Source organism: Syntrophomonas palmitatica JCM 14374 (assembly GCF_001311885.1).
GTDB classification, from domain to species: domain Bacteria; phylum Bacillota; class Syntrophomonadia; order Syntrophomonadales; family Syntrophomonadaceae; genus Syntrophomonas_A; species Syntrophomonas_A palmitatica.
The window spans coordinates 57672-115342 of the sequence record NZ_BBCE01000009.1 but is presented as its reverse complement, the minus strand read 5'-3'; the positions used below and the strand labels follow the sequence as shown (position 1 = coordinate 115342).

Sequence of the window (57671 nt, the reverse complement as noted above, 5' to 3'; positions counted from 1 at the left end):
AGTCACGCCTATATTTTTGCCGGACCGGCCGGGGTGGGCAAATGTTAACCGCCCGTGCCTTGGCTTATACCTTAATTGCCTCTGCCGACCGCCAGGCGGAGATTTTTTTCAGGGAAAACATTCATCCCGACCTTATGGTTATAGAAAAAATTGAGGGTAAAACCACGATTCTTAAAGAGCAGATAAGCCGTGAAATGCAGCCCTGGCTGGAAATGAAGCCATCCCGGTCTCATAATAAGGTGGCTATTATCAGGGATGCCCATCTAATGAGACCCGAAGCTGCCAATGCTCTCCTGAAAACCCTGGAAGAACCGCCCCTGTATGCGATAATTATCCTGGTAACGGATGAAAATAACCTGCTGGAGACTATTGTATCCCGCTGTCAGCTGTTAACCTTTAAATCCCTAAAAGAAGCGGATATTCAGGAATTACTAATTAGCCAGGGGATTAACAGCCGGCTGGCAGAGCAGGCAGCCCGATTGAGCCAGGGCAGCCCGGCCTATGCCCTGCAGTTTGTGCAGTCGGGGGATATGGGATAATTACATGCAGACAGCCCGGGATATTATAAAAGAACTGTATGGCAGGGACAGACTGGCTGTTTTTCAGGCCGCTGAAAAAATAGAAACTCAGCCGGAGCTGATTTGCGGTATACTGGAGACCATGTTAAGAGATATCCTAATATACAGTTACTCTCATCAGGAAAAAGACCTGGCTCTGCCTGTATACCCGGATTTGCTGCAGGAAACTCGGGATAGGGCCGACCAGCTTCGTCTGAGCCGGGCTGTTCAAGAAGTCGATGAACTGCGGCGTTATTATAAACGCCACGTAAATTCACTGTTGGTAAGCACTAATATATCCTATAAAATATGGGAAGCGCTGAATTGAACTAGACACGGATAACACGGATTGTTTTAGATTAACACGTAAAATATATAAACTAATAAAACCATATTGTGTACCGATGGAACAGATAATTTAATAAACCCTTTGCATTAGAATTATTTATAATTATCTGTGTTAATCCATAAAAAATCTGTGTGAATATGTGTTAAATTGGGGCGTAACTTTTTGAAGGAGGTTCTTTATTTGGCATGGGTGGTAGGTGTTCGCTTCAAACCGGCGGGCAAGATATATTATTTTGATTGCGCAGGCCTGGATATTTCGGCAGGGGATGCGGTAATTGTAGAGACTATCCGCGGAGTGGAATATGGTACGGTGGTAGTTGGCCAAAGAGAAATACTGGAGGAACAGCTGCCTTCAGCCCTGAAAACCGTTATTCGCAAAGCTACGGAAAATGACTGCCGCATTTATGAAAACAACCGGAATAAGGAAGCTGAAGCCCTGGAAACCTGCCGTCAAAAAATCAAGGAACACAATCTGCCGATGCGGTTGATTGATGTTGAATATACCTTTGATATGGGCAAGATTATTTTCTATTTTACAGCCGAAGGAAGGGTTGATTTCCGGGAACTGGTAAAAGATCTGGCCTCCATTTTTAAAACCCGTATAGAACTCAGGCAAATAGGAGTCAGAGACGAAGCCAAGATGGTGGGAGGCATAGCACCTGCGGCCGGGTTCTATGCTGCAACTGCTTTTTGGGCGAATTTGAACCGGGTTCGATCCGCATGGCCAAAGAACAGAATTTATCACTTAATCCCACAAAGATATCAGGAATATGCGGGCGGCTCATGTGCTGTTTAAAATATGAATCAGAACTATATGAGGGCAGAACATGCGGAGAGGATAGAAATGGAGAAGAAACTCCGGGAAATGGCAAACATAATCAGGCAGCTGGTGATTGAGGTAGGCGATTTAAAAGCAAGGGTAAGCCTCCTGGAGGCTAATCTGCCGCACACCGATTCACCGGCTCAGCAGCGGGTACTCCCGCGCAATATGAAATTAGAGGGCGAAAGCTATGAGACCCTGGGGGGGTTGTATAAGGAAGGCTACCATATCTGTTCCATGGCCTTCGGTCAGCCCCGTGAAGAAGATTGTTTGTTCTGTATAGCATTTTTGGAAAAGGAGTAGGGTTTGACAACAGACCGCAGCCAATTGGTATACCCGGGCGAAAGCCTGGACGATTTAATCCTGGGGGGGATGAAGGTAATTCAAGCTCGCCAGGGTTATCGTTTTTCTCTGGATGCGGTTATTCTCGCGCATTTTGCCCGGCTGGATGGGGTGGCTAACGCTGTGGATCTGGGTACCGGCAGCGGGGTTATACCGCTGCTGCTGGCCTTAAGAGATGAAAATATCCACATAACCGGCATCGAAATACAGGACGAGGCGGCGGAGCGGGCCTGCCGCTCGGTAAGTTACAACGGGCTTTCAGAACGCATCCGCATCATTCAGGCGGATATGAAAGATATAAGCCAGTATCTTCCGGCTGGCCAGGCCCAATTAGTGCTCAGCAACCCGCCTTTTTGGAAAAAAGGGGAAGGGCATGTCAGCCAGGACCCGGCCGCGGCACTCTCCAGACATGAAATAGCCGTGGACTTGAAGGGAGTAGTTGAGGCAGCCAGTTATCTCCTATCTCCTCGGGGACACTTCTGTTTTATACACCGTACGGAACGCTTGCAGGAAATAATTGTAGCCTTATCAGCATCCCGCCTGAAACTTACCCGTATGCGTACGGTGCATTCTTTTCCCCATGAAGAATCCCGGCTCGTACTCCTGGAAGCACAGAAAAACGGGCGCAAATCCTTGCAAATTCTGCCCCCGTTGTTTATTTACGAGAGTCCCGGCAATTATGGCGTTGAAATTAGACAATGGTACGGGAGCTGATTGGCATGAGTGAAGCGCCTGGAAAACTATATGTATGCGCCACCCCAATAGGTAATCTGGAGGATGTCAGCATCCGTCTGTTAAAAACCTTGCGCAGGGCAGACCTGATCGCCTGCGAAGACACCCGCCACAGTTTGAAACTGCTCAATCATTATAAAATCAAAAAGCCGCTGATAAGCTATCACCAGCACAGCGGCAAGGTGCGGGAAGACAGAATTGTGAAAGAATTAATGGCGGGCAGGAATGTAGCCCTGGTATCTGACGCTGGTATGCCGGGCATATCCGATCCCGGGCAGGGTTTAGTACAAAAGGCAATTGCAGCGGGAATACAGGTGGAAGTAATTCCCGGGCCTTCCGCCTTAATCTGCGCTTTGAGCATTTCCGGCATGAATACCGATGCTTTCGTATTTGCCGGGTTTCTTTCCGCCAAGCGTACGCAGCGCAGAGAGCAACTGCAATCATTGGCGCAGGATAAACGCACGGTTGTAATATACGAAGCCCCGCATCGTTTGCCGCACACCCTGGAGGATATTGAAGAGATTATGGGCGCCCAACGCCCCATGGCCATGATGCGCGAATTGACCAAACTGCATGAAGAAGTTGTCCGCGGCGCTGTTGGGGAACTGCGCCAGCGTTATGCGCAAAATACGGTTCGCGGGGAAATATGTTTGGTTATAGCCGGTCTGCAGGATGAAAAAACCGCTGCAGCCAGTTTGGAGACGATTGCAGCCGAGACCAGAAAATTAATAGAAGACGGCATGGATAAAAAAGAGGCCTTCAAGCTGAAGGCCCGCGAATACAAAGTAGCCAAATCAATAATATATAAGTACTATGTCGAAAACTATGATCATTAATACTATGTATTAACCTACTTGTTTGCCAAGTTCGGTCAGACAGCTCTTACAGAGATTCTTGCCTTTATAGTTGACGACTTCTTCCGCATTTCCGCAGAAGATGCAAGCGGGTTCGTATTTCTTAAGGATAATCTTGTCGCTGTCGACATAGATCTCCAGTGCGTCCTTTTCTTCTATTCCCATAGTTCTTCTTAGTTCGATGGGAATTACGATACGACCCAGCTCGTCTACTTTTCTGACAACACCTGTGGATTTCATCATATTGGTTCACCCCTCCCTTTGCATCAATTTACCTCTGGGACAAACTATACCAGGCTTGGGATAAAAAGTCAAGCACCTTTCTACATATTTGGACTAAAAAATTATTATTTCAGGATAATGCTGTTATATATTCTACAATATAATCGTCATATAAGTATGAATATTTACATAATGCCTAATTATTGTCTTAACAGGAAGAGCGAGAAAAACAGAATATAAGCAAGGAAATAGTGAAAGAATAAGGAAAATGAGCGGCTGGATTAAACTGTTGGAATCCTTGCCCTTGAAGTGGTATTTGCTTATTATTAATGAAGAATAAATGGATTTTCAGGAGGGAATCAATTTGCAGGCTCGGGAAACATTTTACATTACCACCCCTATTTATTATCCCAGCGATAATCTACATATAGGTCATGCCTATACTACGGTAGCGGCAGATTGTATGGCTCGTTTCAAACGCATGCAGGGAAAAGACGTATATTATTTGACCGGCACTGATGAACATGGACAAAAGATTGAACGGGTTGCCCGGGAAAAAGGGCAGGAACCGGCCGAATACGTTGATGGAATTGTATCGAATATCCAAAAACTATGGCAGACCATGATGATAACCAATGATGATTTCATCCGTACTACGGAGAAACGTCATGAAGAAGTGGTGCAGGAGATATTTAATAAGGTATATGAAAAGGGTGATATATACTTATCCGAATACCAGGGATGGTATTGCACCCCCTGTGAAACCCTGTTTACGGAAAGGCAGCTTGAGGATGGCAAATGTCCGGACTGCGGCCGGGAAGTGGAATTAGTTAAAGAAGAAAGCTATTTCTTTAATATGGCCAAATACGCTCCCCGTTTGCTGGACTATATTGAAGGTAACCCCGACTTTATTCAGCCCGAGTCACGCCGCAACGAGGTAGTCAGCTTCATCAAAAGCGGGCTGGATGATCTCTGCGTGTCCCGTACTTCGTTCAAATGGGGGGTGCCGGTGCCTTTTAACCGGGATCATGTAGTGTATGTATGGTTTGATGCTTTGATAAACTATCTCTCAGCTATCGGCTACGGCAGCGACCAGGAAAAATTTGACCGCTTCTGGCCCGCTGATGTGCACCTGATGGCCAAAGATATCATACGTTTCCATGCCATTATCTGGCCCATAATGTTGATGGCTTTGGATCTTCCCCTGCCTAAAAAGGTCTGTGCCCACGGCTGGATTATGCTGGAAGGCGGAAAAATGTCGAAATCAAAGGGCAATGTTATCGACCCGCGTATACTGATCGAAAAATACGGCCTTGATGCGGTGCGTTATTACCTGGTGAAAGAATTGAATTTCGGACAGGATGGGACCTATTCGGAAGAGATGCTGGTAAACCGTATCAATTATGATCTGGCCAATGATCTGGGCAACCTTATCAGTCGTACTGCAGCTATGATTATTCGGTATTTTACCGGGCAGATACCTGCTCCGGCAGTCGAAGAGGCGGTAGATCTGGAATTGAAAGAAGCTGCCCGAACAGCCTTTAGAGAAGCCACGGAAAAACTTGATAAGCTTGATTTTTGTGCTTATATCATAGCCGCTATGCGACTGGTTTCACGGGCTAATAAATATATAGATGAGACTGCGCCTTGGCTTTTGGCCAAAGATGAAGCTAAAAAGCAACGATTGGCCACGGTGATGTATAACCTGGCTGAGTGCATCCGCATCGCTGTAATCCTGCTGGCTCCGACCATGCCTACCCTGGCGGAGAGAACCAACCAGCAGATAAACTTTTTTGCCGACCCCGGCCGATTAAAATGGGAAGAAGCCGGCATTTGGGGTTTGTGCCCCGCAGGAGCCTTGGTTACAAAAGGCGAACCGCTTTTCCCGCGCATTGACCTGAAAAGCCTCGAAAACTTGAATGGGGAGGATAAACCGGTGGAAGAAAAAACGGAAAAAGAACCCGCCCAGGCAAAAGCGGTTTCTGAACCAGAATATATCAGTATTGATGATTTCGCGCGCATGGATCTGCGGGTAGCGGAAATTATTGCCTGCGAGAAAATGGAGAAAGCCGACAAACTGCTTATCCTGAAAGTCAGACTGGGTGAGGAAGAAAGAACCGTGGTGTCAGGTATTGCCAAACACTATACCCCCGAGGAACTGGTGGGCAAAAAGGTGGTTCTGGTGGCCAATTTAAAACCCACCAAACTGAGAGGGGTAATGTCACAGGGTATGATTCTGGCCGCATCCGATGAGAATGATGTCGAGGTTTTAACGGTAGAACGCATATCCTCCGGCAACCGGGTGAAATAATAATACGCGCAGTACACATGCTGCTAACTCCATATTTCATCGTCTCGGTGTAGTAGCGTCTTGATTCGTGCCTCAGGGATACCGCGCCAAGTTCCCATCGTGGTCACGTGACGCGCTCGCGACATCCTGTCGCTCGACCCCTTTCGTTCACTCATCTTCGCCTGCTACACCGGACTCCTCATAACGTCGCTTCGCAGCAAATATACTGCGCGGTATAAATGGGAATAAAGGGGCTTATAAAATGTTAATTGACAGTCATGCGCATTTGCAGGATAAGGATTTTTCCGGCGAAATTGACGCGGTTATACAGAGGGCCGCAGAAGCCGGGGTCCAGAAAATAGTCTGTGTGGGATGGGACCTGGAATCATCCCGGCAGGCGGTTAATATAGCCCGCCGGCACAAAGGGATATACGCGGTGGCAGGCGTACACCCGCATGATGCCAGCAGCCTCACCTCGGAAGTGATCAGCAAAATATATGAACTGGCCAAAGATGATAAAGTGGTGGCCATTGGGGAAATAGGGCTGGACTATTACCGCAACCTTTCCCCGCAGGATGTGCAGAAGCAGGCTTTTATAGAACAAATACGCATAGCCCGGGAATTACATAAACCCATAGTGATACATGACCGTGATGCCCACCAGGAGGTTTACAACATAGTAAAGAAAGAAAAGGCGGGGAGCAACGGAGGGGTAATGCATTGTTTTTCCGGCCACCTGCCGTTAGCGATTGATTTAATGAAAGAAGGGTTCTATCTGTCCCTGGCCGGACCTGTTACATATAAAAACGCTAAAAAGACCCACGAAGTGGCGGCCCGCGTACCTATGGACCGCTTAATGATTGAAACCGATTGTCCTTATCTCACTCCCGAACCCCAGCGGGGAAAACGCAATGAACCAGCTCACGTTAAGCTTGTAGCTGAAAAGCTGGCTGAATTGCGTCATAAAACCCTGGAGGAAGTAGCCTACCTGACCAGTCTGAATACCCAAACCGTTTTCCGGATAAAAGATTAAACTGGCCGCAGACTAACACAGATTTAAAAGCCAATAATAATCTGTAAAAATCAGGGTTCATCAGTGGCAAAAGAATTTGATAACGACAGGATTAGGCCTGAAAGGGCCTTTTTTCTGTGATTATCCCTGTATTATCTATGGAAAAAACTAGTTTTTCAGCAAACTTTTTGCGAGTGCAGGAATAAAATAATAAGCAAAGGATAATAATTTATAAAAAGCAGCTCGCCTAACTGGAAAATAATAACAAAGTTATCCAGTATAAGGCAGTTTATTTGACTTGCACTGCTTATTTTGACTAGAATGTATTTACGTTCAAGCTGCCGTAGGGAAGCTTGAAAAGAAAGGGAGGAGAAAATGGGTATTGTACGGCCTTTAAAAGGCGCTTACCTGCTGACGGCGATGCTTATTGCGGTATTGCTGCCCCTGAGCCTGTTCTTTGCCCTGCAAAAACCAGTCAATATTATTGTGGATGGAAAAACCATTCATAGTCGGGTGTTTTTTGCCAGTAAAGTCGGGGATGTTTTGGAAAAAGAGGCTGTGAAAATCGGGGCCAGGGATATGGTGGAGCCTTCATTGAATGCAGCAGTTAAAAAGAATTGTCAGATAGTAGTGACCAGGGCTTTTAAAGTTACGGTTATAGCTGACGGCCAATCCCATGATATTATCAGCACCCCGGTCAGTATCAAAGAAGCCATAAAATTAGCCGGGGTATCGTTAGGTGAAAAAGATATCGTTAAGACGCTACCCGTAGAAAAAACTGTTGCCGGTCAGGAAATAGAAGTAGTCCGCGTTACTGAAAGCCAGGTAACCGAAAAAAGAACCATTCCCTGCGGAACTGACCGGACCACAGATGATACCCTGGAAAGAGGACTTACGCGTACTCTGGCCGCAGGCAAAGACGGTTTGGCTATGCAGACTATCCGCATTATTTACCATAATGGCCAGGAGGTAAAGCGCGAATTAGTTAAGTCCGAAACCCTGGTTGAACCAAAAAACCGGCTGGTAGCTATGGGTACTATTACCTCAGTTTCGCGCGGCAGCCATACCATTAATTTTAAAGAGGCCAGATATATGGAGGCTTCTGCTTATACCTATACCGGATATAGGACCGCTACCGGAAGAACGCCTGAAGTAGGTACTATTGCCGTTGACCCCAATGTGATTCCCCTGGGCAGCAAATTGTATATTGAAGGATACGGCTATGCACAAGCAGCCGATACTGGCGGGGCCATAAGAGGCGATCGCTTAGATCTGTTCATGGAAGATCGTTCTCAATGTTTGAACTGGGGACGACGTACCGTAAAGGTCTATATAATGAATTAAACTTTGAAAATTAAACAAGTAATAAGAAAGAAACTCCGGCTTAATAGGCCGGAGTTTTTTAATGCCAAATTTTCCCTCGGTTTAAATCTCTATAATTTCAAAAAATGATAACAGTTAAAAAGCAAAGGAGGTGAAAACCTGATGAAAAAAACGTCTCATGATGTTATTTATGTTTATTTTAATGATTGCTCTAGTTGTTGCAGGTTGTCAGGGAACCAGCAAAAAACCGATGACACCGGTGAAGAAACCCACTCAGCTGCAGACTGCGCCAAACAACCAAATGACCGACAGCGAAAGAAGGGTTTTGGCTGATAAATTGGCCCGTACTGCAGAATCCGTAACCGGGGTGCAAAAAGCTTCGGTTGTAGTAATGGATGTAAATATGAGCAATAACATGACCACTAACACCACCGGCACAAAAGGGGTTCAATCCAGTCCGGGAATCAAAACCGTAACTGGAACCAGGACTACAGCCAAAACTGCCATGAACAGAAACAATAATGGGGTTTTGGTAATGGTAGGAATAACTCTTGATGCCAGTACCAGCAGTAAACCTTCCATGATTGCAAACACAAAATCTATGGTGGCCAAGCGGATAAAAGCCAGCGATAAAAGGATCTCACAGGTCCTGGTAACAACCGATCCCAATCTGATTAAGCGTATAAACGACATAGCCGCTGGCATCATAGAAGGCAAGCCAGTACAAAACTATGAACAAGACGTACGCGATTTGAAAAACCGGCTAAAGCAGCAAAAACCAATTTATTAAAAAACCGGGGTGCTTTTACCCCGGTTTAATATATTATTAAGGAAAAGACATATATATTTTGATAATAATGAAATATTTAAGCGCATAATATACGCTATACTTTTGATGTATAATAAGGCCTAACAGACACAGGTTTAAAACACGGATTTATGAAATTATTTAAATCAGTGTTATGCGTGTCTTATACACCTAAGCAGGGATGTGTTTTGTTGGCTGGGGCTGTTTCCTTAAATGAAGTGCGTGAAATCCTTAATAACTACCAGATTGCTCCTCGTAAACGCTGGGGACAAAACTTCCTGGTGGATCGCAACATTTTGACCAGGATCGCAGATGTCAGTGAAATATCAGCTGAGGATTATGTGGTGGAAATAGGGCCCGGAGTGGGAAGCCTGACCGGGTATCTGGCCCCGAAATGCAAGGGCCTGCTGGCAATTGAAATCGACCATGGTTTAAAGCCGGTATTGGAGTCACTGCAAAATGAATTGCCCAATATGCGTATCCTGTTTGCGGACGTATTAAAGATAAGATTGGAAGAGAGCCTGCAGGAAGCTTTTGGATTGGAAAAACCGCCTTTTTTTAAAGTTTGTGCCAATATTCCTTACAATATAACCAGTCCGATTATTTTTAAGCTGTTAGAGGAATGTCCGCGTTTGCAGAAAGCGACCCTTATGATGCAGAAGGAAGTCGCCCTGAGGGCTGTGGCTGAACCAGGCAGCAATGATTATGGCCTGTTAAGCATCAGCTGCGCTTATTATGCCAGGCTGGACTACCAGATGACCGTTTCGCGGAACTGTTTTTATCCCCGGCCTGAAGTAGATTCCAGTGTAATTAATATAACGCCTCACCAGCATAAAATTTTATTGGCTGATGAAAATAAATTTAAGGAATTCATCCGTTTTGCTTTTCAGCATCGCCGTAAAACCATGCTGAACATATGCGCCTCGTTTTTTAAGACCGACAAAACAGAACTGCAAAATAGACTAACCAGTTTGGGAATTGGGCCGAAGCAAAGGCCTGAGAACTTGGGATTACAGGATTTTGCCCGGTTGGTAAATTATTTTGTACGGGAGGGGTAAAATGAGCTTTTACAGTCCCAGCAAAGGAAAAATGGAACTGGAGGAAGTAGTAATCGATATTCTTGATTATGTCAGCGAAGACCTGAACCGTACTTACAAACTCCTGGTAGGCAGCGATTCGCAGCCTGGTCCCTTGGGCGCCTGTTTTGTCAGCGCCATAATCATTCACCGTATAGGCAAAGGAGCGCGTTATTACTATACCCGCTGCACAGAACCCAAAGTGAAAAGCATTCGCCAGCGTATTTTTTATGAAGCCTCTCTCAGCCTGGATCTGGCCGATCGTTTATCAGAAATATTGAAACGGCATGGACACCCGGATATGAAAGTTGAGATCCACCTTGATGTTGGAACCCACGGAGATACCAAAGAACTGGTTAAAGAGGTCACCGGAATGATTGTAGCCAGCGGTTTTGATGCTCGAATCAAACCGGATGCCTGCGCCGCCAGCAAAGTTGCCGACAAATATACGAAATAGCCCCTTGCTCCTGCCAAATCCATTTCTTAAATAGCTGCTGACAAAATCAACTAGCGACTTAATTTCAGGCAATCATAACCCTTGGAAATTTTATAATAATCACCTTTGTTTTGAGGATTTAACGCAATTCTTTCCTCCTGTCAGGGTTGCATTTGCTTTGTCCATTAAGGAATTAAATAATAAATTTTTATTTAACCGGTTTATAGTTGACATACACAACCCCTTTATAATATACTAATACGTTCATGGTTGACATACATTTGGTTTTGATGTAAAATTATTTCGATTAATGTATTAAGAAGGTGGTAAATTGAATACACCCAGGGCGATTGCTGACATAAAAAAGGATCTGGAATCCTTTGTCGGCAGCAGGATCCGGCTAAAGGCCAATCGGGGCCGGAACCGCATTATTGAAAAAGAAGGGGTGTTGGAGTCTATTTACCCAAATATTTTCGTAGTAAAGTTGAGTGAGAGGAAGATCGAAAGAAGGGTCTCCTACAGCTACGCAGATGTTCTTACTGAGACCGTCGAGCTTTTTGTATCTGACGGCGACAACACCGAAATACGCATTGCTTCAGCCAACCAGTAATCTGACTGTATCAAAGCGCTGCATAATCGTTAAGATTATGCAGCTTTTGATTTTCTGAGAGATGGCTGATTTAATCGGAGCAAGAAGCGCATGTAACGGCAATTATCATAATTAGTCTTATTTGTATTAAATAACTGCTCGTCACCATATATATAAACAGGAAAAAACAGACAGCGAGGTGGGGAGATTGGAAAACGCGCTTGCCATCTGGTCGCCGGTAGTGGTAGCGGAACTGCAAAAAAACCGGTCAATGGCTGAAGACCGTATTTACCCACTGGATATATTGTGCCGCAGTGTGGAGGATCTGAAAATCCGGGTAAAGGAGAGCAGCGTGGTTTTGTTAGGATTATCAGTTGAAGCCAGATTGGTGGCGGATATCCTGTTTCTGCTGCGGGACAGCAGCGGAGAGGTGCAATTATTTAAACGCGAAGAGGTTTTTACAGAACGCGTTCCCCTGCTGGATTTTAATCCTGTGCCGCCCCGCAATGAAAAACTGGATTATCGTTTACGTCTCATCCGTATAAATTGGGAAGGAGAACTGAAGGGGCGTGAACTTAAAGTAGTATGTTTTATCGACTATTCGGTTATAGTTACCCGGGAACAGGTTGTCAGGCTGCGGGAAGAACAGAGCGGGGAAATGCCAGGCGAATCTTACATCGACACCTTGCGAAAGCTGGAGATACAGATTGCAAGTATCCAGGAGGAAAACCAGGAACTTCATCGTCAGATCTTTTACCATATCCGCAACATATCCAGCCTCAAAAGAGGCATCAAAAAGGCGGAAAGCCACAATGCTGTATTAAGCCGTGAAATAGGCCGTTACCAACAGTTAGTACAAGAACTGCAAGAAGCTTTGCAGACTAAAGAATCTTTGCGGGAGGGGACCTCTTATGCAGGGTCTGCCGGCTTGAACGAACCAAGCCTCGATCAGGCCCGTCTGGGCAGCAGAATAAAAAAACTGTTCTTAAATAACCAGTAAAGCGGTTCCAAAAGGTATCCAATCTGAATACATTAAACTAAAAGTATTCAAGGAGAAACCCGTGAAGGTTTTTTTCAGCAACACCGCGCCCATAGTTAAACACGGAATAGGACAGGCATTTGCCGCTATGGGGCACGAGGTTTGTTTTGCCAATGTATTGACAGATGATAACTGGCTGAATGTAATGGAGCGTTTCCAACCTGACTGTGTCTTTACTGACGGGGGCTGGGGAATAAAAGAAATACTGCTGCCGCATCTGAAGAAACACCATATACCGCATATATATTGGGCCATTGAAGACCCACCCTATTTTGAAAGCCTCTCTCTGGCGTTTGCCCGCGTTTCGGCCTGCGTTTTTACCACCTGCCAGGAGTGTATTCCCAGATATCACCAGGAAGGCATAGACGCAAAGCTGCTGCTTTTTGCCTGCAACCCGGACTACCATTGCCGGAGGGAAGCTGACCGCCGTTTTCAAGAGGAAATTGCTTTTGTGGGCAATAATTATTTCCAATACGCCGAGCGTTTAGGAGCGGTGGAACAGATCCTGCGGCCGCTCCTGGAATCTTCCTACAGATGCAAAATATACGGCAACGAGTGGTGGCTGGACCGTGAACGCCCCTTTTTCATTGACGAAGAACATTATGGGGGCTACCTGGCCAATGAAGACCTGCCTTCTTTATGTTCCAGTGTGCCGATAATTCTGGGCCTGCACTCCGTAACCGACTCCAAGACTATGATGAGTATGCGCACCTTTGAAGTCCTGGGGAGCGGGGGGTTCTATTTGACCCAATGGACGCCCGCAATTGAAAACCTGTTTAAAAACCATGTACATTTAGTCTGGACCCGTTCGGCTGAAGAGACTCTGGAACTGACCAGCTATTACCTCCAAAATCCTGCGGCCCGCGAACGCATTGCCCGCCAGGGACAAGAAGAAGTCTACAGCAAACACACCTATTATCACCGGCTGCAGGAAGCCTTGCCGGTAATCTCTGCCAGGGTGGGGCAGGCCAGGCCTGCTCTGCGCGGCGGTCCGGATTATCTTCATTTACGATATACCAGGCCCGCAGTAAAAATAGCTGTGTCGCCATAATGGTAACCTTTTGTATTAATTTCTCATAGTATACAGAGAACCGGATGTACCAAGAACAAGGAGGTGTTTACAATAGAAAGAGCAAAAGCGGCTGCAGAAACTAAAACAGCCGAAGTGCAGGTGAAAACCCGTAAATATCGTGCAGTAGCGTTAAAAAATATCAAGATTGAAGAAGGGCCGTGTCTATGTACGGCCAAGAAAACCAGTGTACCCATGAATGATTTCTGTTCAGAATGCGGGTCGGCGGAAAAACGCCAGCGGATAAAAAAATGCCCCCGATGCGGCGACGCGCTTTGTCCGGAGTGCTGGCAGGGTCACAAAGGATGTTTGTCAGATGATGATGAAGACTAAAGCGGTTATATAATGAACCAATGTGCCAGGTCGTTACACAAGGCCTGGCAATTTAATGCGCGCATTACCGGTGGTTGACGCAGCCGGGGCGGTTATAAATGGTGTCAGGGGAGATATAATGGCCAAAATAAACTGTATAATATACCCACCCACTCTGGATTTTCATTACCTGGTGCAAAGACCCCAACAACTAATTAAAAAATTTGCCGAACAAAATATTACCAGCTTGTTTCTGAATCTTCCCGGCATCTATGAACGGGGCTACCGGGGAATAGACCAAATAAATCCCTATCTATATGTTTTTCATTATACCGAACCTCATCCGTATCTCCAGGGAATCAGGCCGGTGGTATACTACAGCGCTCCGGCCCAGGTTAATCTGGTTCAGAGATACCACCCCTCCTTAACGGTTTTTGACAGTGTAGACGAACCCAGCGATGAGTTCGCAGCCTGGAAACCATATTATTATAGGGCTGTATCTTTGGCCGACCTGGTTATTTGTACTTCGCAGAAACTATATGAAACGGCCTTAAACTATAACCCTAACGTTTATCTCGTACCCAATGGCTGTGATTATGACCATTTTGCCCGCAGCGCCGGAAGCGCTCTGCCTCCTTACGATATGCGCAAACTGCAGGGTCCGGTAATAGGTTATATAGGAGCGATAGCTTCCTGGTGCGACCTGGAATTAATTGATCGCCTGGCCTGCATATACCCCAATTATAATTTCGTTATGATCGGTCCCCTATATAATGTGTCAACAGTACCGCAAAGGCCTAATCTTCACTGGCTGGGTTTCAAAAATTATGAAGAACTGCCCGATTATGCCCGGTGCTTTGATGTAGGGATAATACCATTTAAAAACTCCAGTATGATCGATGCGGTGAATCCTATAAAGATGTGGGAGTACCTGGCCGCTGGAATGCCGGTAGTAACCACGGCTGTTCCTGAAGCTAAAAAATATGAGGGGATTTTATTCTATTCCCAGGACGAAGAAGCGTTTTTGACCAACATTCAATTAGCCCTGCGGGATAATTCCTATTTGCGCCGGGAAGAGCGATTGGCTCTGGCACGCCAAAATTCCTGGGATGCCAGAGCAGAACGGATTATTGCTTTGATTGAATACCACCTGGATAAAAAATACCCGCAAATGATGTCATCACTGCTGCGAATACCCGATATTAAACCCTTTCGGGAACAGATGGTCAGAGCTGATGGAGCGTATGGCGCGAGCCCCTATCAGAGATTGCTCATCAAGCGCTTGTCCCGCTATGGACCTGACCGCTTTTTGCCCGCCGATAACTATTCACACACCCACGGTTACAATATGGGCAAAGCTAAGACCCTTCCTGCTAAAACCGGCTTTTCGCGCCGCCAGGGATTGTATATTGACGGGCGGGAGTTAAGAAGGGGGAGCAGGATAGAATGGATTATAGAGTATTAATCGGCTGCCCGGTTCGCAACCGGGCCTGGATCTTGCCGCGCTATCTGCAATGCCTGCAAAAACTGGATTATCCGCCGGATTTACTGGAGTATTGTTTTATTGTAAATGGCTGTGAGGACAACACCCCGGCGGTATTGGAAGATTTCGCCGCTGTCTGCAATGGAACAGCGCGTATAATATACGCTGATGTTCCTGCTTCTCATGGACACCGGCGCGGCCAGTACAACCTGCAGTATTTGGCCTATCTGAGAAACCTCCTGCTTTCAGCCTTCCTGCAAACCAAATGTCAGTATCTTTTTTCCCTGGACAGCGACATACTGGCGCCCCGCCAAGCATTAAAACAGCTTATAGCCGATGATTGCGATATAATATCCGCTCTGGTCTGTAACGGACACTTGCTTAAAGAGCAAAACCTGTTTAATGTTTTGCGAAAAGAAAACGGGAATTACGTTCATATGCGCAATGTTCCCCGCGACCGGGTTTTTACGGTAGATTGCACCGGGGCCGCCTATTTAATAAAGAGAAGGGTTATAGAAAAATTCGGCGTGCGCTATTCGGCCCAAAATGGGGCGGAGGACATCGGCTTTTGTGAAATGGCGCAGAGTATGGGTATAACAATCTGCTGTGACGGCCGGATAGAATGCGAACATATCATGCAAGAACCGGAGAAAGACGCTGAACCCGCAGAAACTTATGAAATACGCAGATGGTAACAAACGTCTTTAAAATACATCCTATTATCAATGAAACCGTACTAATCGTTTCCCGCAAGTTTATTTTTCGGTCAATTGTAACCCCAAGACCAGCGGAAGTCATAATTAGTCAGCGTTTTCCGCGTCTATTTTTTTATTAGCGTTAATCACACTTTATGTCTCGTTTTCATAGTATAAGCTAGAAATTGCTTAAACAAATTTCGCAAAAAAAGCCCCAGAGGCAAGAGAGAGAAAAAACAAAAGGGAGGGAAGAGTAAGATGGCTGCACTTAAGTGCGAATTTCCGGAAGGTTGTAAACTAGATCTGTTCGCCAAAGTTATAAAAGCAAAGTACATTGAAAAACAGGCCAAAGTATTGGACACGGTGTTCTGTGTTCCCGATGAGCAAGTGGGCGGCAAAATTACCTGCGTCGAAGACATTAAGGTGAAAGTCATTCAAAAGTACGAAGATCTCTTATGCTTCGCCAAGGTAAAACTGGTGGTGGACTACGAAGTAATACTGTTCGTTATCGTTGAAGGCGAGTATCAGATCATCACCGTAACCGATCGCTTTGAGAAGACTATTGAACTGGACGAATTTGATCCGCCGCTGACCATTGAAGAATTCCGCCAGGAGATCGACCAATCCGAGATTATCCTTAAAAATTGGACCTTTGACTTCGAAATCAAGGGGAACTGCGAAGATCCCGGCAATCCATGCCACTTGACCACACCAGTACGCGGAACCTGCTTAGGACTGAAAGTGTATGTAGACATCATTGACAAATTAGGCAAGATGCACGATGTCATTGTCTATGGCGAACTGGACCCTGAAGTAGATTTCTAAACGCCTGCTTAACTCTAACTTGCTCGGCCTTAGGGCCGGGCATTTATTTTTAAATGTTACAGGAAAGTATGGTTTGCTATTGCTGCAAAACCGGGGAAAGATTGCTTCGCTGTACTCGCAATGACACGCGAACAACCTTACTGTCGTTGCGAGGAGCGCAGCAACGCGGCAATCTAAAACGATAACGCTGACCGCCCGGAGGGCGAATTTGTTCTTAAATCAGCCGGGAGGGGTTAATATGGCGGAAGCAAGAATTGAGAGAGCCAAAAAAAATCAGATGCGCGCTCAGCTGGAGAAGATTCTGGAATCCTACCGCCAGCTGGGCGAGCAGATGAGTCTGTATGAAAATGAAACCGAAGTCGGAGAATACGTGAAATTCTGGCAGGAATTAAAAGCCGGCAACCGTCAGTCCATAGAGCGAATATCACGCTATATGGTAATGAAATGCAACCGTTGAATTTAGGCTGCAGAGCAGTTGCTCTCCGGGATAAACAAATGGGGGAATAACTAATGAAAAGACGGCTCGGCCTGGCCCTGGGCGGCGGAGGATTAAGGGGGCTTGCCCACATAGGAGTTCTGCAGGTTCTTCACCAGCAGCATATTCCTGTAACCTGGATATCCGGCACCAGTGCAGGCAGTATTATAGCCGCGCTCTATGCCAGCGGCATGGACCCGTACCAGATGGAAAAAGAGGCCCTGGCCTTAAAACCGGCTGACTACCTGGACTATAACCTGGGCGGTCTGCTTGGTTTTCTCTGGGGGAAGATCACCGGGGGTTCTCCCGAGCCTATAGAAGGCATTATAAAAGGCAACCGCCTGGAGAGAACCATTTACCGGCTTACCGGAGGCAAATATCTTAGAGACTGCAGAATGCCTTTGGCCATAATTTCCTGCAACATCGACAACGGTTATGAAGTTATTTTCACCAATCAACAGCTGCCAGAAACCGGCGACTATGTGGAACAGGTTCATGAAGCCCTGCTCAGTAAGGCCGCCCGGGCCAGCAGTTCTATACCTGCTACCTTTGTGCCCAGTGATTTTCAGGGCAGGCAGCTTGTAGACGGCGGAGTAAAAAGCATCGTTCCCATTCGAGCATTAAAACAGATGCAAGCTGACTATATTCTAGCCGTAAACCTGGGGCAGGAAACTTACCATACTCCGGTTCAAGGCATTCACGAAATAGTGTCCCGCACAATCAGCATCCTCACTTATGAAACCTCGGAAGCTGACCAGGAGTTGCTGGCCGACCTGGTGGTTTATCCCGGGGTTCAAGGGGTGAAATTGGACGATTTATCACAGGCGCGGGACATAATCCAAGCGGGAAGAAGAGCTATGCGTGAAAAACTTCCTGAACTGAAAAAAGGTTTGGCTTAAATACCGCTGTAACAGACCACAAGTTTCTTACATATAATATTCACAAAGCGGGTTCAGCCGGAACCAGGTAACGATGGCAGGGAGGAGGTTAAAATGGCAACCGATAAATTCGAGCACGCAACATTTTACCTGACCAAGAATCAGGTGAATGATATTAAAGAATTGGCCAGGAAAAATCAAATCTCCCGCAGCGCGCTGGTGCGCATGATTATCCGGGAATACCTGGCCCGGCAGGGTGATGATAAAGGGAAATAGGGGCTAACACATGAAGGAGAAACGAGCGAGGGGATGCCTTTGACTAATACAAGAGGCATCCCTTTAGCTATAGCATTCGCCATATTATTACCATACCAAAAAAGGAACATGATATTTGCTTTAGAAAAATATACTAGCAAAAAGGCAGGGAACTTATAGGCATGAAACGAATAGATATTTAAGGAAATATTAAATAAGGGAGGAACTAATATGACACAAACCGATGCCATGACGGCAATGATGGCTATGGGAGCAGGGATATTCATGGTAATTATAGTTATCGGCATAGTATTCTATATTTTAAAGTCTATAGCGCTTACTACCATGGCTGCCAACAGAGGCATAGAAAATCCCTGGCTGGGGTGGATCCCCGTAGGTGATTTGTATATTGCCGGGACGCTTTTAGGAGAAATGGAGCTCTTTGGTTATCGTTTAACCAACCTGGGCTTATGGGTGCCGGTGGCTTATGTGGGAGGAACCATCCTGGGAATGATACCCGTAATAGGAGCCTTATTCAGTATAGCTTTGCTGGTGTTCGCAGTTATCTTTACGTATAACTTGTTTAAAATTTATAGCACACAGGCGGTATTGTTTACGGTGCTTTCCATACTTTTATGCCTGTGGCCCGTATTTCTATTCGTAGTACGCAACAACCAGCCTATAGGACAACCGGTGAACATTCAGCCTCCATCCTCAGAACAATAAGGTTACTGGCGTAATATAGAAATTTATTTTTGATTACAAGAGGCCAACCGGCGCAAGGAGCGATCATACGTTTTTCCGTCTCGACAGGAAAAAGGCAGGCCGGGGCCTCTGCCCGCCGGCGGTGATAGCTTATGCACTGGCAGCACAAGCCTTTGCGCGAGCAGGGCTCATAGGTGCAAGTGCATTCGACTTTGTTGTCATTTTTCTTACAATCCACTCTCAAAGTTCCTCCTTGATTCATGTCTTTAATCGTTTTCTGCCATGGCTTTGAAACATCCGTATCTAATATTCTATACCACATCACTTCCTTAAAAAATATTTTCCGCCGGCCCTTGACATGAGAAGGGAAGGGTTATAACATTAGTGTACTAGCAAAATAGTACACTAATAAGGGGGTAGGGAGATGTGGATTTTGACAGTGCTCAGCCCATATATAGGCAAATCATAGATGAATTTAAGAAGAAAATGATACGGGGAGAATTAAGTGCCGGGGACCGGATTCCTTCTCAGCGGGAATATGCCGAGTATGCCCGGATTAATCCTAATACTGTGCAAAGGGCCTACCGGGAGATGGAGGCCCTGAAGATGGTGGAGACATTAAGGGGGCAGGGCACCTATGTCAGCATCAGTCCGGAAGATTTGGAACAAATGAGAGAGGAAATGGCCAGGTCTAGCATAGACAATTTCCTGGGGGATATGCGGGCCCTGGGTTATGATGGCGAAGAAATTATGAAAATGCTGCGGGAGCGGCAATTTGAACCAAAGGAGGATAAAGACCGATGATAGAACTTAAAAACGTATCCAAAAGGTTCGGGCGAACGGTGGCCCTGGATAATGTCAGTATAATTATTCCGAAGGGAAAGATTACCGGGCTGTTTGGCCCCAACGGGGCCGGGAAATCCACTACGTTAAAACTGCTCATGGGTTTGAACCGGCCCGATAATGGGGAGATAAGCATTACGGGCTTAAAACCGGCCGAGTGCAAAGAGCGTATGGCTTTTTTACCGGAGATTGATCATCTCTACGGCTGGATGACCATAGCGCGGGCAGCCGCTTTTATGCGGGCCTTTTATGCTGACTGGGATGATGCGAAATACATTGAATTGCTTAAGTTCCTGCGCCTGGAAGAGGATATGAAAATCGCGCGCATTTCCAAAGGGCAACGCACTAAAACAAAGCTGCTCCTGACCGCATCAAGGAGGGCCGATTATCTCTTCATGGATGAGCCTTTATCCGGTATTGATCTTTTAACCCGTGAAGAGATTATTCACACCCTGGTTAAGGATTACCGTGAGGGGGAACAGACTATTATTATTTCCACCCATGAAATTGCCGAAGTCGAGAGCCTGGTGGACGAAGTCATTTTCCTCGATCACGGGCAGGTCAAACTACAGGGCAATGCCGATGAATTAAGAGAACGGCAAGGCATGTCTCTGGTAGACATTATGAAGGAGGCGTTCAGGCATGCAAGTTAGCGCAGGCAGAAAGTTTTTTGCTCTCTATCGCAAAGAGATGCGGGATATTTTGCCCGAGATTATTGTGGTGGCGGCTATAGCCATAGTCCTAACCGCGGTGGTTTATATCAATAATCCGCAGATGCCCCAGCTGGTGATGCTGCCGCTGCTGATGGCTATGGGTTTGACCGTGTTTTTGCCTTTTGTATCTTCATTTAAATTATTGTGGCGGGAATGGAACAACAACACCATTTACCTGGTTATGTCCCTGCCGGTCAAAGGCGGCGCGGTCCTGGGCTCGAAACTCCTGGCCCTGCTCAGCCAGTACCTGGCAGGAAGTTTGGCGGTGGTAATAACCGGGTTAACGATTCTGCTTTTACAAGCGCCTGAACTGCAGCCGGCGTTGACATATCCAAAAGAATATGGGATATAATTTCTCTTGGCCTGCTGGCATTTCTCTTAAGTATAATCACCCTGGCTTATTTTATCAGCGCCAGTTTTTCAGCCAGTTAATCGGCAAAATGGTTTCCCGTTTTTCAGGGCTGCTGACCGCGGCGGTGTTTTTTATTACCCTGTCACTGGGCGGGACGTTAATGGATTGGGGACGAACACTTTTTGATTTTAATTTCCTGAATAATCAATTCCTGACGGGGATTTATTTTCCTGCCGGTATCAACAGCCTGCAGCAGGTTTGCCAGACGCTGGTTTTTGAGAACATAGTTATGTTAATTACCGCCTTGCTTGTCTTTGCCCTGGCTGTACTGGTGTACAACCGCAAACTGGAGCTATAGTAAAATTTGACAACGAGCCCTGAACCGGCTAAAATAAAATAACAATTTATATTAGTCGAGACGGTGACAAGATGTATATTGCGCGAAGTTTGGAAAAAACCGTACAGGACATTCAAGGCAGTTTCCCGGTCTTATTGATAACCGGTCCCAGGCAGGTGGGAAAAACAACTCTGTTAAAAAAAATGACCAAAGCCGAACGACGCTATTTGAGCCTCGATGATCCTATCTTGCGTGAACTTGCCGTAAGTGATCCGGCTTTATTTTTACAACGTTTTGAGCCGCCGCTGATAATCGATGAAATCCAATACGCGCCGCAGCTTCTGCCTCATATTAAAATTTATGTTGATGAACACAGGCAAAACGGGGCTTTTTGGCTAACAGGCTCGCAGACCTTTCATTTGATGAAAAACGCCAGCGAATCTCTGGCTGGACGGGTAGGGATTCTCAATTTGCCGGGCTTGTCTAACAACGAGTTAAAAGATAAGCCCTCCACCCCTTTTATACCCAAATCCAAAGCGCTTATTGAAAGAATTAAAGGGGCTGAACCGGAAAAACTAAATGATCTGTTTGCCAAGATTTTTAAAGGCAGTATGCCGGCGCTTTATGCAGGTAAAGTCAACAGCGATATATTTTTTTCCTCTTATGTGCAAACCTATTTACAAAGAGATGTGCGCGACCTGACCCAGGTAGGAGATGAGTTGTCCTTTTTGCGCTTTCTTACCTGTGCAGCCGCACGCACCGGGCAAATGGTCAATTATGCCGATATGGCTAAAGACACCGGGATCAGCCCCCCGACCGCCAAACAGTGGCTTTCCATCCTGGTATCCTCGGGCCTGGTGTACTTGCTGGAACCTTACTACAATAACGCTTTAAAACGTATAATCAAAGCTCCCAAGTTATATTTCCTGGATACAGGACTGGCCGCTTACCTTACCAAATGGACCACACCCGAGGCATTGGAAGCTGGGGCCATGTCCGGAGCGTTTTTTGAAACCTGGGTAATGGGCGAGATAATTAAAAGCTACTATAATGCCGGTAAACGGCCGCCATTATATTATTACCGTGATAAGGACCATAGGGAAATTGACCTGATTATCCATGAAAATGACACTGTTTATCCTATCGAAATTAAGAAAAGTTCAAATCCAGGTAAAGATGCCATCAGGCATTTCGGCGCCCTTGCTCGTATTGGGCTTAACATTGGTGAAGGCGGTGTAATCTGCCTGTGCGGCGAATTGCTGCCGATAGACAAACAAAACTGGTATATTCCTGCCTGGATGATTTAACGCTGCTGTGGAATTTGCGTGAGGGTTTTTGAAAAAGGCAGGTTGCGTGATTCTCTCCCGCCACGTACTGCACTTCCTTTTATAATCATATATTTGTGCCTTCCCGAGCATAACCTTTCGTTTTCCTGCCTGGTCTATTATTGAAGCCATATTCAGCCTCCGGTGGACCAGACTTTAACATTTAAATTCTATTCCTCTGTCTGGTTTAAAAATCTTTATCCTGGAAAGAATTTAAACAGAGAGGGGGAATAGAATTTGAAAAGGTATGTGCCGGTTGCGATTTTGATTTTAGTCTTATTGCTGGCTGGAACTTATTCGTTATATGAGTATGAAAAGAGCCAATCATTGGCAGACGGCGTATTACGCCTGCATGTGATAGCCAACAGCGATTCGCCCGGGGACCAGGCTTTGAAGCTGGCTATCAAGGACCGCATTGTTGAAGAAATGCGTCCGGATTTTTCAAAAGCTCATGATGCCGCTGAAGCCCGGCAAATGGCAATCCGGGAGAAAGACAGGATTCAAGCCGTTGCCGAAACCGTTATGCAGGCAGAGGGTTATGATTACCCGGTTAATGTATATATAGGTGAATTTAATTTCCCGGCCAAAAGCTACGGCAATTTGGTTTTGCCCCAGGGAAATTACCAGGCGGTACGGGTGGTCTTGGGCGAAGGTCAGGGCAAGAACTGGTGGTGCGTTCTTTTTCCGCCCCTGTGCATGGTTGCCTCGTCTGACCGCGGGCTTTCCCTGGCCAGCTCCCGGGAAGCACGGGTTAGCTTTAAATGCCTGGAACTTTTGCCGCGCGGCATGAAAGTAAAAATCTCAAGGCATTAATGATATACACATACATCCCCCTAACTGAACTCAGGGGAACAACCATGGGTTGTTCCCCTGAGCTTTTATTCCGGGGTTACCGCCTGTGTTATAATGTATAAAACGTGGGAGCGGAAAAAGATGAAAAGGTCGATAATTATTGAGGCTCCGGCCAAAATTAATCTTATCCTGGATATAAAAGGCAAGCGGCCCGACGGCTACCATGAGTTGGTGACGGTCATGCACCAGGTCAATCTCTGTGATCGCTTGTTCATGGAAGAATATGATGAGGGAATAGTCGTGGCCAGCGATAACGACTCCCTTCCCAGGCGGGAAGCAATCTTGCCTACCGGGCGGCTCAATTAATATTGGAAAAATTTGGGCAAAAAGCAGGAGTAAAAATATTTATAGAGAAGAATATACCAGTAGCGGCAGGGCTGGCTGGCGGAAGCACAGACGCGGCGGCGGTCTTGATGGGCATTAATGAACTGTATGCTTTGGCGGTTCCGCAGGAGGAGTTAATGCGCCTGGGCCTGACCCTGGGATCAGATATACCTTATTGTCTGGCCGGTTCACCCTTGCGGGAAAAAGATTCCAGGATAATGGCTCCCGCCGGGGTCACCTGTTTAGCCCGGGGCAGAGGTGAGATTTTAAGCCCGCTGCCATCGGTTTGCCTGCAGGAAATCCTGATAGTAAAACCTGATTTTCAGTTATCCACGGCTGAAGTATACGGAGGTTACCGAGATAATGAGGTTACCGACCGGCCTGATATAGAACTGTTTTTGCAGGCTTGGCGGCAGCATGACCTGCGCGCTGTCGCAGCCCGTTTAGGCAATGTCCTGGAGTCGGTCAGTATAAAAAAGCAGCCGCAAATAGAAATGATAAAGAATCAACTTGGAGATTTGGGGGCCATAAACGCCCTTATGTCAGGAAGCGGTCCCAGTGTATTCGGTTTGTTTGCCGATGGGGAGAAGGCCAGGCATGCCTTTAACATATTGAAACAGCGGTATAAAGAGACATATCTGGTTTCATCATATTAATAAAGAGGTGATTCTTAATGGAAGGGAAGAGACTGTTACCGGTAAATCTGGACTCCTATAAACCCTGCGGGAATTGGTGCTGGATGCTATTAGAGAGGCTATAATCAATGGTATTTTAAAACCGCGGGAAAGATTGATGGAGATACAACTGGCTGATGAACTGGGCGTTTCCCGGACCCCTATCAGAGAAGCCCTGCGCAAGCTGGAACTGGAAGGGTTCATTGTTATGGTTCCGCGCAAGGGTGCTTATGTAGCTGACATTTCCTTTAAAGACATCGCCGATATTTTTGAAATAAGGGCTGCCCTGGAGGGCCTGGCGGCAGGCCTGGCTGCGGAAAGAATTACTGATGAGGAACTGGAGGCAATGGAACGTCATCTGGTGGAAAAAGCCGATGCCATTCACAATCATGACATGGAAAGACTGGTAGAAGTAGACACCAAATTCCATGAATCAATTTACCGTGCCAGCCGTAATGAAAGGCTGCTGCCGATTATAAACAACCTGCGCGAACAGATTCAGCGTTTTCGGGCAACATCCCTGGCCTATCCGGGGAGAATGAAACAATCTCTGGAAGAACACCGGGCTTTAGTTGAGGCTATTCAAGCCCGCGATGTTGTGCTGGCCCGGCAGCTGGCCCATGAACATATTGAAAATGCGGAACAGAGCATGATCGAATCCATTAAAAAGGACGGGTTCATTCCCGACTGATTTATAAAATAAGACCGAATCCACACGGGTTCAGCGAAAATTAGCCATATGGGGTTATGCCGTGAAATCCGGTTTAATCCTGTTATCTGTGTCTATTTCGTACTTACGGAGGTACATCAATGCAATATGATGCTGTAATTTTGGCCGGAGGCCAGAGCAGCGGCGAACTCAGGAAAATTGCTCCATACGATAATGAGGCCCTGATTATAATCGGCAATTACCCCATGATCTATTATGTGTACAAGGCCCTGCGACGTTCACAATATGTTGACAAAGTAGTAATTAGCGGCCCGGTGGATTCTCTGCGCAGTATTTTTTCCCGGGAAGAGAACATATTTTTTGTCGGGGGCGGGGATAATGCGGTGGAAAGTTTTGTCAACGCTGTCGGTTTGCTGAAGGAAAAAGGCATGAGTGAAAAAATATTGATTATGCCTTCTGATATTCCGTTTATTACCACTGAAGCGATCGATGACTTTATCCGGGAAACCGAGAAAATTGAAGCGGATTTTTTCTATCCGGTTACCAGCAAAGAAGTTAATGAAAGACGATTCCCCGGAGTACGGCGCACCTATGCCCGGCTTAAGGACGGGATTTTTACCGGGGGAAATCTCTTTATCCTGCGCAGTGCGGTTATAGAACAGATAATGGATATGGCCCTAAAACTTGTAGAGAGAAGAAAGAATCTGCTGGCTATTTCCAGGCTTTTTGGACTGGGGCTAATGTGGAAATACATAACCGGCAGGCTCAGCATCGCCGCGGCCGAAAAACGCTTTCAGGAAATATTGGGTATCCGCGGCAAGGCCATCATATCTCCTTACGCTGAAGTAGGTGTCGATGTCGACAAACCCGCCGACCTGGAACTGGCTCATAAGCACCTGGCAGGAACCCAGCTGTAAAGACCTTGATCAGCCGCGGATCAGCACAGAACCAAGGGGGACACAAGTTAATGTTTGTGTCCCCTCCTTGTGTCTTACAAAAACTTAAAATCCGTGATAATCAACGGCTTTATCAAAAGTTTTTTCTGGATATAGACAGGAATAGAGGCTGACTTTGTAGAAAATAATAGAGATATTTCAGATATGCTGGCAGGATTTATTAGAAGCAAAAAAGGTTATTTTGTAATATATTAAAAATATAAATACCATTACCAGGCTCTGCATATGGCAAGAGTCATGGTATTCTTTTTCTTAACGCAAGAAGATTACTATAAGGTCTTTGAAAGGTGAGTTTAACAGGTGGAATATTCAGCAGTAATCCTGGCTGCAGGCAAAGGAGTCAGGATGAAGTCGGAGCTGCCCAAGGTTTTACATCAGGCCGCAGGCAAACCCCTGGTTAATTATGTTATTGATGCGGTCCGGGGGGCGGGGGTTTCAGACATTACTTTAGTGCTGGGTCATGGTCGGGCCGAAGTTGAAAAAATGCTGCAAGATACCGGTATCAAGTTTGCTTTGCAGGAACAACAACTGGGAACGGGACATGCCCTGATGCAGGCCCGGGATTTGGTTAAACCTGCTGATATTATGCTGGTCTTGGCCGGAGATACTCCGTTACTGCAGGCTGAAACCCTGAAAAACCTGCTTGAGTTTCACCGGCAAAAACAAGCCGCCGCTACCGTACTTAGCTGTGAATTTAATAACCCCCGGGGATATGGCCGTATAGTAAGGCAGGCTGATGGCAGCCTGGCGCGGATAGTCGAGGAAAAAGACGCCAGCCCCCAGGAGAAAGCGCTGCGGGAAATTAATTCAGGCATGTATTGTTTTCAGGCCGGAACAGCTTTTGAAGCCTTAACCCGCATTAAGGCCAACAATGCCCAGGGTGAGTACTACCTTACCGATATTCTGGAAATACTTATTAATGACGGGCAAAAAGTGGAAATAATGAGAATTGAGGATGAAACCGAAATCTATGGCATAAATAACCGGGTACAGCTGGCTTATGCTGAAAAGATACTGCGTCAGCGCAAAAACCGCGATTTGATGTTAAACGGTGTAACTATAATGGATCCTGAAACCACTTATATTGACCAGGACGTTATAATAGGTTCAGACACATTAATACTCCCCTCTACTATTATTGAAGGCAGGACGCGAATAGGTTCGGGCTGTGAAATAGGTCCTTTTACCCACATTAATGATTCCCAGTTAGGCAACAGGGTAACAGTTGAAAATTCACGCATCAAGGAAGCCAGGGTAGGGGACGGCTGTACTATAGGGCCTTTTGCCTACCTGCGGCCCCAGGCGGAACTGGCGGATGGGGTTAAAGTCGGAGATTTTGTGGAAATTAAAAAATCATATATAGGCGCGGGAAGCAAGATTCCGCATCTCAGTTATGTTGGTGACGCAACCCTGGGGAAGGGTGTAAATGTGGGTGCAGGTACCATAACCTGCAATTATGACGGAAAAAACAAGCATCAAACCATACTTGAAGACGGAGTCTTTATCGGCAGCAATACCAATCTGGTTGCGCCGGTTACTATAGGAGAAAACTCTGTAACCGGGGCCGGATCAACCATAAGCCGCAACGTTCCCGCCAATACCCTGGCAGTGGAACGCGCCGAACAAAAACATTTGAAAAAAAGAAAATGATTAACCGCAGATGAACACATGTTTAAACGTTAAGTTTAAAAAATCAGTGTTCATCTGTGTGAAATCTGCAGTTAAACATCATTAAAATATCAAGTGGCTACTAAAAAATTGGAGGTTGGATTTGATGAAGGCATCCAGGTGAGGATGAAACTGTTTACCGGTAATGCCAACCCGTGCCTGGCAGAAGAGATTGCCAAGTATTTAGGGATGCCGGTAGGAGATGCCAAGGTATCGCGTTTCTCGGATGGTGAAATCGGCTGCCGTATAGATGAGAGTGTGCGCGGAGTAGATGTGTTTGTGGTTCAGCCCACCTGTACGCCGGTAAATGAAAACCTCATGGAATTATTGGTTATGATTGACGCTTTCCGCAGAGCATCAGCTTCGCGTATTAACGCGGTAATTCCCTATTACGGCTATGCGCGTCAGGATCGCAAAAGCCGCGCGCGCGACCCCATTACCGCTAAACTGGTTGCCAACCTCATTGTGGAGGCCGGAGCGGAGCGGGTAGTGGCCGTAGATCTTCATGCCACCCAGATTCAGGGTTTCTTTGACATACCGGTGGATCATCTGCCTGGAGTACCGACTATAGCGGAATATTTTAGACCCGGGGGTTGGGGGAAAATTCGGTAGTGCTCTCGCCGGATGTAGGGGGAGTGACCCGTGCCCGTGATTTAGCGGCCAAACTGGGCGTGCCTCTGGCTATTGTGGACAAGCGCCGGCCCGAACCCAATGTGTCAGAAGTTATGAACGTCATTGGCGATGTGGAAGGCAAATCCGTTATTATTATAGATGATATTATTGATACCGCGGGAACGGTATGCCAGGCTGCCGAGGTAATGAAAGAAAAAGGCGCATTAAAGGTATATTGCTGCTGTACCCACCCTGTATTTTCAGGACCTGCCATAGATAGACTGTCTAAAGCCCCCCTCGAGGAAATTGTCATCACTAACACGATTCCCCTGGCTGAAGGCAAAAAACTGCCTAATATGACTATCCTGTCTATAGCCCCTCTAATAGGAGAGGCTATTTTGCGTATTCACGAGGACCTGTCAGTCAGCAAACTATTCGAAGGCTAAGGGAATAACCGCCGCAGATTCACACGGATGGGTCACAGACTAAAAACATTAAATCTGGGGTTAATTACTTTTTTGGAGTCAGCTATGAAGATGATAGTCGGCCTGGGCAATCCGGGCAGAAAGTACAATAATACCCGGCATAATGTGGGCTTTAAAGTGCTGGAGGAATTCGCCGGGCGCTTTTCGGTGGAAAAAGAAGAAAGCCGTTGTGAGGCTATCATTGGACATACCAGACCCGGAGGACAAAAAACCCTGCTGGTCAAACCTTTGACATATATGAATAACTCCGGCCAGGCGGTAGCTGCCCTGGTTAAATGGTATAAAATAGAACTGGAAAACTTGATTGTGGTCTATGACGATATGGATCTGGCTCCCGGCAGTCTGCGGTTGCGGGCAGAAGGAGGAAGCGGCGGACATAAAGGCGTGACATCGATAATAGACAGGCTGGGAAGCCGCCAGTTTTCCCGCTTAAGGCTTGGCATAGGACGTCCGGACCGGGAAGCTGTCGATTGGGTCCTGGGAGAATTTACCCCTGAGGAGACGGATGTGATGAACAAGGCTGTCCGGCGGGCGGCTGATGCCCTGGAATACTGGATTCGTCATGGCATAGTTCAGACTATGAATGAGTATAATTAAACGGATGCTGGTATAATTACCTGCCTTGAAAGGTAAAATATGCAAAAAGGCTTGAAGGAGCAGGTAAATAATGAAGGTTTACAACATTTGTGAATTCTGCCAGCAGGTATTTGATTATGCGGAAGTTGAGGGTCCGGAAGGGGTAGTCGGCTTGCAGGGCATCTGTGAAGACTGCGCTGCTGAGATGGGCTTTTCCGAACCCGCCCTGATCAACCGCCAGCACTACTATAGTTAAAAAGAGGCTGATATCAGCCACAGATGAACACAGATGAGTCACAGATTTTCACAGATGAGACTTTTTCAGCTAAGAGCCCCAAAATATAAATGAGCATTATATTGGCGTATTCGTAATATATTTGTGAAGCTGGATAAAAGATTATAGTCAAGGCGTTAGCTATCGTTTTGGGAGTTACCAATTAAACCATTAAAATATCTGTGTGAATCTGTGGTTTAAATCTGTGTCCATCTGTGGTTAATATCTCAGTATGTGGAGGCCGGTATATTTCGGTGTCCACCTTTTAAGCTTGGGGAGGATTGCGGTTTGAATCGTGATGTGTTCGATAGAATTTGTGTTCATTATCATAAAAAAGAAAATGTCATTTTAACCGGATTAGCGGGTACTGCCCGCGCCTATTGCCTGGCTGAAATTATGAATCAATTACATACTAAAATACTCTGTTTGGCGCCCAGCGAAGAAAAGGCCTATGATTTGGCCCGAGAACTGGAAGGGTTTGCCGAACGGGATAGGATCGCGCTTTTTCTTGGACGGGATCTGGTCTTCATGAAAGAGAACTGCTCCGCGGCTGAAATCAACCGCATCCTTTGTCTGCGGGAATGCCTGGAACATCCGTCTCGCAGCGGGTTTATCATCACTACCCCTGCGGGGTTAATGTATCTAATGGCCTCACCCGCGCAGCTTCAGGCGGCTTCCCTGCGCCTGCAGGCGGGGGAGGAAACACAACTGGAAAAGATACTGCGCCAGCTGGTTAATGGGGGTTATGTACGGGTGGATACGGTCAGCCGGCCGGGAGAATTTGCTCTGCGGGGGGGCATTTTGGATGTCTATGCCCTTAATGAACACCAGCCTTACCGCCTGGATTTTTTTGGAGACTATTTAGAGAGTATAAGGGGCTTTGACGCAGATACCCAGCGTTCCGGGAAAAAAGAAAATCAGGTTAAGATATTTCCCGCTGACGAGCTGGCCGGAGAAGGTTTGCAGGCCAGTTTGCTGGATTACTTATCACCTGACGCATTAGTCTTCTTTGATGAACCACATGAATTTTATCGCCTGCTGGAGCAAAACAGCAAACGCTACCATGAGATCCTCAGAGAATCGCGTAAAGAAGGTAGGGAACTGAAGGAGCTGCAGCTGCTCGATCGTGAAAAACTGGCAGGCGGCCTGAAAAAATTACCGGTCGTGTATCATGCCTATTTTTCCGGCAGCATCTCTCCGGCGGAGGCAGCTGTCCTGGAACACGTATCCCAACAGGAAATGGAACCGTTTTATAACAACTATTCCCTGCTGTTTACCCGTATAAAAGAATGGCAAAGCAAAAACTATCATATCTGCCTGGCTGTCAAAAGCAAAATGGCCCGTGACCAGATTAAAAAGGACCTGAGCGATCAACATATAAGCGGAGTTGAATTCACCAGCCAGGCCCTGGAAAAGGGTTTTGTCAGCCAAACCCTGCAACTGGCCATAGTATCGGAGAAAGATATCTGGGGGAGGGTCCCCGCCAAAACCAAACCCAGGAAGAACTCTGAAAACCGGGTTGTTCTGGAGGATTTGAAACTGGGTGATTATGTAGTTCATGAAAGCTATGGCATAGGTATTTTTCGCGGTGTCACCACCGTGGAAACAGATGGCGTTACCCGCGAATATGTTATGCTCCAGTATGCCGGAACCGATAAACTGTATCTGCCTCTCGAAAAATTAGACCAGCTCTACAAATACACTACTTCGGAAGATAAAGCCCCCCGCTTATCGAAACTGGGCGGTACGGAGTGGGAGCGCACCAAAAAAAGAGTCTCTGAGTCCATACAGGACCTGGCGGAAAAGCTGCTCCGTCTTTATGCCGGGCGTCAGGCCCTGGAGGGGTATGCCTTTTCTCCTGATACCCCCTGGCAAAGCCAGTTCGAGGAAGCATTCCCTTATGAAGAAACCCCGGACCAGCTCAAAGCTGTAAATGATGTAAAAAGAGACATGGAAAACCGGCGGCCTATGGATCGCCTGATATGCGGAGATGTAGGCTATGGTAAAACCGAGGTAGCTATGCGCGCCGTTTTCAAGGCGATAATGGATGGCAAACAGGCAGCGATTCTGGTTCCCACTACGGTCCTGGCGGAACAGCATTACCAGACCTTTAGGGAACGTTTTAAGGACTACCCCACCAATATTGAGGTCTTTAGCCGTTTTCGCACCGCGGCTGAACAAAAGCGGATTGCCGCCGAACTGAAAAAGGGTCTGGTGGATATAGTTATCGGCACTCATCGCCTCCTTTCCAGTGATGTACAGTTCAAGGATCTGGGGCTTCTGGTGGTTGACGAAGAACACCGTTTTGGGGTTAAACAAAAGGAAAAAATCAAGGCCTTGAAAGAACTGGTTGATGTAATCAGTCTTTCCGCCACCCCTATACCCCGCAGCCTGCACATGTCACTAACCGGTCTGCGTGATTTGAGCATAATTGAAACCCCTCCCCCGGAACGCTATCCCATAACCACTTATGTGCTGGAGTACAACGAGGAAATCATTGTACAGGCCATACAGAGCGAACTGGAACGGCAGGGCCAGGTTTTCTTTGTTCACAACCGCATTGAAGATATATATAAAGTGCGGGATCACCTGCAGGAACTTCTGCCCGGGGTTGAAATCGCGGTGGGACACGGGCGTATGCCTGAAGAAGAACTTTCCCGCACCATGATGGATTTTTTGCGGGGCAGATTCCAGGTGTTTCTCTGCACCACAATTATTGAATCGGGGCTTGATATGCCTAATGTAAATACCATCATAATCGATGAAGCAGATAAAATGGGATTGGCTCAGCTCTACCAGCTCAGAGGACGAGTCGGGCGTTCCAACCGCATCGCCTATGCTTACTTAACCTACCGGCGCGACCGGGCGATAGGCGAAACCGCTCAGAAACGACTTAATGCCATCCGTGAATTCAATGAATTGGGGTCAGGGATGAAAATAGCCTTGCGAGACCTGGAAATAAGAGGGGCCGGCAACATACTGGGGCCGGAACAGCATGGATTTATCCACGCGGTAGGTTTTGATTTATACTGCCGTTTATTAGAGCAGGAAACCGCTAAATTGAAGGGCGAAAGCCCCCGCGAGGAATTTTCCGCCCAGTTTGATATCGATGTCGATTATTACATACCTGATTCCTATATCCCTGACTCTGGAGCCAAGATCAGGATTTACCGCAAGCTTCTCCTGGCCACGGAGAAGGAGGACATCGAAGAGGTGCGGGCGGAGATGCTGGATCGTTTTGGGGCGCTGCCCCGGCCGGTGGAAAATTTCTTAAGCATATCCGACTTGAGATTAAAGGCGCGCGGTAAGGCGATAAAATCACTGCGCCGCAAGGGGCAAGAGTTGGAAATCGTATTTGCCCAAGACCTCCCGGCTGACATTAACCAACGGCTGCAGGGCTGCCGGATCAAAAGCCTGCATAAACGCAGCCTGATGCTTAATCTCCAAGGATCTGCGTCGCTGGAGGTTTTAGGGCAAATAATGGAGATGATATAAACCCGCAAGGAGTAAGGGCCATCTGGATGCAATAAAGCCTAAAATCCAGGCTAATTGCTGATTAAATCAGCGGCTGTGGTTTTGCTTGTCTTTTTTCGAATTACGGCTGCCAGCAGAAGAATAGCCGGATAGAACAGATTGGATAAAAAGGTGTACAGGGGAATATATTTGAAACCCATTAACCGGTAGTCAATATCGGAAGGAAACATATACAGGGTGAACACTACTACGCATAAACCGACGGGGATAATTAAGGATTTATAATCCTTTAGTGTGAATATATCCTGCAGGATGAAGTTAAAACCCTGGTAATACAGAAAAATCGCATACATCCCGGAAAAAAACCACAGGACCATGAAAAATACTTCCAGGCCTTTGAATTGGGCGAATCCGGAGGTCCGGTACACCTGAAAAAGAGGTATTTGATAAAGCTGAATCATTTCCGATCCTAATATGGCTACAACCTCGATAGTTGACAGTACCAGGACCAGGGCGGAGAGCAGGTACCATTTGTACAGCAGCCTGGTCTTATTTTTCAGGTCGCTGACCAGGGGGAGAAATAATCCTAGCATAACCATCTCGTCAAACGGCCAATCTGAAGCGTAAAGAACCCCGGCCGCCAGAGGCTTCCAGGTTGATAAAACCGGCGATAGCCTGGAAAAATACATATTAGGCAGGGAAATAGCGAATCCCAGGATGATGAAAATTATTGTCATAAACAATAACAACTCCCCCAGACGAAACAGAGGATTTATCCCCTTATACAGCAGTAAACACCTACCAGTATGAGCAGCGGATTAAATATAATGCGCGGGGTTCCGGGATAGATGGTTTGCATGAGTATAAAGAACTCATAAAAAAGACCAACAAAAAACTGAAAAACTCCCCAGGCAAACAGAATATTCAGCACTGTTCCGGGCCACTTTCCCAGTACAATAGTGCTGATGGCGCTTATTCTTTGGCCTGGATACATGGAGTTCAACTTCAAAACCGCGTAAAGAACAAATAATCCCGGAAACGCTCCCAGTACCGTGGTTATCCAGGCATCCTGACCGGCAGTGTTTCCAGGCACATAAACCAGGCGCTGCCGATTAAAAGCAAGAAAATCATAAAGGCAAGTTGTTGGGTCGAGATTTTATCTTTTTCCATAGTCGGCTTTCTCCTGCGTGTTTTTATCCCGCTATTTGAAAAAGGTTTCAAAGGCCTGGGAAAACGGTTTAAGCATAGTAATTAAAATATTGGGATTAGGCAGCGCATAACTCTGCCAGGCATAATCTGCTCCATAAACCAGGGCAAGAATTAAGATACCGGTTGATATGATTAACTCTTTCCAGGTCCGGTTTTTTATCATGGGTTTCATTTCCAGCCAGATAAAAAGCAAGCTGAATATCAGCAGGGAATAGACTATCATAACAGGCATCTTTTATACCCCACCCCTAATTATTTGTAGGAAAAGGCTTTCCCGGTCAGGTAAGACCTGGTTAAAAGGGTTTTGACCTTTATGTCGCTTGCAACGACGGGAAAGGTTGTATCCCAATCTGACGCGGTACTTTCCCAGGTTTGCGGCTGGTATTTTTGCAGCATCCTTCCCCAGCCCCAGATATCGCTTCCTAAAGCCTGGGATTTTTTGATGGCGGCGTCAATTTGATTTTTTATTTCCTGATTTGCCCGGGCTTCTACTAATGGCGCTGTTTCCGGGGTTAATAATTCGCCCTGCCCGTTGATATCATAAAACCCGAGCCGGGCATCGACTTCGATTTTCATTTTTATTATGCCGTTCTCGTCGATTTCAGGTTTGCTTTTGGAACTGAAGGCGATAACGGACAGAGTAACCGTATCTTTTTCATTTAAAGGAGAACGTATGTTTAATAAACCGCCTTTTCTTATTCTGGAATGCAGCCAGCGGTAACCGCGGCTTTCCTTTTCATTTAAAGAACCTACCATCTTATTAGCTTTGAATACCGCCATTCCATCCAGCCTGATTTCAGGTTGCGGTTTGCTTTTCGCTATTATTAGCTGCGGCAGGACCGGTTCTATGCCCGGGGTTAAAAGGTCTGATATAAAACTGCTCAGAGTTACGGGGACATAAGCGCCATACAGTTCCTCCTGCAAATCCAGCAATCTATCCAGATGCATGACCGAACTGCCGACAAAATTCTCCGGAACGTTCAATACGTCTTTGGCGGTGCAATTATGAGCCACCGCCACCAGGGATGTTTTGCGGACATTGCGGTTTCGTCCCAGGTGATCAGCAATTAGAGTCAAATCATACCGCGCCAGTTCTTCACCAATAATATATGCCCGGGAATCCGCCCACAGGGGCAGGCGGGAAAAGGTCAAAAACGACTGGCGGGCCGCGTAGCTGGGAGTGGGGCCGCTGCCGTATATATTAAGAACCTGCAGTTGCGAGCCTGAACCTGACTCATTTGATCCCTGAGTCTGAACCATTTGAAAGGCAGCGTCTATCAGGTTGTCTTCTGACAAGTCGACCCCTATGGCACTGCAAACCGAGGTATCGTTGACCTCGGTCAAATTCCAGCAGCCGGACAGGAAACACAGCGAACCGGCCAGCAATATCAGCAACAGGTGTTTGTACATATTGACACCCCGAGGCATTTTAACTCTCCATAATTTTTAAGATCCCCATAAACGGGTTGTACAAATGCCAGCCATAGAGCTGCGCCAGACCCAGAAACATGCTCAGGCCAAAAAACAAACCAAAAACCAACAGCTCTTTATACAGTTTTTGCTTCCATAAACCGGGAACCTCCAGCCCTATGACCAGCAATCCCAGTAAAATCAACAACCACAACACTGCCTTATCGCCCCTTATTGCCCGATAAACTGCCATGGCCGCAAGCTGCAGCCATGCGGTAATAGTTTTATTAGATGCAATAAAAACCTTAAATCAGTTTAAGCAGATGCTATTATCAAATAACTACTGAACCCTGAACGATTTTTGAAAGAGATAAGTACGGCGAATAGAGAAATCCACCTTGACCCTGCTTTCCACCGTGGGGAAAATATCTGACCAGTTTTTTTGCATAGTCCGCCAGCTTTCCGGGTAATGGTCATTAATCAGTTTTCCCCAGCCGAATATATCGCTCTGCGATTCCTGCGCCCGCGAGATAGCGGCCCGGATATCGGCGGCGATGACCTGATCGGCCATCTTTTCCATATCCTTGATGCCCTGAGACGTTAATAATTGATCGCTTGAGTTCTGTTCATAGAAATTGCCTTCGCCTGTAACATCAATTTTTATCAAGATGGAACCATCTTTTATTTCCGGTGTTACTTTGGCGTTCGACCGTAAAATCTCCAGAGCAACGTGTCTGTTGCGATGTCGCGGAGAAGGAATCATAAACATGCCGCCTTGGATATTGCCGGCTTTCATCCAGCGGTAGCCCCGGCTTTCTCTTTCGTTAAGCTCCCCGGCCATTTTTGCGCCTTTAAATATTGCTGTACCATTTAAAAGCGGCGCAGGCTGACCGTTATTCTCAGTTACTGTGACCTCGGGCAGAGCCACGTCGATTCCGGGGCTGGAAAGGCGGTACAGGAATTCCTGCAGGGTAACCGGCTGATAAACACCCAGAAGCCTTTCCTGAATGCGTATCATTTTGGGCAGAGCCGTACCGGAATAAGGTTCCATGGGAACGGAGGCATTAAGGATCTCTTCCGGGGTGCTGCCATTTGTAACCATAATAATAGCGCTTTCGCGTATATCCGGACTGCGCGACAGCACGTCCGCACATACGGAAAGATCATGGCGGGCGAGTTTTTCTCCCATCAAGTAGAGGCTGGCCTGGGACAGCAATCGGAAACGGGGATTATTTAGAGAAATCTGCCGACTGGCTTCCGTAGCTGTACGTCCGAGGCCGGACAGGACTATGAAGGGCTTCTGGCCTTGGGATGAACCGCCCTGCTGAGAGGGCTTGGGCTGTGCCAGCTGCATGCTAAGTTTTAATTGATTGTCATTTTCCAGCTCAAATCCCAGAGCCGTAGGGACTACCGTATCATTAACCTCTCTGGCCTGGCATCCTGCGCTGCCCAACAGACATAAAAACATAAATATCAGAAGGTGTTTCTTCATTTTTCTATGTCCTCGTTTGCCGGGCTGCCCAACCTGACCTGGTTTTCCATGCCTGGAAGGTAAGGACGGTTGCGGCTTAAAAACCAGGGCCGGCGTACCAATATATCCCCCATTTCCTGGAGGTTAAAAGGAGCCAGGGGTTCCAGGTAGGGCAGGCCAAACGATGAGAGTGACGCCATTCTGATCATCATTAAAATAAGGCCTATCATTATACCCAGGAATCCCAGCAGGGCTGAGGCGATCAGCAAGCCGAAACGCAGGATGCGTACGATTATAGCGGCATTATAAGAAGGCATGACAAAAGAAGCTATGCCGGTGGCGGCAACCACCACCACCATAGGCGTTGAAACCAGTCCGGCGCGGACGGCGGCATCGCCTATTATCAGAGCGCCCACGATACTGACGGCGGGGCCTACGGCGCGGGGCAATCGCAGACCGGCCTCACGCAGCATTTCGAACATAAATTCCAGCAAAAGCGCTTCCACAAAAGCCGGAAAAGGAACGCCCTGCCGGGTCGCGGCTATAGTCAGATAAAGATCTGTAGGAATCATTTCGTGATGATAGCTAATGACCGCCACATAAAGGGAAGGCAGGAGCAGGGCGGTTAAAAAAGAAACAAAACGCAGCATCCGGAACAGGGAAGCCGGGATGAAATGCAGATAGTAATCTTCCGGAGATATCCAGTAGCGGGGGAAGGATACCGGAACCACCAGGGCCATGGGAGAACCGTCCACCATTATGCACACCCTGCCTTCCAGGAGGTGCCCGCAAATGCGGTCCGGTTTTTCGGTGTGTTCCACCTGGGAAAAAACGGTATATTTATTATCAACAATAAATTCCTTAATATAATTAGTGTCCAGAACCGCGTCAATATCGATTTTTTGCAGGCGGCTTTTGACCTCATCCACCAGAGCCGCCGGAGCAATGCTGTCTATATAACAAACAGCTATATCGGTTTTAGTTATTCGCCCCAGAACCATGCTCTCAATTTTAAAATTGGTTGATTTCAGGCGGCGGCGTATCAGAGCGGTATTGAACCGCAGCGTTTCAGTAAAACCTTCCTTGGGACCGAAAATGACTACTTCATTCTCGGGTGACTGGATGCCGCGGTTTTGCCAGGAGCGGGTGCCGGCGCTGACAGCCCGGGCAAAACCATCAATCATTAAGACCGTATCGCCGGAACTGATGTGGTGGCAGAGATCGCTGAAGGTTTCAATAACATGTACTTCAGCCAGCGTAAGTATTTTATCGTTTACAACCGCGAACAAGTCTCTTTCCTGGTTATCTATAACCGGCTGATTCTGCATATTTATCTCTGACATCAAGGGCTTGAGCAGGTTGTTTTCAACTTCTATGCGGTCAACCAGCCCGTCAAAATATACAATCATGGCCTGAATAGATTTATCAAGACCAAAAGAAAAGGTTTTCCGAACCACATCCGAACAACCGCGCAGAAGAATATCGAGGTAATGTTCGTTTTCCTGCAGATCGCTGGAAAGCGGCCGAGCAAAAATCTCGCCGGGGGTGCTTTCAGGCGGGTTATTTTTTTTTGTTTCTAAAAGTCGCATAATATCCTACCTTGGTTTATCTGGATGTATTGTGGTTAACGACCAATGGGCACACATGAATTTGAACGCCAATGGGTTTTATAGGGTGCTGGTATATTTTGAGCATATACAGGCAGGTTTATGCAGTTTCCTCACGGGGGGCATTTTTTTTAACATCAGGCTTAAACAGGCAGATTATAAAAAGGAAAAAGGGAATTAAGATCAAGAAAAACGCATATACAAACGGAAGCACTTTGGTCAGCAACAACTGCAGTTCGATAATGTTGGGAGCCAGCTGAATAGCGGCTACACCAATTATAAGGGCGCTGGGAGCGGCTAAAAACCGGTAGTCTTTTAGACGCAGGGCTTGCTGCAGCGAATAACAGAACATAAACCAGGAAATTGACATTGATCCGAATATGCCTAATATCCAAATACCGATAAAAACAATATCGATGTTCTTGATAAATTTGCCGATTGAAATTGATCTGACCAGGGAAAAGGTAGGAAAACTCAGGTAATTGCTCAAGGTGTCGCCAAAGACCATTATAACCGCCAGGCTGGGCAGGAGTATAAGCAGCAAGAAAAGGGCCAGGGCTTTAAAAATTATGGTTTCGATTTTAACGTTTTCTTCACAAAAATAGGCCAGGGTTAAAACCGGCATCAGTTTGCCTATGAATACCAGCACGTGAGCGGTTCCGATAACCAGGCCCAGGGGCTTTAGATTGACGATTGGCAGCAGATTGCTGAAATCCACGTTTTCCGTGAGACTAATCAACATTATTAGCAATGAAAAAATCACACCTATGGGAACTACTATTTCCAAACAGCGCATCAAGACCTGAAGACCAGATTTTATAACATAAAAACCGGTAAACAGCATAACGGCTATAAAGACGCTGATGGGCGTGCCAGGCAGCACATTGGTTTCAATAAAATCTGTAAATATCCGCACGATAAAACCGGCGGTGAGAAGAAAGAAAAGGCTGTAAACCACCGCGACTATTCGTCCCCATATGGACCCCAGGCAGTCTTCCAGCATGAGGGGAAAGGGACGCGGGTTTTTCCTGATTATGTAGATATACATGCTAATTATTAGTATAGAAGGAATAATAGCTGCCGCTATTGCCATCCAGGCATTATTAAAGAGGACCGAGGTCAGCATGCCAGGCGTTATCAGAAAAGCCAGCGGAGTGGTTAATATCAAGAGCACCGCGTAGAATTGCAGTTTGCTTATTTTAGGCATTAAAATCCTCCCAGGTGATTTTGCTAATATATTTTGACCCGATGTCTAGAAATATATGACAGGCTGGAGGAATAAAACATTGAAAGTAGGATAAATCTTAAAGTATAGGATGGGTTTCCAGGATTCTCATGTCTTTCGGGATGTGCAAATGAATATTATTGAAAGGATTAATTTTTTTCTGGCCTTATGGCAAAAAGTGAATAAAAGGGGATTTTGAGTTATATACTATCACTGAGAAAGAAAACCACATTTTCAAGATTTTCAAAAAGAAGGAGGGATAATTGTCAATTGAAAGCAACAGGAATCGTTAGACGCATAGACGACCTGGGAAGGGTTGTTATTCCCAAAGAGATACGCAGAACTTTACGCATTCGTGAGGGTGACCCTCTAGAAATCTTTGTTGATCGGGAAGGCGAAGTAATTTTAAAGAAATATTCTCCCATCGGGGAATTGGGGGATTTCGCTAAAGAATACGCAGACTCACTTAACGAAACCATAGGGCATATTTCCATGATTGCTGACCGGGATGTGGTTATTGCCGTTGCCGGCGCCAACAAACGGGAATTTCTCAGCAAGCCCATCGGCAAAGCGGTGGAGAGGTCCCTGGAAGAGAGAAATACCCTGGTCATGAACGAAATACAGGCCACGGATGATGAAAACCAGCATGTTATTCAGGTGGATGACCGGGAATATACCATCAAATCCCAGGTTATCGCTCCTATAGTCACCCAAGGCGATCCTATCGGCGCGGTAATAATAGTCAGCAAGGATCAAGGGGTAAAGCTGGGCGACCTGGAAATAAAGCTGGCTGAGACAGCCGCGGGCTTCCTGGCCAAGCAGATGGAACAGTAGAACAGGAAATAAGTAGGCGCAAGCGGTCTTATGCATATAAGATCGCTTTTTTATGTACGGGTGTCAAGGGGACGGTTCTCTTGACACCAGCCCTGTCATGACTGCAAAAACGGGGAAAGACTGCTTCGCTGTGAGCGCAATGACATGAAAGATTGCTTCGCTGTGAGCGAATGACACGAAAGATTGCTTCGCTGTGCTCGCAATGACACGAAAGACTGCTTCGCTGTGAGCGCAATGACACAATAAAGGATTACCTTCGGGAACAACCTTACTGTCGTTGCGAGGAGCGCAGCGACGCGGCAATCTAAAACCATAACGCTGATCGCCCGGAGGGCGAATTTGTTCTGTGGGAAGTGTTTTGCCTTAATCTGTGGTGAATTGTTTTTCCCGGTGATATAATAAGCTTCGTGGTAATGGGGGAGGATTGTGATGGAAAACAAAAAGCATTTCCTGTGGGGAGCTTTTATACTGGCGGTAGCGGGAGGCATCAGCAAGCTGATGGGCGCCATATACCGCATTCCCTTGGCGCGACTAATCGGACCCGAGGGGATGGCGCTCTATCAGATGGCCTACCCCATATATACGACGATTCTGTCCCTGGCTACAGCCGGGGTTCCAGTAGCCATATCCGTGCTGGTCTCGCGCCGGGAAACCGAGGGCTACAGCGGCGACAGCCGCAAAATATTCCGGGTCTCACTGCTCATTTTAGGCGTGTCCGGTTTGATCTTAACCCTGGCAGTTATGCAGGGAGCGCATTTCATCGCCGACCATATTTTAAACGAGCCCCGGGCTTACTGGCCCATAGTGGCAGTAGCCCCTGCCATATTCTTCGCGGGGTTGATGTCGGTTTACCGCGGGTATTTTCAGGGTTATCAAACCATGATGCCCACCGCGGTATCCCAGGTGATTGAACAGTTGTTCCGCGTAACCGCGGTGCTGATTTTTGCTTATCTCCTCTTTCCCCGGGGGTTGGAATTCGCCGCCGCGGGAGCGACCAGCGGAGCGGTGGTGGGAGGTATAGCCGGGATCGTGGTGCTTTTCATCTATTATTATCGTTTTCGTAAAAAACAGCGCCATGACCAGGTTGAATTAAACTATTCCGGAACCGGTTCATGGTCGCTGGGCAAAGAAATGGTGTATATGGCCATACCGGTTTCCTTTGGCGCTGTGGTGCTGCCTTTGCTGCAGATAGTGGATGCCATTATAGTGCCGGGGCGGCTGGAAGCGATTCATTATAGTCATTCCCAGGCGATGGCATTATATGGCCAGCTAGCGGGAATGGCCTCTGTTCTTATCAGTTTGCCAGCTATACTTACGATTTCCATAGGCACCAGTCTGGTCCCGGCTGTAGCCGAAGCCCTGGCCAGATCAGACCGGAGCATGCTTTACCAGCGGATTAATTACGCCCTGCGTGCTGGTATGATTGTGTCATTGCCGTGTACAGCAGGACTGTATATTCTGGCTTATCCCATATCAGATCTACTTTACAAATTGCCTCAAGTGGGCCGGGCCCTAGAACCGATGGCCTTTGCCTGCATAGTTTTAGCGGCTTTTCAAATATCCAGCGCCGGGTTGCAGGGCGCGGGCCGCCCGGAATTAGCTATGCGCAGCCTAATTATCACCGGGGTATTTAAAGTCATATTTAATTACACCTTAACCAGCGTACCCGCCCTGAATATCCGGGGGGCGGCTTTGGGTACGGTGCTGGCGTTTTTAATCGGTTCGTCAATAAATATCATATCCCTTAAAAAAATAACCGGAGTCATTTATGAAAAGGAACGGCTGATAAAAATCATGCTGGTTACAGTAGTCATGACCCTGGGAGTTAAAATCGTGTATCAGGCCCTGATAGGGGCGGACCTTAACTCGCATATTTCCACCCTCCTGGCTATTACGGCAGGGGTAGCGTTTACGGCCTGTTATTATTGCTAATTAGGGAACTGGATATAGATATGCTGAAAAAAATGATTAATAGATAATCTGAGAATGAGGTGTTGACGGATGTCTAGTCCCGGCCGGGCTATTGAGGAATTAATTGAGATTATGGAGCGTTTGCTGGCGCCTGACGGATGTCCCTGGGATCGCGAACAAACCCACCAATCCCTGCAGCGGTATCTAATTGAAGAATGTTATGAAGTCATTGACGCTATTCAGGAAAATAATATGGATAAACTCAGGGAAGAGCTGGGAGACGTGCTTTTGCAGGTAGTATTTCATGCTGCTCTGGCCAGCCGCGAGGGCAGTTTTGATTTTGCTGATGTGGCCGATACCGTAAAAGATAAGATGGTGGAAAGACACCCTCATGTTTTTGGTTCCCTGCAGCTTAAAACCAGCCATGATGTACTGGATCGTTGGGAAGGCTTCAAAAAAGAGAAAAAATATATCCTGGAGGGGATTCCCTCCATGCTGCCAGCCTTAATGAGAGCTGAAAAAGTACAGGAAAAGGCGGCACGGGTGGGTTTTGACTGGCCCGACATAACCGGCGCCCTGGAAAAGGTTAAGGAAGAAATGGACGAGCTTGCCCAGGCCAATAACCAGCAGGAAATCGAGGAGGAAATGGGAGACCTTCTTTTTGCGATGGTTAATGTGGCCCGGTTTAAAGGGGTCGAACCGGAGGCGGCCCTGCAGGCCTGCAATGACAAGTTTACACGCCGTTTCAATTATATAGAAGACCGCGTGCGGCTGCAGGGAAAGAAATTCAACCAGTTAAGCCTGGAAGAGCTGGATTTGCTTTGGGATGAAGCCAAAAGGCAGGGGCTGTAAACGGTAATCCAGCTGTTAATCATCCTGGCTCATACAAGTTTTTCCTTTCAAAAGAAGGATAATGCCAAAACATAGCGAATAGGCACAATAAATAAAAAATATAAGGAGGGATAAAAACTTGAACAAAACAGAATTAATTGCCGATATTGCAGCTAAAACCGATATGACTAAAAAGGATGCGGAAAAGGTGACCAATGCTTTTTTTGCTGTGGTTGAGCAAGCTTTGAAAGGCGGCGAAAAGGTCCAGCTCGTAGGTTTTGGCACTTTTGAAGTACGCGACCGGCAGGCGCGCAAGGGAAGAAACCCGCAGACCGGCGCGGAAATAAAAATACCCGCCAGCAGAGTACCAGCATTCAAAGCCGGAAAAGCTTTAAAAGACGCGGTAGACTAGAGATATGCGCCTGGACAAATACCTGAAGGTCTCGCGCATAATTAAGCGGCGCAGTGTTGCCAAAGATTTTGCGGAAAATGAAAGGGTTCTTGTCAATGGGAGAGTTGCCAAGCCATCCACAGAGGTTAAAAAAGGGGATATCCTAACTATACAGGTGGGGGAGCGGCAGACAGTTTTTGAGATTCTTGATATAAAGGAAAATGTAAAAGCCGCAGAGGCCAAGAATTTATACCGTGTACTTGAATAATATATCGCCCTGTTTTACAGGGCGATTTTAGTTTTGAGTGACAAGGGGACGGTTCTCCTGACACCCTCGAGAGGGTGTCAGGAGAACCGTCCCCTTGTCACTCCCCTTGTCACTCGTCCCCTTGTCACTCCCCCTGCTTTTGCATTTTTGTCATAAGCCGTTGTTTCTGGCATATCTTTATTACAACTGAAAAAAGCCGCGGGAGGGATAGGTATGTCTGAACACAGCCTGACAATGGTTAATCGCAGCAGTATCCAGATGGCAGGGATAAAGAATGTAGTCACCTTTGATGAACAGGAAGTAATATTGGAAACCGATCTGGGATATCTGGTTATTTCGGGACAGGATCTTCATGTGAGCACTTTGAATCTTGAGGAAGGCAAAGTAAGCATAACCGGGAAAGCGAATCATCTGGAATATAAGGAACAGGGCAGCGACCTGAAAACACGAGGAAAAAGCATCCTCAACCGCCTGTTAAAATAACTGCGGGGGAGGGCCTGACTTTGCCCGAAACATTGCAGCAAATCCAAGCTTTTGTATTAACCCTGGTACTGGGCCTGGCCAGCGGCCTGGTATTAAATTATTATCAGATAATTATACGCCATGCCAAATTAAAAGCAGCGGTGCTATATATTTTTGATCTGCTGTTATGGATCTTCATAATTCTGCTGGTTTTTGCCGCCATGTTATGGATAAACCAGGGAGAGATCAGATTCTATATACTCCTGGCCTTGTTAATCGGCATCATAATCTATTTTCGCAAACTGGCCCAATACCTGGATAGTTATTTGCTGGAAGCAGCATTAAAAACCATACGGGCAGGTGCGTTTATCTGGCATGGACTTGCGGCGGTTGTGAAGAAAATAAGCGCCGTTTGCGGCGGCTTGGGCAAAAAGAATAATGATCCTCCTTTAAATCCGGATGATTAGGGAGTTAAGTGTGTCGCGCGGAGACGGTCCCCACGCGACATATTAGCTTTGCGGCAAGAAAAACCTTGCCCTTTCAGGTTGTTGTAGCATATACTAAATTTGTCCACAATTTGTGGAAAACCTGTAGACAAGGTTAAGGAATGAAAATTGAAATTCGCGGAGCAGAAAAACTAAGCTTCAGAGAAAAGCAGGTAGTTGTACTTAAGGAAACCGGTAAAAGCAGTGAGGAGATTTGCCAGATACTTGACATAAGTCCCAGTACGGTGGCTACCTTGTATAACCGTGCCCGTGCCAAAGGCTATGAAGTGGTTATTGTGCTGCCCGGGGAAGTCCTGGGTTTGTTCAAGGGGGAGGAAGCTGGTGAAGACGACTAAAAGCAGATTTCGGACTTTTGCGGTTTTGGCGGCCCTGTGCCTGCTGATGGTTCCTGTAGTGCCCAAACTTAAAGTGATATGGGATTTGAGTGAACGCAGGGAAAGCCTGCAAAAAGAAAGTGAGCGGCTGCATGCGGTTCAATTAGATTTAAAAGCTCAGCTGAAGGAAGCCCGCTCTCCGGCTGCAATAGAAAAAATAGCACGGGAAAAGCTGCACATGGTTAAGAAGGGCGAAACTTACATAGTGGAAATCGAACCATCAGATGACAGCTTCTAGCGGTGGTCAGATGTTTATTCTAGTTGACTAGTGTTCGTCTCCTGGATACAATTAATCTAGAATTTGTTGAGGGGGACATCTGTTTTCATGCCAATTGAACAAAGCAATATCGTACCCGGAGATATTTTAGAAGGGACAGTCCAGGGTATTACGAAATTCGGAGCTTTTGTGGAACTACCCGGAGGAGCGGTGGGGCTGGTTCATATCTCTGAGATTGCCGATACCTATGTCCGCGATGTTAAGGATTTTATTAAAGAAGGCGACAAGGTTACGGTAAAAGTGCTTAATGTAGCCGGGAAAAAGGTTGGCCTTTCTATTAAGCAGGCGGCGCCAAAGCCTGCCCCGGTAAGCCGCAAACCTGAAAACAGTCACTATAATAGTCCCCGGGATAATTATTCCGGAGCCTCTAACAGCAAACCCAAAGATTTGGATGACATGATTACACGTTTTCTGAAGGAAAGCGATGAACGCATGCAGCCCCTCAAACAAAAAATGGAGCCGCGCCGGCGCAACCGCAACGCTTAACAACAGAATTCTATAAAGGCACTTCTTACGAGAAGTGCCTTTAATTTTTTTATTAAGATAATAAACCACAGATGATCACAGATTATACACTGATTTACACAGATAAAAGTCTCATGAGGGTTCATTATTTATAGTAAGCTATGCATATGAACATTTGTGAATAAAACTACTGCTGTACTCCTTTGCAATCAGTTGTCGGCATGTTCAACTATTATAAATATATTATAAATATATAAATAGAACCATTAAAACTATCTGTGTAAATCCGTGACCTATCAGTGTTCATCTGTGGCTAAATTTACTTCGAGGTGAGTTTATGCGTTATGCGGCTATCGATATCGGCACCAATTCCTGCCGGCTTTTAATTGCCGAATTGGGTGAGGACGGGCTGAAGATTTTGCATCGGGACATGCAGACCACCCGCATAGGGCAGGGCACAGCCGCCAGCAAAATGCTGTCGCCTGACGCCGTCCGACGAACCTGGATTGCCTGCGGGATTTTAAAACCATAATAGGCGGTTACCAGGTGGATCATACCGATATAGTGGCGACCAGTGCGGTACGGGAGGCCGGCAATCGGGATGAATTTGTCGAAGAAGCCTGGCGGGAGTGCAGGTTTAATGTCAGGGTTATTGATGGAAATGAAGAAGCCGCCTTAAGTTATTTGGGAGTTAAAAAGGGATTAAGCCTGATCGCTTCTCCGCTGGTAGTCGATCTTGGCGGAGGCAGCACCGAATTTATGCTGGAAAATGCAGGCGGTGTTTTTGCCCTTTCACTGCCCCTGGGGGCGGTGCGCGCAACCGAGACCCGCATGAATTCTGATGCTATAAGACGGGCATTGGCAGTATTAAATCAACATAAAGCTGAATGGGCAGATAATCCCCTGGTGTTTGTCGGGGGAACCGCCGCCACCCTGGCGGCGGTTAAACTCAAGCTGAGGGAATACAGGTCCGAACTGGTGCATGGTCAGATGCTTTCCTGCCAGGACGTCAATGAAATATACAATAAACTAAACAGTTTGACCCTGCCGGAACGGAGGCTCATACCCGGTTTACAGCCGGAAAGAGCTGACATCATCCTTCCGGCGCGTTAATAATTAAGATAATAATGGAAGAACTGAACCGTGATTATATAACCGTCAGCGAAAGCGATATTCTCGACGGTTTGATTTGGAAAAACCAGGGGCGTGAGCAGAACCATTATTTTAACTAATATATATTACAGGTGAATTTATTCTCAAAGCGAAATTTCCTTCTTGGACGTTAAATGTCAGGCATAGTGTCTTTGGCATGTAAAATGTTGTTATATAATTATCGGTTATACATCCCTGGCCAGGCAAGGTGATGCCGATTTGCTGTGGAATATATAATATAATGGAGTTTAAATGAGAAATGATAATTTTCTTGTAACATGGCAAGTCTCATTGCGTGTCAAGGAATGATCAAAACAAGAAGAGAAAGGAGGTGAAACTGTGCCCAGCTGCCTGGATATCATTTCCCCGTATCGGGACAAGCCCGGCGGACTTATTGAAGCCTACCACGCTATCCAACGTAAATATAATTACCTTCCTGAAGAAGCGGTTTCCGAAGCGGCAAAAGTATTTGGCATTTCCGAAGCCCAGGCTTATGGAGTGGCCACATTTTATTCCTATTTGTCAGTGAAAAAGCGCGGCAAATATATTATCCGCATGTGTGAAAGCGCGCCCTGTCACATTGCCGGCGCCGATGAAGTATTAAAGGCTCTGGAAAAAGAACTGAATATTAAGGTAGGGGAAACGACAGCCGATGGCAGGTTTACCCTGGAGTTGACCGAGTGTATTGGCCAGTGCCAGGCTACGCCTGTTCTAAGCGTTAACAGCGAACCGGTTTTTGATGTCACTCCCCAAAAGGTACCTGAAATACTGGCGAGGTATAAATAGAACCCGCGATATATAAATAAAGATGCGGGAGAGAAAGAAAGGGATTGTTATGAAGACAGCTATAGAAATGCGTGTCCTGCTGGAGCATGCAGATCGTATAGACCCCGCCAGTGCCGAAGATTATATCAAAGTTGGAGGCTATAAGGGTCTAGAAAAAGCTCGCGGGATGAGCAGAGAAGACCTCATCAAAGAGGTAAAATCATCGAATCTCAGGGGGCGCGGCGGCGCCGGTTTTAACGCCGGCATGAAATGGAGCTTCGTACCCCAGAATGTACCGGTAAAATATGTAGTATGCAATCTGGATGAAGGCGAACCGGGAACCTATAAAGACAGGATAATCTGTGAGAAGAACGCCCAGGCCTTGATTGAAGGCATGGCTATCTGCGGTCTGGCCATTAACTCCCAGCAGGGATACATCTACTGCCGGGGCGAATACCCCTTTGTGGCGGAACTCCTGCGCAAGGCCGTCGCCAGCGCCAAAGCCAGCGGCGCTCTGGGCGACTTCGACATAGAAGTGAGAATGGGCGCGGGGGCTTATGTTTGCGGTGAGGAGACCGCCCTGATCGAATCCATAGAGGGTCATCGCGGCGAGCCCCGCTTTAAGCCGCCTTTCCCCGGCGTGGAGGGCTTATGGAAAGCTCCGACCGTGGTGAACAATGTGGAAACCTTTGCCTGCCTGCCATATATACTGGTTAATGGCGCCCAATGGTTTGCGGGAATCGGCGCAGCCAGCTATCCCGGCACCAAGGTCCTTACCCTGACCGGTGATGTAGTCAATCGCACCTATTTTGAAGTACCTACCAGCACAACCCTGCGGGAAGTCATCTTTGAACTGGGCGGAGGCATCCCCGGCGGCAAGAAATTTAAAGCCGTACAGGTAGGCGGCACCTCCGGGGCGTTTATTCCGGAAGCCAACCTGGATACCCCCATAGACTTTGATTCCATGGGCAAAATCGGAGCGGCTCTGGGTTCAGGCGCGGTACTGGTACTGGACGAGACCAGAGACATTGTTGATGTAGTAACCAGAATATCTAAATTCTTTGAACATGAATCCTGCGGCAAGTGCAACCCGTGCCGTGAAGGAACCTTCCGCTGCCGGGAGATAATGGAACGTATCAATAACGGGCGCGGAAGGGAAGCGGACCTCGATCTTTTAACCCTTCTTTCCAAGGTAATGCAAAAGGCAGCCCTGTGCGGCCTGGGGCAAGCCGCCCCCATTCCTATCGACAGCACTATAAAACATTTCAAGCATGAATACCTGCGCAAAGTGCTGTAGTTTATAAGAAAGGAGGAAAAAGATGTTTAATATAACTATAGACGGAAAAGAAATGCAGGTGCCTAAAGGCACTATGCTGATTGATGCCTGCCGCCAAGCCGGAGCCGATATACCCACTTTTTGCTATGATCCCGACCTCAGACTGGCCGGTTCCTGCCGCATCTGTGTGGTAGAGGCCAAGGGACGCCGCAATCTGCTGGCTTCCTGTGTAACTCCGGTCGAGAACAACATGGTAATAGAGACCGAGAGTCCGGATGTTATTGAGGCCCGTAAGGTGGTCCTGGAGCTCTTGCTGGCCCGCCACAAACTGGAATGCCATGTCTGCGAAAAGGACGGGGACTGCCGCCTGCAGGACTACTGCTACCGCTACGGGGTAGGGGAGTCTCGTTTTGCGGGGGAAGGCCCGCACTTCTTTAAAAACGACCCCAATCCCTTTATTGAAAGGGATTATGATAAGTGCATCATGTGCACCCGCTGCGTTCGGGCCTGTGAAGAAATAACCGGAGCCCAGGCTATCAATGTTGAACACAGGGGTCATCATGCCCGAATCGCCACGGCTTTCAACGGCAACCTGGAGGATTCGCCGTGTGTATTCTGCGGCCAGTGCGTCATGGTTTGCCCGGTGGGAGCGCTGAACAGCAAGATTTCCATGGGCAAGGGCAAATCCTATCAGGTCGATAAAGTGGCAACTACCTGTACCTACTGCGGAACAGGCTGTACTTTCGAGCTTAATGTCAAAGACGACCAGATAGTGGGGGTAAGCTCCATGCGCGACGAAGGGTTCAGCCCGGTCAATAAGGGCGCTGTGTGTTAAGGGCCGTTTTGGCTGGGATTTTGTTAATTCTCCCCAGCGCCTTACCACCCCATTAATCAGAGAAAATGGTGAATTAAGGCCGGCCAGTTGGGATGAGGCCTTGGATTATGCCGCCGGAAAGATTAAGGAAATAAAAGCGAAAAACGGCCCTGATTCCCTGGCCATGTTCTCGTCAGCTCGAATGACTAATGAGGAGAATTATTTGGCGCAAAAGCTTATGAGGGCCGTAATAGGAAGCAATAACGTCGACCATTGCGCCCGTCTCTGACACTCCGTTACTGTCGCCGGTCTGGGGGCAGCATTTGGAAGCGGCGCAATGACCAACTCCATTAATGAGTTGCAGAATGACGCGCAGCTGGTATTTTTAATTGGAACCAATACCACCGAAAACCACCCGGTAATAGGCTACAAAATCAAGAGCAATGTACGTAAGAACGGCGCCAAATTGATTGTGGCCGACCCCCGCTCTATTGACCTTTCCAATATGGCGGATGTATTTATACAATTCAAGCCCGGTACTGATGTGGCATTAATCAATGGGATGATGAATGTTATTATCGAGGAAGGACTGGCGGATAAAGAGTTCATCGCCAACCGCACCGAGGGCTATGAAGAAATGGCTGCGGTTGTAGCCAAATATACGCCTGAAGCTGTGGAAAAGATAACTGGAGTTGCGGCTGAAGATATCAGGATGGCCGCTCGTCTTTATGCCAGTGCGGAAAGAGCGTCGATATGCTACGCCATGGGACTTACCCAGCATAGCACCGGTACTGATAATGTAAAATCCATCTGCAATCTGGCACTGCTTACTGGCAATCTGGGTAAACCCGGAACCGGGGTAAATCCCTTGCGCGGCCAGAATAATGTGCAGGGAGCCTGTGACATGGGAGCTCTGCCCGTGACTTATCCCGCCTACCAGAAGGTAGTTGACGACGCTGTGCGGGAGAAATTTGAAAAGGCATGGGGAGTTAAGCTTTCACCGAATAACGGATTAACTATAACCGCCGCTATTGCCAAAGCTCACCATGGAGAACTGAAAGGACTTATTGTAATCGGTGAAAACCCGATGATGAGCGACCCTGATATTCATCATGTGGAAGAGGCCTTGGACAACCTGGATTTCCTGATGGTCCAGGATATTTTCCTGACCGAAACCGCTCAAAAGGCGGATGTGGTATTTCCGGGAGTAAGTTTTGCTGAAAAGGACGGCACCTTCACCAATACCGAACGGCGGGTGCAAAGGGTGCGCAAGGCGGTCAATCCTCGCGGAGACGCCCGCCCCGATTGGCAGATTATCTGTGAATTGTCTAATCGCCTGGGCTATAGCATGAATTACAACTCAGTGGAAGAGATTTTCGAGGAAATCCGCACCGTAACTCCTTCCTATGCGGGTATGACCTACCAGCGCCTGGAAGGAAAGGGTTTGCAGTGGCCCTGCCCCAGTGAGGATCATGCCGGAACTCCGGTTCTGCACAAGGAAAAATTTAATCGCGGGCTGGGATTATTCCACGCGATTGAATTTAAAGAAGCGGCTGAATTGCCTGATGAAGAATACCCGCTCATTTTAACTACCGGACGCAGTCTCTATCATTACCATACCGGTACCATGACCCGACGGGCAATAGCGCTTGATGCTATACAACCTGAAAATGAAGTGCAGATTAGTCCGGTTACGGCTGCAAATCTGGGTATTAACGACGGCGACATGGTAAGAGTGATTACCCGCCGGGGAAAAATCGATGTGAAGGCCAGAATAACCGCAGCAGTAAGCGAAAATGTTATTTTCACTTATTTCCACTTTGCGGAAGCCGCAGCCAATGTACTCACTAACGCTTCACCGGAGTCCCTGGACCCGGTAGCGGGCATTCCCGAGTACAAGGTAGCTGCCGCGCGGGTAGAGAAAATTTAAAATTGACCATGACCAACACAGATGAATACAGATTATGATTAAACCCAAAACCTGATTTAATACCATCTTTTATATTTGTGTTCATGCTTAAGAATCTGTATGAATCTGTGTGGAATCGCAGCCCTATTATATTTATTGAAAGGATGAGTAATTGATGAATTGTTTTGGACCTGGTGAAGTAGCAGGCGTAGCTGCGGCATAAGTCAAAAGAAATCCACCCTTACCTTCGGCCAGTTATTAATACTGGGGATACTGGCCGGGGTCTACATTGGCTTCGGCGCCAACCTGGCCACCATGGTGGGCCAGGATATTGCCAAATACCTGGGTAACGGCTTTGGTCAGTTTATGTTCGGCGCAGTATTTAGCGTAGGCCTGATGCTCGTTGTTATCGGCGGCGCGGAACTGTTCACCGGCAACAACATGTTCATGATGATCGGCGCTCTGAACGGTTCCTGCTCCTGGGGAGCTCTGTTAAAGAACTGGGTTATTGTATGGATAGCCAACTTTATCGGTTCTCTTTTGCTGGTTTATATTATCGCCGGCGGCTTCTATGGTGTGGGTGCTGATGGCACCACTTCAGTAGGGCTTTTCAAAGGTGCCGTAGGTGCCAAATCCCTTTTGATCGCTAAAGGCAAACTCGAACTGACCTGGAGCGCAGCCTTCTGCCGGGCCATTCTCTGTAACTGGCTGGTTTGTATGGCTGTATGGCTTGCTTTGGCCAGCAAAGATGTGGTAGGCAAGGTGTTCGCGATCTTCTTCCCCATCATGGCCTTCGTTGCCAGCGGCTTCGAGCATAGCGTAGCCAACATGTTCTTTATTCCCATGGGTCTGGTTGTTTCTCACATTCCGGCTATCGTTGACGTTGCCGCCAAGAGCGTTCTGACCCCTGACCAGGCTGCTCTGCTGGCCGCGGGCGGAACCCTGCCTCCTGACGCTATTGCTGCTATGGCTGCTTTCAAAGCAGGCGTCGCTAAAGTATTTACCTGGAAGACCTTCCTGGTGAACAATCTGGTTCCGGTTACCCTGGGCAACATCGTAGGCGGATCAATCTTTGTGGGAAGCTTCTACTGGTATGCTTACCTCAAACCGTCTGCTCCGGCTGCTAATGCTGACAAGAGTGCCAAAGCCTAAATAAAATCAGTCGATTCTCAAAGGAGGTCTCGATTAAAGGGACCTCCTTTTTTAGTTTCATGTAAAATCAAGGCTGATTTTCGCTGCTATTTTATGATTTTACGAAAAAGTACCGCAATGCTGCCCCTAAGTAATTACAAAATTTACCATAAAGGCTTGTTATAATGGATGGACAGGACTATGGAATAGGGGGAGAGAGATGCTGGATAAGATTGAAATCTATCCTTATCAGCGTATTTCCGCGGTCAATGAAAGACCCAGAGGCGGACCTCATATTACAGCCTTACTGCAAAGAGTTAAGGTGCCGCCAGTGTTTAAAACGGCAGCGGTCCCGGCCGTAAAGCCGCTTCTGACCTGGAGCAGCCTGGGCCTTAGCCTGTGCGCTTTACTAATGGCCCGCGCCTTTGTATTGGGGGAATTGTTGCCGTTTGCGTTTGCCTGGTTGGCATCGTTTGGTTTTCGTAATAAAGCCCGGGCGGCTCTGATAGCGGTGGCCACAATCCTGGGCTTTTTAAGTGTGCAGCACGGCAGCGCCCTGGGAAGAAATATTATAGCCTGCGCGCTTTTATTAGGGGTGATAAGTTATGCCCCCCTGCCTCGGGAGAAGAACTGGTGGGGGCTGCCCTTGATAACCTTTGCCTGCGTGTTTGTCAGTAAAACCGTTTTCATGCTCCTTAGCGAACTTTCTTTTTACCAGGAGATGGTGACGGTTTTTGAAGCCATTATCGCAGGTATTCTTTGCTTTGTATTCCTGGTGGTCCGTGACAGCCTGCAATCACGCAAACCCCTGGTGGAATTCAGCTTTGAAGACCTGGCATCATTTCTGGTGGCAGGGATAGGGCTCATTATGGGCTTAACCGGCATTAAGTGTTTTGGCTTAAGCCTGGCTGGAGTGCTCTGCCGCCTGGGCATCCTGGTGGCTGCCCTTATCTGGGGGAGCGGCGGCGGCACCATGGTAGGGGTCATGGCAGGGATTATCCCCTCATTGAGTTCGAGCGTCTTTGCTCAGAGCCTGGGTTTGTACGCTATCTCTGGTCTTTTGGCCGGTATGTTCAGGAATTTTGGACGGTTAGGCATAATAATCGGGTTTATGCTGGGCAACCTGGCTTTGTCCATGTTTATATCCGAGACCCAGGCCACCATACTGGGAATGTGGGAAACCGGCGCGGCTGCACTTTTATTTATGCTTCTGCCGGAAAGTCTGAAGGAAAAACTGCCGGTTCAATCACTGGGTACAATTGACGAAATAAGGAATCGAGAACTAAAAATAATGGATGCGGGACTGCAGACTACAGCCCGCCAGCGTATAGCGCACCTGGCCGGGGTCTTTGACGAACTCTCCAGCAGCTTTGGGGAAGACGTTCCCGGAACAGGCCGGGTAAGCCGCAGCGGATACTTGAATTACCTCTACGAGGAGTTGGCGGATAAATTTTGCCATAACTGTTCGCGTTATGATTTATGCTGGGAGCGGGATTCCTACAGCACATCGCAGGAAATCCTGGATATTTTCGCTCTGGCTGAGAATGGCGGGGAAGTCAACCTGGAGCAATGTCCGCCGGGATTTCGCCGCCGTTGTGTAAATGGCCGCGAAATGGTGAACAGCATCAATCACCTTTTTGACAAGCTGCGTATTAATGAATACTGGTCAGGTAAATTGAATGAATCCCGGGAACTGGTTTCCCGTCAGCTTCAAGGGGTAAGTCAGGTAATCAAAAACCTCGCAGCGGAAATCGACATGGAACTGGACATCGATTATGAATTGCGCAAGAAACTGTTCCTGGAACTAAAGCAAAGAAGCATGAAGGTAAAAAACCTGACTCCGGTGCGCAGCGGAGCCCAACTCTACCTGGATGTTCAATGTGAGTCGTGCGGTGATCATCAATACTGCGAAACCGAGGTGGCATCAATGGTCTCCGGCATCATGGGGCAAAGGGTAGTAGTGTGCGATAAAAAGTGCCCGCGCTTCCCGACCCGCAGCAGCTGTTCCTTCACCCTCACCAGGGCGCTCAGTTACCGGGTCAGCAGCGGCGCCGCCCAGGTAGCGCGGGAAAAAGTGTGCGGAGACAGTTTTACTATCGCTACTTTGAAAGAAGGCAAAGAACTGGTGGCCTTAAGCGATGGCATGGGGATAGGAGAAAAAGCCGCCCAGCAAAGCCAGGCAGCAGTGCGTCTGCTGGAAAATCTTTTAAATTGCGGTTTTGATAGGGATTTGGCCCTGCAGACCATCAATTCTGTTTTGCTGCTGCGCTCCTGTGAGGAAAGCTTCGCCACCATAGATATGCTGGTAATAGATTTATATTCGGGAGAATTAGATGTGGTTAAGGTGGGGGCAGCCCCGTCTTTTCTAAAACGGGGCCGGAATGTGGCGGCTATCAGTGCCAGTTCGCCGCCGGTCGGCATACTGGAGGAGGTGGAAGCGGCCTGTGAAAAACGTTATCTCTGCCCCCGGGATATGCTGGTTATGGTCAGTGACGGAGTTCTGGAGATATCCCGCCAGGCTGGGGCGGACCGCTGGCTGCCCGATTTTCTGAGCAGTGTGGATGAGAACGACCCCCAGCGCCTGGCCGAGCTGCTCATGAACAAGGCCATGAGCCTATGTAAAGGCAAACCCGCTGACGACATGAGCATCATATGCATGTACATTGATGTGGCGTAAGAATTTAATAGCCACAGATTAACACAGATTTACACTGATTTTAGAATATGATTATTAGTGTAAACCTGTGTTTTGTTTTTTGATTGTATAGGAAAGTATGGTTTTTTATTTTCTGTAGATAAGTTTACGCGGGGTGTCGCGAAGTAATATCAATGCCTATTATCAGCGGCAGGGTCAAATTTTTCGGTTTGAATGCACAACCATTTAGATTATGCGTTTACTAACGGTTTAAACTTGGGTAGCATATCAATTAGATACATTCTGCGATATTCATAAATGGTCAGCGTTTTCAGCGTCAATATTAAGGAAAGTTTTATGCGTGATAAGGTTAAAAAATTCATTGTTGAGCAGGGGCTGATTACAGCCGGCGATGTTGTAATTGTCGGAGTTTCCGGGGGGCCGGATTCTATGGCTCTTTTGCACCTTTTACATGGCTTGATGCGTGAACTCGAAGGCAGAATCATCGCGGCCCATTTCAACCATCAATTGCGGGAAGAAGCCGGGGAGGAAGAAGAATTAGTCCGGGGCTATTGCCGCAAGCAGGGCATAGAGTTCTATTGCCGGAGTCAGGACATCAGAAATAAGGCGCGGCAGGAGAGAAAATCTTTGGAAGAAGCGGGGCGGGATGCGCGCTATCAGTTTTTCCGGGATCTCATGCAGGAAACCGGGGGAACAAAGATGGCTACGGCTCATCATCAGGACGACCGGGCCGAGGGCGTTCTGCTTAATCTCATCCGCGGCAGCGGCATTAAGGGTTTACGCAGCATTATGCCGGAAAACGGCAATCTGATTCGGCCCCTGCTCTGTGTACGCCGGGCGGAAATTATGGATTACCTGGCGGAAAATTCAGTCCCCTATTGTCTGGATCCCAGTAATAACGAAACCTATTATCTGCGCAATCGTATTCGCCGCCAATTGCTTCCCTGCCTGGAGAAAAATTTTAATCCTCGTATGGTTGAGAACCTAAACCGCCTGGCTGATATTGCCCGGGATGAAAATGAGGCCATGGAGCAGCAGAGCAGCATCCTGTGGCCGCAGGTTTTGATTCGGCAGGACCCGGGCAAGCTAATCCTTAATATACAGAAACTGCAGGGTTTTCATCCCGCTTATCAACGGCGTCTGCTGCTTCATGCGCTGGGCCTGCTGCAAGGCATGAGCGGGTGGAGCATAGCTGATGTCGAATATATACGCGAACTTTTGGCCAGGCCCGGCTCAGGACGGCAAATCAAGCTGCGTCAGGATCTGGTCGCGCAGGTGAATTATAAGGAACTGCATCTGGGTAAACCGGATGCAAAAGCGCCGGCTTATTGCTATCCCGTTAAGGTACCGGGTGAAGTATATATTAAGGAGATTGACTGTACCCTGGTTTTTACGATTATTGCGGCCGGGCAGGATATGCCGAAAACCAAAGCGGCTTGCCTGGACT

Annotated in this window: 60 protein-coding genes and 5 pseudogenes (2 of these 65 cut by a window edge); 57 read left to right on the top strand and 8 right to left on the bottom strand. The window is 47.3% G+C overall.

Features of this window, described 5'->3' with window-relative positions; genetic code table 11:
- From JCM14374_RS15225 to rsmI, 7 genes and pseudogenes are all read left to right on the top strand, one after another.
- Nucleotides 1–48 carry the final stretch of a hypothetical protein gene (locus JCM14374_RS15225; RefSeq protein ID WP_278279246.1) on the top strand. Its footprint begins 78 nt before the window's first position, so 48 of the gene's 126 nt are visible here — the last part of the coding sequence; the start codon falls outside the window, past its left edge; the stop codon is at nucleotides 46–48.
- The gene (locus JCM14374_RS06875; protein ID WP_054695248.1) at nucleotides 42–539 is read left to right on the top strand and encodes a DNA polymerase III delta subunit-related protein; all 498 of its coding nucleotides are present in this window, start codon (nucleotides 42–44) and stop codon (nucleotides 537–539) included. The genes JCM14374_RS15225 and JCM14374_RS06875 overlap by 7 nt, the downstream gene beginning before the upstream one ends.
- On the top strand, nucleotides 502–885 hold the full coding sequence (locus JCM14374_RS06870; RefSeq protein WP_157049007.1) for a DNA polymerase III subunit delta' C-terminal domain-containing protein: 384 nt from the start codon (nucleotides 502–504) through the stop codon (nucleotides 883–885). The genes JCM14374_RS06875 and JCM14374_RS06870 overlap by 38 nt, the downstream gene beginning before the upstream one ends.
- Nucleotides 886–1095: 210 nt before the next feature.
- A pseudogene (locus JCM14374_RS15725) lies at nucleotides 1096–1802 on the top strand (PSP1 domain-containing protein).
- Complete coding sequence (locus tag JCM14374_RS06860; protein ID WP_083453927.1) at nucleotides 1705–2028, top strand: initiation control protein YabA; 324 nt, start codon at nucleotides 1705–1707, stop codon at nucleotides 2026–2028. Before JCM14374_RS15725 ends, JCM14374_RS06860 begins: the two are co-directional and overlap by 98 nt.
- Nucleotides 2029–2031: 3 nt before the next feature.
- A complete protein-coding gene (locus JCM14374_RS06855; protein ID WP_054695238.1) occupies nucleotides 2032–2781 on the top strand; it encodes a tRNA1(Val) (adenine(37)-N6)-methyltransferase in 750 nt (249 codons plus the stop codon).
- Nucleotides 2782–2786: 5 nt separating this feature from the next.
- Nucleotides 2787–3635: a 16S rRNA (cytidine(1402)-2'-O)-methyltransferase gene (gene rsmI, locus JCM14374_RS06850; protein WP_054695235.1), complete on the top strand. Its 849-nt coding sequence runs from the start codon at nucleotides 2787–2789 to the stop codon at nucleotides 3633–3635.
- Between the two features lie 9 nt (nucleotides 3636–3644).
- On the opposite strand, the gene JCM14374_RS06845 is transcribed toward rsmI, so the two are convergent.
- Entirely contained in the window at nucleotides 3645–3893 is a 249-nt protein-coding gene (locus JCM14374_RS06845; RefSeq protein WP_054695280.1) for an AbrB/MazE/SpoVT family DNA-binding domain-containing protein, read from the bottom strand.
- Between the two features lie 322 nt (nucleotides 3894–4215).
- Here JCM14374_RS06845 and metG point away from each other — a divergent pair, with 322 nt between their 5' ends.
- From metG to mfd, 32 genes and pseudogenes are all read left to right on the top strand, one after another.
- Nucleotides 4216–6186, top strand: coding sequence for a methionine--tRNA ligase (metG, locus tag JCM14374_RS06840; protein ID WP_054695233.1), 1971 nt, complete (start codon nucleotides 4216–4218; stop codon nucleotides 6184–6186).
- Nucleotides 6187–6427: 241 nt separating this feature from the next.
- Entirely contained in the window at nucleotides 6428–7198 is a 771-nt protein-coding gene (locus JCM14374_RS06835; protein ID WP_054695230.1) for a TatD family hydrolase, read from the top strand.
- Nucleotides 7199–7552: 354 nt separating this feature from the next.
- A complete protein-coding gene (locus tag JCM14374_RS06830; protein WP_054695227.1) occupies nucleotides 7553–8521 on the top strand; it encodes a resuscitation-promoting factor in 969 nt (322 codons plus the stop codon).
- A gap of 169 nt (nucleotides 8522–8690) precedes the next feature.
- Nucleotides 8691–9290: a YhcN/YlaJ family sporulation lipoprotein gene (locus JCM14374_RS06825; protein ID WP_172674176.1), complete on the top strand. Its 600-nt coding sequence runs from the start codon at nucleotides 8691–8693 to the stop codon at nucleotides 9288–9290.
- A 206-nt stretch (nucleotides 9291–9496) separates the two neighbouring features.
- Complete coding sequence (gene rsmA, locus JCM14374_RS06820; protein ID WP_054695221.1) at nucleotides 9497–10366, top strand: 16S rRNA (adenine(1518)-N(6)/adenine(1519)-N(6))-dimethyltransferase RsmA; 870 nt, start codon at nucleotides 9497–9499, stop codon at nucleotides 10364–10366.
- Between the two features lies 1 nt (nucleotide 10367).
- Nucleotides 10368–10841 carry a ribonuclease H-like YkuK family protein gene (locus JCM14374_RS06815; RefSeq protein ID WP_054695219.1) on the top strand — a complete coding sequence of 158 codons (474 nt, stop codon included), beginning with the start codon at nucleotides 10368–10370 and terminating at the stop codon, nucleotides 10839–10841.
- A 310-nt stretch (nucleotides 10842–11151) separates the two neighbouring features.
- Nucleotides 11152–11430: a Veg family protein gene (locus JCM14374_RS06810; protein ID WP_054695216.1), complete on the top strand. Its 279-nt coding sequence runs from the start codon at nucleotides 11152–11154 to the stop codon at nucleotides 11428–11430.
- A 187-nt stretch (nucleotides 11431–11617) separates the two neighbouring features.
- The gene (locus JCM14374_RS06805) at nucleotides 11618–12409 is read left to right on the top strand and encodes a hypothetical protein (protein ID WP_054695213.1); all 792 of its coding nucleotides are present in this window, start codon (nucleotides 11618–11620) and stop codon (nucleotides 12407–12409) included.
- Nucleotides 12410–12470: 61 nt separating this feature from the next.
- Nucleotides 12471–13499: a CgeB family protein gene (locus tag JCM14374_RS06800; RefSeq protein ID WP_054695211.1), complete on the top strand. Its 1029-nt coding sequence runs from the start codon at nucleotides 12471–12473 to the stop codon at nucleotides 13497–13499.
- Nucleotides 13500–13562: 63 nt separating this feature from the next.
- Nucleotides 13563–13850 carry a hypothetical protein gene (locus JCM14374_RS06795; RefSeq protein WP_054695208.1) on the top strand — a complete coding sequence of 96 codons (288 nt, stop codon included), beginning with the start codon at nucleotides 13563–13565 and terminating at the stop codon, nucleotides 13848–13850.
- Nucleotides 13851–13905: 55 nt separating this feature from the next.
- The gene (locus JCM14374_RS06790; RefSeq protein ID WP_054695206.1) at nucleotides 13906–15294 is read left to right on the top strand and encodes a glycosyltransferase; all 1389 of its coding nucleotides are present in this window, start codon (nucleotides 13906–13908) and stop codon (nucleotides 15292–15294) included.
- Nucleotides 15276–16007: a glycosyltransferase family 2 protein gene (locus tag JCM14374_RS06785; protein ID WP_054695203.1), complete on the top strand. Its 732-nt coding sequence runs from the start codon at nucleotides 15276–15278 to the stop codon at nucleotides 16005–16007. The genes JCM14374_RS06790 and JCM14374_RS06785 overlap by 19 nt, the downstream gene beginning before the upstream one ends.
- A 258-nt stretch (nucleotides 16008–16265) precedes the next feature.
- Nucleotides 16266–16832: a hypothetical protein gene (locus JCM14374_RS06780; RefSeq protein WP_054695201.1), complete on the top strand. Its 567-nt coding sequence runs from the start codon at nucleotides 16266–16268 to the stop codon at nucleotides 16830–16832.
- Nucleotides 16833–17070: 238 nt separating this feature from the next.
- Nucleotides 17071–17289, top strand: a complete 219-nt coding sequence (locus JCM14374_RS06775) for a hypothetical protein (protein ID WP_157049006.1) — start codon at nucleotides 17071–17073, stop codon at nucleotides 17287–17289.
- Nucleotides 17290–17342: 53 nt separating this feature from the next.
- Entirely contained in the window at nucleotides 17343–18206 is an 864-nt protein-coding gene (locus JCM14374_RS06770) for a patatin-like phospholipase family protein (protein ID WP_054695196.1), read from the top strand.
- 93 nt (nucleotides 18207–18299) lie between these two features.
- Nucleotides 18300–18461 (top strand): ribbon-helix-helix domain-containing protein, encoded by a 162-nt coding sequence (locus JCM14374_RS13090; protein WP_083453923.1) that lies wholly within the window; start codon nucleotides 18300–18302, stop codon nucleotides 18459–18461.
- A gap of 210 nt (nucleotides 18462–18671) precedes the next feature.
- On the top strand, nucleotides 18672–19166 hold the full coding sequence (locus tag JCM14374_RS06765) for a hypothetical protein (protein WP_054695194.1): 495 nt from the start codon (nucleotides 18672–18674) through the stop codon (nucleotides 19164–19166).
- Nucleotides 19167–19571: 405 nt separating this feature from the next.
- Nucleotides 19572–19949 carry a GntR family transcriptional regulator gene (locus JCM14374_RS06760; RefSeq protein WP_054695191.1) on the top strand — a complete coding sequence of 126 codons (378 nt, stop codon included), beginning with the start codon at nucleotides 19572–19574 and terminating at the stop codon, nucleotides 19947–19949.
- Nucleotides 19946–20641: an ABC transporter ATP-binding protein gene (locus JCM14374_RS06755; RefSeq protein WP_054695189.1), complete on the top strand. Its 696-nt coding sequence runs from the start codon at nucleotides 19946–19948 to the stop codon at nucleotides 20639–20641. The genes JCM14374_RS06760 and JCM14374_RS06755 overlap by 4 nt, the downstream gene beginning before the upstream one ends.
- Nucleotides 20631–21053, top strand: coding sequence for a hypothetical protein (locus JCM14374_RS06750; RefSeq protein WP_054695186.1), 423 nt, complete (start codon nucleotides 20631–20633; stop codon nucleotides 21051–21053). The genes JCM14374_RS06755 and JCM14374_RS06750 overlap by 11 nt, the downstream gene beginning before the upstream one ends.
- Entirely contained in the window at nucleotides 21043–21411 is a 369-nt protein-coding gene (locus JCM14374_RS06745) for a hypothetical protein (RefSeq protein WP_054695184.1), read from the top strand. Before JCM14374_RS06750 ends, JCM14374_RS06745 begins: the two co-directional genes overlap by 11 nt.
- 71 nt (nucleotides 21412–21482) lie before the next feature.
- Nucleotides 21483–22697 carry an ATP-binding protein gene (locus JCM14374_RS06740; protein ID WP_054695181.1) on the top strand — a complete coding sequence of 405 codons (1215 nt, stop codon included), beginning with the start codon at nucleotides 21483–21485 and terminating at the stop codon, nucleotides 22695–22697.
- A 255-nt stretch (nucleotides 22698–22952) separates the two neighbouring features.
- Nucleotides 22953–23528, top strand: coding sequence for a stage II sporulation protein R (spoIIR, locus tag JCM14374_RS06735; protein WP_054695177.1), 576 nt, complete (start codon nucleotides 22953–22955; stop codon nucleotides 23526–23528).
- 120 nt (nucleotides 23529–23648) lie between these two features.
- Entirely contained in the window at nucleotides 23649–23873 is a 225-nt protein-coding gene (locus tag JCM14374_RS06730) for a 4-(cytidine 5'-diphospho)-2-C-methyl-D-erythritol kinase (protein ID WP_054695173.1), read from the top strand.
- A 2-nt stretch (nucleotides 23874–23875) separates the two neighbouring features.
- Nucleotides 23876–24547: a 4-(cytidine 5'-diphospho)-2-C-methyl-D-erythritol kinase gene (ispE, locus tag JCM14374_RS06725; RefSeq protein WP_054695171.1), complete on the top strand. Its 672-nt coding sequence runs from the start codon at nucleotides 23876–23878 to the stop codon at nucleotides 24545–24547.
- 17 nt (nucleotides 24548–24564) lie between these two features.
- Nucleotides 24565–25256 (top strand): annotated as a pseudogene (locus JCM14374_RS06720) (GntR family transcriptional regulator).
- A gap of 119 nt (nucleotides 25257–25375) precedes the next feature.
- Complete coding sequence (locus tag JCM14374_RS06715; RefSeq protein ID WP_054695169.1) at nucleotides 25376–26152, top strand: nucleotidyltransferase family protein; 777 nt, start codon at nucleotides 25376–25378, stop codon at nucleotides 26150–26152.
- A gap of 339 nt (nucleotides 26153–26491) precedes the next feature.
- Nucleotides 26492–27841 carry a bifunctional UDP-N-acetylglucosamine diphosphorylase/glucosamine-1-phosphate N-acetyltransferase GlmU gene (gene glmU / locus JCM14374_RS06710; protein WP_054695166.1) on the top strand — a complete coding sequence of 450 codons (1350 nt, stop codon included), beginning with the start codon at nucleotides 26492–26494 and terminating at the stop codon, nucleotides 27839–27841.
- A 144-nt stretch (nucleotides 27842–27985) separates the two neighbouring features.
- Nucleotides 27986–28917: pseudogene (locus JCM14374_RS06705) on the top strand (ribose-phosphate diphosphokinase).
- 84 nt (nucleotides 28918–29001) lie between these two features.
- Complete coding sequence (gene pth, locus JCM14374_RS06700; protein ID WP_054695277.1) at nucleotides 29002–29553, top strand: aminoacyl-tRNA hydrolase; 552 nt, start codon at nucleotides 29002–29004, stop codon at nucleotides 29551–29553.
- 70 nt (nucleotides 29554–29623) lie between these two features.
- On the top strand, nucleotides 29624–29788 hold the full coding sequence (locus JCM14374_RS13475; RefSeq protein WP_157049005.1) for a hypothetical protein: 165 nt from the start codon (nucleotides 29624–29626) through the stop codon (nucleotides 29786–29788).
- Between the two features lie 306 nt (nucleotides 29789–30094).
- Entirely contained in the window at nucleotides 30095–33301 is a 3207-nt protein-coding gene (gene mfd / locus JCM14374_RS06695; protein WP_054695163.1) for a transcription-repair coupling factor, read from the top strand.
- Nucleotides 33302–33351: 50 nt separating this feature from the next.
- Here the strand turns inward: mfd and JCM14374_RS06690 are convergent.
- From JCM14374_RS06690 to JCM14374_RS06655, 7 genes and pseudogenes are all read right to left on the bottom strand, one after another.
- A pseudogene (locus JCM14374_RS06690) lies at nucleotides 33352–34373 on the bottom strand (GerAB/ArcD/ProY family transporter).
- Nucleotides 34374–34481: 108 nt separating this feature from the next.
- Nucleotides 34482–34721: a hypothetical protein gene (locus JCM14374_RS06680; protein WP_054695156.1), complete on the bottom strand. Its 240-nt coding sequence runs from the start codon at nucleotides 34719–34721 to the stop codon at nucleotides 34482–34484.
- A gap of 20 nt (nucleotides 34722–34741) precedes the next feature.
- Nucleotides 34742–35899 (bottom strand): Ger(x)C family spore germination protein, encoded by a 1158-nt coding sequence (locus JCM14374_RS06675; protein ID WP_172674174.1) that lies wholly within the window; start codon nucleotides 35897–35899, stop codon nucleotides 34742–34744.
- Nucleotides 35900–35918: 19 nt separating this feature from the next.
- Complete coding sequence (locus tag JCM14374_RS06670; RefSeq protein WP_054695149.1) at nucleotides 35919–36152, bottom strand: hypothetical protein; 234 nt, start codon at nucleotides 36150–36152, stop codon at nucleotides 35919–35921.
- 87 nt (nucleotides 36153–36239) lie between these two features.
- On the bottom strand, nucleotides 36240–37391 hold the full coding sequence (locus tag JCM14374_RS06665) for a Ger(x)C family spore germination protein (protein ID WP_054695143.1): 1152 nt from the start codon (nucleotides 37389–37391) through the stop codon (nucleotides 36240–36242).
- Nucleotides 37388–38959, bottom strand: coding sequence for a spore germination protein (locus JCM14374_RS06660; RefSeq protein ID WP_054695140.1), 1572 nt, complete (start codon nucleotides 38957–38959; stop codon nucleotides 37388–37390). The genes JCM14374_RS06665 and JCM14374_RS06660 overlap by 4 nt, the downstream gene beginning before the upstream one ends.
- Nucleotides 38960–39077: 118 nt before the next feature.
- Nucleotides 39078–40184 carry a GerAB/ArcD/ProY family transporter gene (locus JCM14374_RS06655; RefSeq protein ID WP_054695137.1) on the bottom strand — a complete coding sequence of 369 codons (1107 nt, stop codon included), beginning with the start codon at nucleotides 40182–40184 and terminating at the stop codon, nucleotides 39078–39080.
- 288 nt (nucleotides 40185–40472) lie between these two features.
- Here JCM14374_RS06655 and spoVT point away from each other — a divergent pair, with 288 nt between their 5' ends.
- The 18 genes and pseudogenes from spoVT to tilS all read left to right on the top strand — a co-directional run.
- Complete coding sequence (gene spoVT / locus JCM14374_RS06650; protein ID WP_054695132.1) at nucleotides 40473–41036, top strand: stage V sporulation protein T; 564 nt, start codon at nucleotides 40473–40475, stop codon at nucleotides 41034–41036.
- 429 nt (nucleotides 41037–41465) lie between these two features.
- Nucleotides 41466–42968, top strand: coding sequence for a putative polysaccharide biosynthesis protein (locus JCM14374_RS06645; RefSeq protein WP_242848867.1), 1503 nt, complete (start codon nucleotides 41466–41468; stop codon nucleotides 42966–42968).
- A gap of 69 nt (nucleotides 42969–43037) precedes the next feature.
- On the top strand, nucleotides 43038–43799 hold the full coding sequence (gene mazG / locus JCM14374_RS06640) for a nucleoside triphosphate pyrophosphohydrolase (RefSeq protein ID WP_054695129.1): 762 nt from the start codon (nucleotides 43038–43040) through the stop codon (nucleotides 43797–43799).
- Between the two features lie 100 nt (nucleotides 43800–43899).
- Nucleotides 43900–44190, top strand: coding sequence for a non-specific DNA-binding protein Hbs (hbs, locus tag JCM14374_RS06635; protein ID WP_304650828.1), 291 nt, complete (start codon nucleotides 43900–43902; stop codon nucleotides 44188–44190).
- A gap of 4 nt (nucleotides 44191–44194) precedes the next feature.
- Entirely contained in the window at nucleotides 44195–44437 is a 243-nt protein-coding gene (locus JCM14374_RS06630; protein ID WP_054695126.1) for an RNA-binding S4 domain-containing protein, read from the top strand.
- A gap of 213 nt (nucleotides 44438–44650) precedes the next feature.
- Nucleotides 44651–44920: a sporulation protein YabP gene (gene yabP / locus JCM14374_RS06625; protein WP_054695123.1), complete on the top strand. Its 270-nt coding sequence runs from the start codon at nucleotides 44651–44653 to the stop codon at nucleotides 44918–44920.
- 20 nt (nucleotides 44921–44940) lie between these two features.
- Complete coding sequence (gene yabQ, locus JCM14374_RS06620) at nucleotides 44941–45366, top strand: spore cortex biosynthesis protein YabQ (protein ID WP_054695120.1); 426 nt, start codon at nucleotides 44941–44943, stop codon at nucleotides 45364–45366.
- A 140-nt stretch (nucleotides 45367–45506) separates the two neighbouring features.
- Nucleotides 45507–45740: a helix-turn-helix transcriptional regulator gene (locus JCM14374_RS06615; RefSeq protein ID WP_054695118.1), complete on the top strand. Its 234-nt coding sequence runs from the start codon at nucleotides 45507–45509 to the stop codon at nucleotides 45738–45740.
- Nucleotides 45727–46017: an FtsB family cell division protein gene (locus JCM14374_RS06610; RefSeq protein WP_054695115.1), complete on the top strand. Its 291-nt coding sequence runs from the start codon at nucleotides 45727–45729 to the stop codon at nucleotides 46015–46017. The genes JCM14374_RS06615 and JCM14374_RS06610 overlap by 14 nt, the downstream gene beginning before the upstream one ends.
- Before the next feature lie 87 nt (nucleotides 46018–46104).
- Nucleotides 46105–46542: a S1 RNA-binding domain-containing protein gene (locus tag JCM14374_RS06605; RefSeq protein ID WP_054695112.1), complete on the top strand. Its 438-nt coding sequence runs from the start codon at nucleotides 46105–46107 to the stop codon at nucleotides 46540–46542.
- Nucleotides 46543–46858: 316 nt separating this feature from the next.
- On the top strand, nucleotides 46859–47053 hold the full coding sequence (locus JCM14374_RS06600; protein WP_054695109.1) for a hypothetical protein: 195 nt from the start codon (nucleotides 46859–46861) through the stop codon (nucleotides 47051–47053).
- Between the two features lie 14 nt (nucleotides 47054–47067).
- Complete coding sequence (locus JCM14374_RS06595; RefSeq protein WP_054695106.1) at nucleotides 47068–47634, top strand: Ppx/GppA phosphatase family protein; 567 nt, start codon at nucleotides 47068–47070, stop codon at nucleotides 47632–47634.
- Nucleotides 47635–48012: 378 nt separating this feature from the next.
- Nucleotides 48013–48459, top strand: coding sequence for an NADH-quinone oxidoreductase subunit NuoE (nuoE, locus tag JCM14374_RS06590; RefSeq protein WP_054695103.1), 447 nt, complete (start codon nucleotides 48013–48015; stop codon nucleotides 48457–48459).
- Between the two features lie 49 nt (nucleotides 48460–48508).
- The gene (nuoF, locus tag JCM14374_RS06585; protein WP_054695100.1) at nucleotides 48509–49735 is read left to right on the top strand and encodes an NADH-quinone oxidoreductase subunit NuoF; all 1227 of its coding nucleotides are present in this window, start codon (nucleotides 48509–48511) and stop codon (nucleotides 49733–49735) included.
- A 22-nt stretch (nucleotides 49736–49757) separates the two neighbouring features.
- Nucleotides 49758–52458, top strand: a pseudogene (fdhF, locus tag JCM14374_RS13080) (formate dehydrogenase subunit alpha).
- Between the two features lie 198 nt (nucleotides 52459–52656).
- Nucleotides 52657–53589, top strand: coding sequence for a formate/nitrite transporter family protein (locus tag JCM14374_RS06570; protein WP_157049004.1), 933 nt, complete (start codon nucleotides 52657–52659; stop codon nucleotides 53587–53589).
- A gap of 199 nt (nucleotides 53590–53788) precedes the next feature.
- On the top strand, nucleotides 53789–56245 hold the full coding sequence (gene spoIIE, locus JCM14374_RS06565; protein ID WP_054695091.1) for a stage II sporulation protein E: 2457 nt from the start codon (nucleotides 53789–53791) through the stop codon (nucleotides 56243–56245).
- 276 nt (nucleotides 56246–56521) lie between these two features.
- Nucleotides 56522–57671: the 5' portion of a tRNA lysidine(34) synthetase TilS gene (tilS, locus tag JCM14374_RS06560; protein WP_054695085.1), read on the top strand. 254 nt of this gene lie beyond the right edge of the window; the window shows 1150 of its 1404 coding nt (coding positions 1–1150); it begins with the start codon at nucleotides 56522–56524; its stop codon lies off the right edge, out of view.

Excerpts from the sequence above, each read along its gene's own strand:
- JCM14374_RS06875 (WP_054695248.1), top strand. The coding sequence starts at position 42 with ATGTTAACCGCCCGTGCCTTGGCTTATACCTTAATTGCCTCTGCCGAC.
- JCM14374_RS06870 (WP_157049007.1), top strand. The coding sequence starts at position 502 with ATGCCCTGCAGTTTGTGCAGTCGGGGGATATGGGATAATTACATGCAG.
- JCM14374_RS06860 (WP_083453927.1), top strand. The coding sequence starts at position 1,705 with ATGAATCAGAACTATATGAGGGCAGAACATGCGGAGAGGATAGAAATG.
- rsmI (WP_054695235.1), top strand. The coding sequence starts at position 2,787 with ATGAGTGAAGCGCCTGGAAAACTATATGTATGCGCCACCCCAATAGGT.
- JCM14374_RS06845 (WP_054695280.1), bottom strand. The coding sequence starts at position 3,893 with ATGAAATCCACAGGTGTTGTCAGAAAAGTAGACGAGCTGGGTCGTATC.
- metG (WP_054695233.1), top strand. The coding sequence starts at position 4,216 with ATGGATTTTCAGGAGGGAATCAATTTGCAGGCTCGGGAAACATTTTAC.
- JCM14374_RS06835 (WP_054695230.1), top strand. The coding sequence starts at position 6,428 with ATGTTAATTGACAGTCATGCGCATTTGCAGGATAAGGATTTTTCCGGC.
- JCM14374_RS06830 (WP_054695227.1), top strand. The coding sequence starts at position 7,553 with ATGGGTATTGTACGGCCTTTAAAAGGCGCTTACCTGCTGACGGCGATG.
- JCM14374_RS06825 (WP_172674176.1), top strand. The coding sequence starts at position 8,691 with ATGTTTATTTTAATGATTGCTCTAGTTGTTGCAGGTTGTCAGGGAACC.
- JCM14374_RS06815 (WP_054695219.1), top strand. The coding sequence starts at position 10,368 with ATGAGCTTTTACAGTCCCAGCAAAGGAAAAATGGAACTGGAGGAAGTA.
- JCM14374_RS06790 (WP_054695206.1), top strand. The coding sequence starts at position 13,906 with ATGCGCGCATTACCGGTGGTTGACGCAGCCGGGGCGGTTATAAATGGT.
- JCM14374_RS06785 (WP_054695203.1), top strand. The coding sequence starts at position 15,276 with ATGGATTATAGAGTATTAATCGGCTGCCCGGTTCGCAACCGGGCCTGG.
- JCM14374_RS06780 (WP_054695201.1), top strand. The coding sequence starts at position 16,266 with ATGGCTGCACTTAAGTGCGAATTTCCGGAAGGTTGTAAACTAGATCTG.
- JCM14374_RS06775 (WP_157049006.1), top strand. The coding sequence starts at position 17,071 with ATGGCGGAAGCAAGAATTGAGAGAGCCAAAAAAAATCAGATGCGCGCT.
- JCM14374_RS06770 (WP_054695196.1), top strand. The coding sequence starts at position 17,343 with ATGAAAAGACGGCTCGGCCTGGCCCTGGGCGGCGGAGGATTAAGGGGG.
- JCM14374_RS13090 (WP_083453923.1), top strand. The coding sequence starts at position 18,300 with ATGGCAACCGATAAATTCGAGCACGCAACATTTTACCTGACCAAGAAT.
- JCM14374_RS06765 (WP_054695194.1), top strand. The coding sequence starts at position 18,672 with ATGACACAAACCGATGCCATGACGGCAATGATGGCTATGGGAGCAGGG.
- JCM14374_RS06755 (WP_054695189.1), top strand. The coding sequence starts at position 19,946 with ATGATAGAACTTAAAAACGTATCCAAAAGGTTCGGGCGAACGGTGGCC.
- JCM14374_RS06750 (WP_054695186.1), top strand. The coding sequence starts at position 20,631 with ATGCAAGTTAGCGCAGGCAGAAAGTTTTTTGCTCTCTATCGCAAAGAG.
- JCM14374_RS06745 (WP_054695184.1), top strand. The coding sequence starts at position 21,043 with ATGGGATATAATTTCTCTTGGCCTGCTGGCATTTCTCTTAAGTATAAT.
- JCM14374_RS06740 (WP_054695181.1), top strand. The coding sequence starts at position 21,483 with ATGTATATTGCGCGAAGTTTGGAAAAAACCGTACAGGACATTCAAGGC.
- JCM14374_RS06730 (WP_054695173.1), top strand. The coding sequence starts at position 23,649 with ATGAAAAGGTCGATAATTATTGAGGCTCCGGCCAAAATTAATCTTATC.
- JCM14374_RS06715 (WP_054695169.1), top strand. The coding sequence starts at position 25,376 with ATGCAATATGATGCTGTAATTTTGGCCGGAGGCCAGAGCAGCGGCGAA.
- pth (WP_054695277.1), top strand. The coding sequence starts at position 29,002 with ATGAAGATGATAGTCGGCCTGGGCAATCCGGGCAGAAAGTACAATAAT.
- JCM14374_RS13475 (WP_157049005.1), top strand. The coding sequence starts at position 29,624 with ATGAAGGTTTACAACATTTGTGAATTCTGCCAGCAGGTATTTGATTAT.
- JCM14374_RS06680 (WP_054695156.1), bottom strand. The coding sequence starts at position 34,721 with ATGCCTGTTATGATAGTCTATTCCCTGCTGATATTCAGCTTGCTTTTT.
- JCM14374_RS06675 (WP_172674174.1), bottom strand. The coding sequence starts at position 35,899 with ATGTACAAACACCTGTTGCTGATATTGCTGGCCGGTTCGCTGTGTTTC.
- JCM14374_RS06670 (WP_054695149.1), bottom strand. The coding sequence starts at position 36,152 with ATGGCAGTTTATCGGGCAATAAGGGGCGATAAGGCAGTGTTGTGGTTG.
- JCM14374_RS06665 (WP_054695143.1), bottom strand. The coding sequence starts at position 37,391 with ATGAAGAAACACCTTCTGATATTTATGTTTTTATGTCTGTTGGGCAGC.
- JCM14374_RS06660 (WP_054695140.1), bottom strand. The coding sequence starts at position 38,959 with ATGCGACTTTTAGAAACAAAAAAAAATAACCCGCCTGAAAGCACCCCC.
- JCM14374_RS06655 (WP_054695137.1), bottom strand. The coding sequence starts at position 40,184 with ATGCCTAAAATAAGCAAACTGCAATTCTACGCGGTGCTCTTGATATTA.
- JCM14374_RS06645 (WP_242848867.1), top strand. The coding sequence starts at position 41,466 with ATGGAAAACAAAAAGCATTTCCTGTGGGGAGCTTTTATACTGGCGGTA.
- mazG (WP_054695129.1), top strand. The coding sequence starts at position 43,038 with ATGTCTAGTCCCGGCCGGGCTATTGAGGAATTAATTGAGATTATGGAG.
- JCM14374_RS06630 (WP_054695126.1), top strand. The coding sequence starts at position 44,195 with ATGCGCCTGGACAAATACCTGAAGGTCTCGCGCATAATTAAGCGGCGC.
- yabP (WP_054695123.1), top strand. The coding sequence starts at position 44,651 with ATGTCTGAACACAGCCTGACAATGGTTAATCGCAGCAGTATCCAGATG.
- JCM14374_RS06615 (WP_054695118.1), top strand. The coding sequence starts at position 45,507 with ATGAAAATTGAAATTCGCGGAGCAGAAAAACTAAGCTTCAGAGAAAAG.
- JCM14374_RS06605 (WP_054695112.1), top strand. The coding sequence starts at position 46,105 with ATGCCAATTGAACAAAGCAATATCGTACCCGGAGATATTTTAGAAGGG.
- JCM14374_RS06600 (WP_054695109.1), top strand. The coding sequence starts at position 46,859 with ATGCGTTATGCGGCTATCGATATCGGCACCAATTCCTGCCGGCTTTTA.
- nuoF (WP_054695100.1), top strand. The coding sequence starts at position 48,509 with ATGAAGACAGCTATAGAAATGCGTGTCCTGCTGGAGCATGCAGATCGT.
- spoIIE (WP_054695091.1), top strand. The coding sequence starts at position 53,789 with ATGCTGGATAAGATTGAAATCTATCCTTATCAGCGTATTTCCGCGGTC.